The sequence below is a fragment of the uncultured Streptococcus sp. genome (assembly GCF_963456385.1).
Taxonomy (GTDB): domain Bacteria; phylum Bacillota; class Bacilli; order Lactobacillales; family Streptococcaceae; genus Streptococcus.
The window spans coordinates 1-43673 of the sequence record NZ_CAUOLF010000021.1 but is presented as its reverse complement, the minus strand read 5'-3'; the positions used below and the strand labels follow the sequence as shown (position 1 = coordinate 43673).

The 43673-nt window shown below is 43.6% G+C and carries 47 protein-coding genes and 1 riboswitch; of the genes, 4 read left to right on the top strand and 43 right to left on the bottom strand.

Going from position 1 to position 43673, the window contains the following annotated elements; translation table 11 throughout:
• The 9 genes from RP262_RS09065 to RP262_RS09025 all read right to left on the bottom strand — a co-directional run.
• The coding region (locus RP262_RS09065) for an ABC transporter permease (protein ID WP_311154943.1) at nucleotides 1-626 on the bottom strand (626 nt) is incomplete at its 3' end.
• Entirely contained in the window at nucleotides 613-1566 is a 954-nt protein-coding gene (locus tag RP262_RS09060) for an ABC transporter ATP-binding protein (RefSeq protein WP_311154942.1), read from the bottom strand. The genes RP262_RS09065 and RP262_RS09060, both read right to left, overlap by 14 nt.
• Nucleotides 1566-2162 carry a TetR/AcrR family transcriptional regulator gene (locus tag RP262_RS09055; protein WP_399553058.1) on the bottom strand — a complete coding sequence of 199 codons (597 nt, stop codon included), beginning with the start codon at nucleotides 2160-2162 and terminating at the stop codon, nucleotides 1566-1568. The genes RP262_RS09060 and RP262_RS09055 overlap by 1 nt, the downstream gene beginning before the upstream one ends.
• 239 nt (nucleotides 2163-2401) lie before the next feature.
• Nucleotides 2402-2953 (bottom strand): class I SAM-dependent methyltransferase, encoded by a 552-nt coding sequence (locus tag RP262_RS09050; protein ID WP_311154941.1) that lies wholly within the window; start codon nucleotides 2951-2953, stop codon nucleotides 2402-2404.
• The gene (locus tag RP262_RS09045) at nucleotides 2947-3894 is read right to left on the bottom strand and encodes a TIGR01212 family radical SAM protein (protein ID WP_311154940.1); all 948 of its coding nucleotides are present in this window, start codon (nucleotides 3892-3894) and stop codon (nucleotides 2947-2949) included. Before RP262_RS09045 ends, RP262_RS09050 begins: the two co-directional genes overlap by 7 nt.
• A gap of 59 nt (nucleotides 3895-3953) precedes the next feature.
• On the bottom strand, nucleotides 3954-4262 hold the full coding sequence (locus tag RP262_RS09040) for an MGMT family protein (protein ID WP_311154939.1): 309 nt from the start codon (nucleotides 4260-4262) through the stop codon (nucleotides 3954-3956).
• A 95-nt stretch (nucleotides 4263-4357) separates the two neighbouring features.
• Nucleotides 4358-5008: a phosphatase PAP2 family protein gene (locus tag RP262_RS09035; protein WP_311154938.1), complete on the bottom strand. Its 651-nt coding sequence runs from the start codon at nucleotides 5006-5008 to the stop codon at nucleotides 4358-4360.
• Nucleotides 4998-5555: an ECF transporter S component gene (locus tag RP262_RS09030; RefSeq protein ID WP_311154945.1), complete on the bottom strand. Its 558-nt coding sequence runs from the start codon at nucleotides 5553-5555 to the stop codon at nucleotides 4998-5000. Before RP262_RS09030 ends, RP262_RS09035 begins: the two co-directional genes overlap by 11 nt.
• Nucleotides 5556-5687: 132 nt before the next feature.
• Nucleotides 5688-5838, bottom strand: a riboswitch (FMN riboswitch).
• A 116-nt stretch (nucleotides 5839-5954) separates the two neighbouring features.
• Nucleotides 5955-6458, bottom strand: coding sequence for a tRNA (cytidine(34)-2'-O)-methyltransferase (locus RP262_RS09025; protein WP_311154937.1), 504 nt, complete (start codon nucleotides 6456-6458; stop codon nucleotides 5955-5957).
• 340 nt (nucleotides 6459-6798) lie between these two features.
• Here RP262_RS09025 and trkA point away from each other — a divergent pair, with 340 nt between their 5' ends.
• Together trkA and RP262_RS09015 are read left to right on the top strand one after the other, a co-directional pair.
• Complete coding sequence (trkA, locus tag RP262_RS09020) at nucleotides 6799-8148, top strand: Trk system potassium transporter TrkA (RefSeq protein WP_311154936.1); 1350 nt, start codon at nucleotides 6799-6801, stop codon at nucleotides 8146-8148.
• Nucleotides 8149-8152: 4 nt separating this feature from the next.
• A complete protein-coding gene (locus RP262_RS09015) occupies nucleotides 8153-9592 on the top strand; it encodes a TrkH family potassium uptake protein (RefSeq protein ID WP_311154935.1) in 1440 nt (479 codons plus the stop codon).
• A 47-nt stretch (nucleotides 9593-9639) separates the two neighbouring features.
• On the opposite strand, the gene yidD is transcribed toward RP262_RS09015, so the two are convergent.
• The 14 genes from yidD to RP262_RS08945 all read right to left on the bottom strand — a co-directional run bounded on the left by yidD (nucleotide 9640) and on the right by RP262_RS08945 (nucleotide 19107).
• Nucleotides 9640-9894 carry a membrane protein insertion efficiency factor YidD gene (gene yidD, locus RP262_RS09010; RefSeq protein WP_125402439.1) on the bottom strand — a complete coding sequence of 85 codons (255 nt, stop codon included), beginning with the start codon at nucleotides 9892-9894 and terminating at the stop codon, nucleotides 9640-9642.
• Nucleotides 9891-10619: a pseudouridine synthase gene (locus RP262_RS09005; protein ID WP_004185788.1), complete on the bottom strand. Its 729-nt coding sequence runs from the start codon at nucleotides 10617-10619 to the stop codon at nucleotides 9891-9893. Before RP262_RS09005 ends, yidD begins: the two co-directional genes overlap by 4 nt.
• On the bottom strand, nucleotides 10606-11175 hold the full coding sequence (gene scpB, locus RP262_RS09000; RefSeq protein WP_002894610.1) for an SMC-Scp complex subunit ScpB: 570 nt from the start codon (nucleotides 11173-11175) through the stop codon (nucleotides 10606-10608). The genes RP262_RS09005 and scpB overlap by 14 nt, the downstream gene beginning before the upstream one ends.
• Nucleotides 11168-11878, bottom strand: a complete 711-nt coding sequence (locus RP262_RS08995) for a segregation/condensation protein A (protein ID WP_002909093.1) — start codon at nucleotides 11876-11878, stop codon at nucleotides 11168-11170. Before RP262_RS08995 ends, scpB begins: the two co-directional genes overlap by 8 nt.
• Before the next feature lie 2 nt (nucleotides 11879-11880).
• A complete protein-coding gene (gene xerD / locus RP262_RS08990; protein WP_311154934.1) occupies nucleotides 11881-12612 on the bottom strand; it encodes a site-specific tyrosine recombinase XerD in 732 nt (243 codons plus the stop codon).
• A complete protein-coding gene (gene cbpB / locus RP262_RS08985) occupies nucleotides 12609-13070 on the bottom strand; it encodes a cyclic-di-AMP-binding protein CbpB (RefSeq protein ID WP_002897025.1) in 462 nt (153 codons plus the stop codon). The genes xerD and cbpB overlap by 4 nt, the downstream gene beginning before the upstream one ends.
• Nucleotides 13067-13588 (bottom strand): metallophosphoesterase, encoded by a 522-nt coding sequence (locus RP262_RS08980; protein ID WP_311154933.1) that lies wholly within the window; start codon nucleotides 13586-13588, stop codon nucleotides 13067-13069. Before RP262_RS08980 ends, cbpB begins: the two co-directional genes overlap by 4 nt.
• Nucleotides 13567-14571 (bottom strand): nucleoside-triphosphate diphosphatase, encoded by a 1005-nt coding sequence (locus tag RP262_RS08975; protein WP_311154932.1) that lies wholly within the window; start codon nucleotides 14569-14571, stop codon nucleotides 13567-13569. The genes RP262_RS08980 and RP262_RS08975 overlap by 22 nt, the downstream gene beginning before the upstream one ends.
• Nucleotides 14568-15362: a glutamate racemase gene (gene racE, locus RP262_RS08970; RefSeq protein WP_311154931.1), complete on the bottom strand. Its 795-nt coding sequence runs from the start codon at nucleotides 15360-15362 to the stop codon at nucleotides 14568-14570. The genes RP262_RS08975 and racE overlap by 4 nt, the downstream gene beginning before the upstream one ends.
• Nucleotides 15363-15461: 99 nt before the next feature.
• Nucleotides 15462-15710, bottom strand: a complete 249-nt coding sequence (locus RP262_RS08965; protein ID WP_311154930.1) for a YneF family protein — start codon at nucleotides 15708-15710, stop codon at nucleotides 15462-15464.
• Nucleotides 15711-15766: 56 nt separating this feature from the next.
• Nucleotides 15767-17017, bottom strand: coding sequence for a diaminopimelate decarboxylase (locus tag RP262_RS08960; RefSeq protein WP_311154929.1), 1251 nt, complete (start codon nucleotides 17015-17017; stop codon nucleotides 15767-15769).
• A gap of 104 nt (nucleotides 17018-17121) precedes the next feature.
• Nucleotides 17122-17805 (bottom strand): Bax inhibitor-1/YccA family protein, encoded by a 684-nt coding sequence (locus RP262_RS08955; RefSeq protein WP_223322322.1) that lies wholly within the window; start codon nucleotides 17803-17805, stop codon nucleotides 17122-17124.
• A gap of 25 nt (nucleotides 17806-17830) precedes the next feature.
• Nucleotides 17831-18322, bottom strand: coding sequence for an HD domain-containing protein (locus RP262_RS08950; protein ID WP_311154928.1), 492 nt, complete (start codon nucleotides 18320-18322; stop codon nucleotides 17831-17833).
• Between the two features lie 44 nt (nucleotides 18323-18366).
• Nucleotides 18367-19107: an RNA methyltransferase gene (locus RP262_RS08945; RefSeq protein ID WP_311154927.1), complete on the bottom strand. Its 741-nt coding sequence runs from the start codon at nucleotides 19105-19107 to the stop codon at nucleotides 18367-18369.
• Nucleotides 19108-19191: 84 nt separating this feature from the next.
• Between RP262_RS08945 and RP262_RS08940 the strand changes: the two genes are divergently transcribed.
• Nucleotides 19192-19470 carry an acylphosphatase gene (locus RP262_RS08940; RefSeq protein ID WP_311154926.1) on the top strand — a complete coding sequence of 93 codons (279 nt, stop codon included), beginning with the start codon at nucleotides 19192-19194 and terminating at the stop codon, nucleotides 19468-19470.
• A gap of 81 nt (nucleotides 19471-19551) precedes the next feature.
• On the top strand, nucleotides 19552-20475 hold the full coding sequence (gene yidC / locus RP262_RS08935) for a membrane protein insertase YidC (protein ID WP_311154925.1): 924 nt from the start codon (nucleotides 19552-19554) through the stop codon (nucleotides 20473-20475).
• A gap of 116 nt (nucleotides 20476-20591) precedes the next feature.
• Here yidC and RP262_RS08930 read toward each other — a convergent pair whose 3' ends face one another.
• The 20 genes from RP262_RS08930 to RP262_RS08835 all read right to left on the bottom strand — a co-directional run.
• Nucleotides 20592-21827 (bottom strand): HAMP domain-containing sensor histidine kinase, encoded by a 1236-nt coding sequence (locus RP262_RS08930; protein ID WP_311154924.1) that lies wholly within the window; start codon nucleotides 21825-21827, stop codon nucleotides 20592-20594.
• Nucleotides 21811-22512, bottom strand: a complete 702-nt coding sequence (locus tag RP262_RS08925) for a response regulator transcription factor (protein WP_311154944.1) — start codon at nucleotides 22510-22512, stop codon at nucleotides 21811-21813. Before RP262_RS08925 ends, RP262_RS08930 begins: the two co-directional genes overlap by 17 nt.
• 4 nt (nucleotides 22513-22516) lie before the next feature.
• Nucleotides 22517-23137 carry a GTP pyrophosphokinase family protein gene (locus tag RP262_RS08920; RefSeq protein WP_311154923.1) on the bottom strand — a complete coding sequence of 207 codons (621 nt, stop codon included), beginning with the start codon at nucleotides 23135-23137 and terminating at the stop codon, nucleotides 22517-22519.
• 153 nt (nucleotides 23138-23290) lie between these two features.
• Nucleotides 23291-23773: a transcription elongation factor GreA gene (gene greA, locus RP262_RS08915; protein ID WP_311154922.1), complete on the bottom strand. Its 483-nt coding sequence runs from the start codon at nucleotides 23771-23773 to the stop codon at nucleotides 23291-23293.
• A 145-nt stretch (nucleotides 23774-23918) separates the two neighbouring features.
• On the bottom strand, nucleotides 23919-25418 hold the full coding sequence (mltG, locus tag RP262_RS08910) for an endolytic transglycosylase MltG (RefSeq protein WP_311154921.1): 1500 nt from the start codon (nucleotides 25416-25418) through the stop codon (nucleotides 23919-23921).
• A gap of 61 nt (nucleotides 25419-25479) precedes the next feature.
• Nucleotides 25480-25983 carry a GNAT family N-acetyltransferase gene (locus RP262_RS08905; RefSeq protein WP_311154920.1) on the bottom strand — a complete coding sequence of 168 codons (504 nt, stop codon included), beginning with the start codon at nucleotides 25981-25983 and terminating at the stop codon, nucleotides 25480-25482.
• Nucleotides 25983-26495, bottom strand: coding sequence for a GNAT family N-acetyltransferase (locus RP262_RS08900; RefSeq protein WP_311154919.1), 513 nt, complete (start codon nucleotides 26493-26495; stop codon nucleotides 25983-25985). The genes RP262_RS08905 and RP262_RS08900 overlap by 1 nt, the downstream gene beginning before the upstream one ends.
• Before the next feature lie 11 nt (nucleotides 26496-26506).
• Nucleotides 26507-27841, bottom strand: a complete 1335-nt coding sequence (gene murC, locus RP262_RS08895) for a UDP-N-acetylmuramate--L-alanine ligase (protein WP_011837372.1) — start codon at nucleotides 27839-27841, stop codon at nucleotides 26507-26509.
• 280 nt (nucleotides 27842-28121) lie between these two features.
• Nucleotides 28122-28781, bottom strand: a complete 660-nt coding sequence (locus RP262_RS08890; RefSeq protein ID WP_311154918.1) for a cystathionine gamma-synthase — start codon at nucleotides 28779-28781, stop codon at nucleotides 28122-28124.
• A 54-nt stretch (nucleotides 28782-28835) separates the two neighbouring features.
• Nucleotides 28836-31937, bottom strand: coding sequence for a DEAD/DEAH box helicase (locus RP262_RS08885; protein WP_311154917.1), 3102 nt, complete (start codon nucleotides 31935-31937; stop codon nucleotides 28836-28838).
• A gap of 127 nt (nucleotides 31938-32064) precedes the next feature.
• On the bottom strand, nucleotides 32065-33375 hold the full coding sequence (der, locus tag RP262_RS08880) for a ribosome biogenesis GTPase Der (protein ID WP_060976632.1): 1311 nt from the start codon (nucleotides 33373-33375) through the stop codon (nucleotides 32065-32067).
• Between the two features lie 42 nt (nucleotides 33376-33417).
• Entirely contained in the window at nucleotides 33418-34134 is a 717-nt protein-coding gene (locus tag RP262_RS08875; protein WP_311154916.1) for an NADPH-dependent oxidoreductase, read from the bottom strand.
• The gene (gene dnaI / locus RP262_RS08870; protein WP_311154915.1) at nucleotides 34131-35030 is read right to left on the bottom strand and encodes a primosomal protein DnaI; all 900 of its coding nucleotides are present in this window, start codon (nucleotides 35028-35030) and stop codon (nucleotides 34131-34133) included. Before dnaI ends, RP262_RS08875 begins: the two co-directional genes overlap by 4 nt.
• Nucleotides 35031-36185, bottom strand: a complete 1155-nt coding sequence (locus tag RP262_RS08865) for a DnaD domain protein (protein WP_311154914.1) — start codon at nucleotides 36183-36185, stop codon at nucleotides 35031-35033.
• Nucleotides 36186-36659 (bottom strand): transcriptional regulator NrdR, encoded by a 474-nt coding sequence (nrdR, locus tag RP262_RS08860; RefSeq protein WP_268683337.1) that lies wholly within the window; start codon nucleotides 36657-36659, stop codon nucleotides 36186-36188. It abuts the gene before it with no gap.
• Between the two features lie 169 nt (nucleotides 36660-36828).
• Complete coding sequence (locus RP262_RS08855) at nucleotides 36829-37644, bottom strand: endonuclease/exonuclease/phosphatase family protein (protein WP_311154913.1); 816 nt, start codon at nucleotides 37642-37644, stop codon at nucleotides 36829-36831.
• A gap of 17 nt (nucleotides 37645-37661) precedes the next feature.
• A complete protein-coding gene (locus RP262_RS08850) occupies nucleotides 37662-39854 on the bottom strand; it encodes a PTS transporter subunit IIBC (RefSeq protein WP_311154912.1) in 2193 nt (730 codons plus the stop codon).
• Nucleotides 39855-40141: 287 nt separating this feature from the next.
• Complete coding sequence (locus tag RP262_RS08845; RefSeq protein ID WP_311154911.1) at nucleotides 40142-40831, bottom strand: response regulator transcription factor; 690 nt, start codon at nucleotides 40829-40831, stop codon at nucleotides 40142-40144.
• Nucleotides 40832-40840: 9 nt separating this feature from the next.
• Entirely contained in the window at nucleotides 40841-42265 is a 1425-nt protein-coding gene (gene gndA / locus RP262_RS08840; protein WP_002894560.1) for an NADP-dependent phosphogluconate dehydrogenase, read from the bottom strand.
• A gap of 426 nt (nucleotides 42266-42691) precedes the next feature.
• A partial coding sequence (locus RP262_RS08835; protein ID WP_311154910.1) for a hypothetical protein occupies nucleotides 42692-43673 on the bottom strand: 982 nt, incomplete at its 5' end.

Below are 43673 nucleotides of genomic sequence, written 5' to 3'. Positions count from 1 at the left end.
CCAAAGTTAAGAGCAGAACCAAGTTGAGAAAAAATAATTGTAAAAATAATAAATGCCAATGGTGACAAATATCCCCTGCCTAAACAAGCAAAAAAAGCCACTGGAGTAGAGAGTATGATCGCAAGAGTAGTACAATAACCAAAAGTAAGTATACCTTTGAAAATCACCGTTAAGCTCCCACCCTCAAGTCCAATCAAATTACCAGCGAATAATCCCAATAAAAGTGCAAAAATTGCTAGAATATAGCTCCACAAAGCGATAACGATAAACTTGGATAATACAATTGTATCTCTTTTTATCGGGAGCGCTAATAGGTCTATCATCGTTTTATCAGAATATTCTCTGCCAAAAACCCAAGATGCTGTAAATCCAAAAATGAGCAATCCCCCAACAGAAATGACTTGTGATACGGTCATTAAGTATGACGACCAATCTGTTATCCTCATCATTTCCATTTTTGCAGAAATCAAACCAAGATTTTTGAAATTCTCTGGATATTTCATCATAGTTGCAAACAACCCAACTATAAAAGGAACTAAACAGATAGAACAAGCAGTTACGATGGAAAGTTTTGATTTTATTAACTTTTTCCATTCAATTAAAATACAGGAACTAAGCTTTTTCATTCGAAACACCTCCATTATAGTCATTCAGTATTCTTAAGAAATAATGTTCTAAATCTTCTTTCTTAACAGCCAACGATTTGGGTGGATAACCTTCATGAACCAGCAATGTAGCAATTTTTTCCGGATATTCCACAGATTTTTTATCAATTAGTTCTAAGAAATCGATATTATTTTCTGTGTCTGATTGAATGTTTACCTGATAGCCATGGTTTGATAGCACTTCTTTCATGGCCTTATTATTAGATCCAGTTACTAGTAACCTCTTTTCTAAGTACTGTTCTAATTCATTGCTTTCAACTTCTCTTATAAGTCTGCCCTCATGTATAATGACTATTCTAGTAGCAATTTTAGATATTTCTTCCAGATTATGACTTGAAATAAGAACAGTTGTACCTAGATTATTTGCCAATTCCTTTAACAGCTCTCTCACTTCAATAACTCCAAAAGGATCTAATCCATTTGTTGGCTCATCAAGAATTAGAATTTTAGGTTTATGAATAATCGCTTTTGCAATTCCTAAACGCGCAACATTTCCTAAAGAAAGATGCTTCTCCTGTTTGTGTTCATATTGCTTTAGTTTTAATTTTTCAATTACCCAGTCAATATTATCTTTATTAACCCCTCTTAATTTACTAACTATTTCTAAATTTTCTCTCACAGTTAAGTCTGGATAAGAATAAGGTGTCTCAATAATATAACCTATTTCATTTCGAAGTTCTAAATTACTCAGATCTAACTTTTTTCCTTGAATATAACATTCTCCTGATGTAGATTTTATCAATCCTAGCATCATTCGCATCGTCGTTGTTTTCCCTGCACCATTCAGTCCTAAAAAACCTACTATTTCACCACTTTTTATTGATATATTCAAGTTATTGACAACATTTTTTGTTCCATATCTTTTAGAAAGGTTTGCGGTTCTAATTGCTTCTTTCACCATTACCTATCCTCCTTAGTAATTTGCTCAACAATTCCTTGTATGACTAACTTCAATGTAGTATCAAATTGTTCTTCACCGATTTCCTCAATGTGTAATATAGTCATAGCAATCGTTCTAAATAAAGCAGAGACGATTTCTACCGATACATTTTCTCTAATGTTGATTCGGGATACAATTTTTTTAACCATTCTATCATCTATCAGATGATGATTTGTTATCGCCTCTTTTGGTAATTTTCTTACGAGTAATTCCATCTCATGATTTTTAAATATGGTATACATAAATGAATAGCGAAAATCTTGATAAAAATCATAAAGTAACTGTACCAGACGATTTGTATCTATCTTGGCTTCCATATCTAATTGTTCTGTCAGGCGATCCATAACATCTATTTGATATTCTTCTAAGACCGCAAAAAATAACATTTCCTTTGAGGAATAAAAATTATAAAAAGAACCTTTGGAAATATCTACCATTGCTGCCATCTGGTCAACTGTGGTTTTCTTAACCCCATATCTTTGAAGGCATTCCTTTGCAACTTTATGTAATTTCTTTCTAATTACTTCTTTTTCTTCAGCAGTAAAAGCAGTAGCCATAACTTCCTCCTAAAAACGCTGTGACGTTTTTTGATTTTACGGTCATAGAATATCATATAAACTGAAAAATGTCAAAAGTCTCATATTTTATTTGCAAGAAAATATAAGACTTTAAATTTACACACATCATAATTCTCTTCTTTTAGACCTAGTTATTTGATTTTCACGATTTAAAAAATAAGGATACAGTACTGAAAGCTCCTATTATCTGGCTTTTCTCTCTGTATCCTTATTATATATCAAGTTTCTTCTCTCAATTTCTCAATCATGACCAGGAAAGGCGGATGGTTAATCTGATTGATGGTCTTGTAGAGGGCAACAGTGAAGTCCTGCTGGGGCAGCTGACTGACGAAGTCTAGCACTGCATCTTTTTCAACTTCACCACCTTCATGCCCGTAATAAATCATGATAGCTGCACGGCCACCTTTTTCCAAGCCCCGGCAGACCTTTTCCAAAGCTTCCAGCGTCGTATCTGGTCGGGTAATGACAGACTTGTCCGCCGAAGGCAGATAGCCAAGATTGAAAATGGCAGCCTTGAACTGGTCTGTATATTGGTCTAAACTCTCATGGCCAGCCAAGATTAGCTGGGCATTATCCAAATTCGCTTCTGCCAAGCGCTGGCGGGTCTTTTCCACAGCCTGTTCCTGAATGTCAAAAGCATAGACTTGCTTGGCCAACTTAGCCAGAAAGAGGGTGTCATGTCCATTCCCCATAGTAGCATCCACCACGGTATCTTCCTTGGTCACGACTTCCGCCAAAAAGGCATGGGCCATCTGTAAGGGTCTTAACATACGAATCTCTGCTCCTTTGCTTTACAACCTTGCTTGCTGCCACGACGACGCATTTCTGCCTCAATGGCATTGAGAACTTCCCATTTATTTAGGCTCCACATAGGGCCAATCAACATATTCCGCGGGGCGTCGCCAGTGATACGGTGGATGACGATATGCTCGGGGATAATCTCCAGTTGGTTGCAGATGATGGAGACATACTCCTCTTGACTGAGCAGCTGCAGCCGCCCCTCATGATAATCCCTCTGCATGCGGGTATTAGTCATTAGGTGAAGCAGGTGGAGCTTAATCCCCTGAATGTCATTATCCGTCACACAGCGGCGGACATTCTCTAGCATCATCTCATGGGTTTCACCCGGCAGGCCATTGATCAAGTGAGAGACAATCTCCGCCCTGGGAGCCAGCTTACGAACTCGCTGGACCGTCTCCACATAGAGCTCATAAGAATGGGCACGATTGATGAGGTCCGAAGTCTCCTCATAGGTAGTCTGAAGGCCCAGTTCCACGGTCACATGCATACGCTCGGATAAGTCAGCCAAGTAGGCTATGGTCTCATAAGGCAAACAATCCGGCCTAGTTCCGATATTGAGTCCAACGACACCCGGCTCGTTAATGGCTTGCTCATAGCGCTCACGGATTACTTCAAGCTTCTCATGGGTATTGGTGAAGTTCTGGAAATAGACCAGATACTTGCGAACATCAGGCCACTTGCGGTGCATAAAGTCAATTTCCTTATAGAACTGATCGCGAATGGGCGCATCTGGTGCCACAATGGCATCACCCGAGCCCGAAACGGTACAGAAAGTACAACCTCCATGAGCTACAGTACCATCCCGATTGGGACAGTCAAAGCCCGCATCAATAGGCACCTTAAAAGTCTTTTCACCAAAAAGTTTTCGATAATAATCATTCAAAGAATTGTAAGATTTCATACCTTTCATTCTACCACAAAAAAGTGTATAGAAACAAAAATTCCCTCTTTCACAGGGAAAGAAGGAAATCATCGCTCCCACTGATAACGCTTGAGGTCCACACAGCCATTAGCCTTCAAGTCCACTCCCTCCGCCCAGAGCAAGTGCTTCTGGTCTTCCCAGCCTGGTGCGAGACGCCCTGCTACATTGACCACCCGATGGCAAGGGTGCTTGCTGCCATAAAGCTCAGTCTGACTGAGTATCTTTCCGACCAAGCGGGCATTTTTTGGCCGACCAATCAAACGGGCAAGCTGGCCATAGGTCGCCACGCGCCCAGAGGGAATGCTATCTACTAATGCTAAAACAGCATCGATGAGTTCTGGATTTAAATAAGACATTCTGACCTCCTAATCTTGTTTGCTCCTATCTTACACAATCCAACTCCCTTTATCAAGACAAAAAGGCCAGCAAAGCCAACCTTTCGCATCTATATTTATTTCTGCTTTCCCTTGAAACGCCACTGAAAACGCAGCTTGTCATAAAAGGGAAATTCGATATTGAGAATGGCAAAGCCCATCAAGGCTCCTCCGATAACATCTGTCGGATAATGCACGCCCAGATAGACTCTGGATGCCATAACAGTAAAGATATAGACCAGGAGCAGGCCTTGTACCAAGCGCTTTATTTTTTGGTTTTGAATCCGTTGCTGGACGATAATAATCAAGGTTCCAAGAACAATGGCTGTCGCCATGGAATGTCCGCTCGGGAAAGAATAACCACCCTCTTCGACCAAATGCGGAATACTCGGCCGGCTTCTGTGGTAAACGAGTTTAATCAGCTTAATCAAAATCCCATGTAAGACCAGATTTCCCGCTAGCAAAGCAGCTTCTAGCTTCCATTTTTTGTAAAGGAAAAAAAGAACAAGAGCTGAAACCCAGATAATAATCCCCAACGGATCAATCACACTGGTCACTAGTTTGAAAAATGTCGTCAAAGCTGCAGGCAAGTCTCCCCGCAACCAGGTCTGAATCGGGGTATCAAAGCTGGTCAGCTGCTCAGGATAAAACTTGACCATATAGCCTAGCATGACGAAAAGTAAAAGGGCAAAAGAGCCCTTTGTTAGATAAGATTGTTTATTTTTCATAGCGTTTTAGGACGGGCTGTAAGAGTTTGTAAATTAGCCAAAAGACGACAGCCCAGATCACTCCTTCTAATAGGTTAAAAGGGACAATCATGGTCAGCAGATACTTGGAAAGACCAAATGCCTTATTAATATCAAAACCAGCAAACTTCGCATAGAGAGGCACTGCATAGATAACATTTAGAACAAGCATTGTAACAGTTAAACCAAGCGTTGCTACCAAAGAAGCCTTCACATAGTCAAACAAGCTCTTCCTTTTTTCCCACAAGAGGGAAAAAGCATAAACAAAGACTGCTACCGCTAGTATATTCATGGGTAGACCGATTAGAGTGCCTACGCCATTATTATTCAAAGCTAGCTTTAAGACAGAGCGAATCAAGAGCACTGCTAGAGAGCTTTTTAAATCCAAGACTACCAAAGCCAGTAAAATCGGAATAATTGAAAAATCCAACTTTAGAAACTCGGTTATCAAGGGAATCTCATAAAACATGAGTAGAAATGATAGAGCAGATAAAACTGCTACAATCGCCAACTTACGAGTATTTGTCATCACAGGTTCCTCCAATTTATAAAAATTAGAGAAGCCGGAAAGGCCACTGAAAAAAGGCTTGTCAGCTAATGATTATTTAGTATAAGGCTCAGCCCTTAAATAAAGATTAAACGGCAAGAATGCTTCACTGCCTCTCGTCTTCTCCCATCCAGACTATACTGTCGGTTGTGGAATCTCACCACATCAGCTTGCGCTCGCGGACTTGATTTGGCATTGAGAAAAAAACATTTCCAAGCCAAAAGTTACCGCCGGTCGGGAATCTCACCCTGCCCTGAAGACATCATTATCATAACAAAAAAAGCCTGCCAGAGCAAGCAATTTGATTGATGTAATTAAACATATTTCAACAATGGTATTCTATCTATTAGGAAAATTTACTGCTTAGATACATTCATTCCGCTACTTCAGCTTGTCCGCTTCATACTCATGTACCAAATCTAAGCCAGCAAAATTCTGCTGACGCAGGGCTTCATAAACAATCATGCAGACTGTATTTGAAACGTTGAGGCTGCGGACATGCTGGTCGTTCATGGGAATACGCAAAGCCTTTTCTGGATGACGACGCATAAATTCCTCTGGCAGTCCCTTGTCCTCACGACCAAACATAAAATAGTGCGAACCTTCTGCTGAAAAGTTTTCCTCAGAATAGACCTTCTCTGCAAACTTAGAAATCAGATAAAGTCGGCCATCCATCTGCTCCATAAAATCGTCTAAACTGTCATAGTAGGTGATGTCTAGCTTATCCCAATAGTCCAGCCCCGCCCGTTTCATCTTGCGGTCATCAATGGGAAAACCCATGGGCTTGATGATGTGAAGCGGTGAATTAGTCGCAGCGCAAGTACGGGCGATATTGCCGGTATTCTGCGGAATCTGAGGCTCAAAAAGAACGATATGATTTTTCATAATAAGAATATTTTCCTAGTATTTTTCTTTAGATAAAAAAATAGCCACACTGCCCGGAGTCAAGCTCAGCAAACAGCGTGGTTAAGGCTTCATTAACTTACATCACAACAGGTTTGAGGTAAACCAATGAAGGTACTCATTTAGTATAACACTTTCAGCCTACAAGTCAATAAAAAATGCTCAAAAAGTTGTACTTTTTTTAAAAATATCACAGGAAGATACCATTTTGGTAAAAAAATATTCGGAATTCTATAAATAAGCAAGCTATTCTGTATTTTATAGATGAAATTTAAATGAAAAAAGAGTATGATAGATACATACTTTGGAGGAATCTAAACTTATGAAAATTATCGTTGTTGGCGGCGGGAAGGTCGGAACGGCCCTCTGTCGCTCCTTAGTGGCTGAAAAACATGATGTTATCCTGATTGAGCAGGATGAGGCTGTTCTCAACCAGATTACCAAACGCTATGATATTATCGGTATTTCTGGCAATGGAGCCAACTTCAAAATCCTAGAACAGGCGGATGTTGGGCACTGTGACATCTTCATCTCTATGACCGAGCATGATGAGGTCAACATGGTTTCAGCTGTTCTGGCCAAACGGATGGGGGCTAAGGAAACCGTCGTTCGGGTGCGTAATCCTGAATATTCCAACCCTTACTTTAAGGAGAAGAACATCCTAGGCTTCTCGCTGGTGGTCAATCCTGAGCTCCTAACTGCTCGCTACATCGCTAATATCATTGACTTCCCTAACGCCCTGTCAGTAGAGCACTTTGCCAATGGCCGAGTGGCACTGATGGAGTTCAAACTCAAGGAAGACAGCAATCTCTGCCAGATGAATATTTCCCAGTTCCGTAAGAAATTTGGAAATATCATTGTCTGTACTATTGAGAGAAAAGGGCACTTGGAAATTCCTGACGGCGACTTCACTTTGGAGGCCGGAGACAAGATCTATGTAACAGGTAACCGCCTAGACATCGTTCAATTCCACAATATGGTACGCCCTAGAGTGGTTAAGAGCCTGATGATTATCGGGGCTGGCAAGATCGCCTATTACTTGCTCAATATTCTCAAGAACAGTAAAATTGAGCTCAAAATCATTGAATCCAACCGTGAGCGGGCAAACTTTTTCAGTCAGGAATTTCCTGATCTCTATGTCGTCCATGGTGATGGTACTGCCAAGGACATCCTGCTGGAGGAACGCGCCAATAACTTTGACGCTATCGCTACCCTGACTGGTGTGGATGAGGAAAATATCATCACTTCCATGTTCCTTAATAATCTAGGTGTACAGAAAAACATCACCAAGATTAACCGGACTAGTTTGTTGGAAATCATTGATAATCAAGATTTCGCTAGCATCGTGACACCTAAAGGTATCGCCGTTGATACCATTATGCACTTTATCCGTGGCCGCTACAATGCTCAATTCTCTAACCTAGAAGCTCTGCACCATGTAGCCAACGGCCAAATCGAGACCCTACAGTTCCAAATCAAGGAAGAAAACAAGATGACTGGTATTCCTCTGTCTCAGCTTCATCTGAAGAAAGATGTCCTGATTGCGGCCATTATCCGTCAAGGCAAAGCCATCTTCCCTACCGGTGATGACGACCTGCAAGTCGGAGATAAGATTATCGTTACCACTCTGCTGCAAAATATCACGCAGATTTACGATCTGTTAGCGAGGTAGGGCCATGAATAGATCTATGATTCGCTACCTGCTAGCAAAACTGCTGCTGATTGAGGCGGCTCTGCTGATTGTACCTATTATCGTCGCTCTAATCTACGGTGAGCCCTTAAAAATCTTTCTCTCTATCGGGGCGACCATGGCCATCTTGCTAGTTTTAGGTGGAATAGGCTCTTATTTCAAACCAAAGGACCTGCATATCTACGCTAAGGAAGGGGTCCTGATTGTAGCCCTTTGCTGGATTCTTTGGTCCTTCTTCGGAGCTCTGCCCTTTGTTTTTTCCGGGCAGATTCCGGATGTTATCGATGCATTCTTTGAGATTAGCTCTGGCTTCACCACGACAGGAGCGACTATCCTTAACGATGTCGGCGTTCTTTCCCATTCGCTGCTCTTCTGGCGCAGTTTTACCCACTTAATCGGAGGAATGGGAGTGCTGGTCTTTGCCCTAGCTATTATGGACAATGCCAAAAATGGTCACTTGGAGGTCATGAAAGCAGAAGTTCCGGGACCAGTCTTTGGCAAGGTTGTGTCCAAACTCAAGAGTACGGCCCAGATTCTTTATATCATTTATCTGGCTCTCTTTGCTATTTTCGCCCTCCTTTATTTCCTGGCGGGTATGCCTCTCTTTGACAGCCTTGTGATTGCCATGGGAACAGCTGGTACAGGAGGATTCACCGTATACAATGACGGTATTGCCCACTACAACAGCTCGCTGATTACTTATCTGGTCAGCTTTGGGGTCTTGGCTTTCGGGGTCAACTTTAATCTCTACTATTACTTGCTGATTCGCAAGTTTAAGGCCTGCTTTGGCGATGAGGAACTTAGGGGCTATCTCTGGATTGTCTTTCTTTCCACTGCCTTGATTGCCTTTAATGTCTTCCACCTCTATCAAGGCTTTGCCAAGAGCGTGGAGATTTCCTTCTTCCAGGTAGCCAATGTCATCACAACAACTGGATTCGGCTATGGTGATACGGTCAAGTGGCCCCTCTTTTCTCAGGTCATCCTGCTCCTGCTCATGTGTATCGGGGGCTCAGCTGGATCAACCGCTGGGGGATTCAAGGTTATTCGGGGGATTATTATTTCCCGCATTGCTAAAAATCAGATTCTATCTACCTTGTCACCTAATCGTGTCCTGACCTTGCATATCAATGGTGCAGTCATCGAAAAGGATACTCAGCATAAGGTACTGAAATACTTAGCCGTTTATATCTTGATTATTCTATCTCTCATTTTCATTGTCAGCTTGGATAATAATAACTTTATGACGGTTGTCAGTGGTGTTCTATCCTGCTTCAATAATATCGGTCCTATGATTGGGACGACAGATAATTTTTCTATCTTTAGTCCTTTTTCCAAACTGCTGCTAGCCTTTGCTATGATTGGCGGTCGCTTGGAAATCTACCCGATTCTCCTACTCTTCCTGCCTAAGACTTGGTCTAGAAGGTAGGAAACACTCTGAAATTATAGATAAAAAAAGTCACACTAGCTAAATAGCTAGTGTGACTTTTTTCTTGTATCGTTTCTTTTCAGGCTGAAATGGTCTGGTACAGGATCCTCTCCCGGCTGGGACCAGGGATGACAGCGGAGAATTCGCGCCACGCCCATAAAAACTCCCTTGGCACCATGCTTCTGGATAGCCTCTATCATATAGTTAGAGCAGGTGGGCCGAAAGCGGCAAGATGGAGGGAAAGCAGGCGATATGAAGCGTTGATAAAAGCGGACAGGAGCAATAAGCAGTTTCTTTATCATTTCTTGGTCTTGGTTACAGCCAGTGTATGCAGCTGGCTGACTTCTTTTTTATTGAGCTTACGATACTCACCAGGCTTGAGGCCAGTTAAGTCCAAATGACCAAATCGAGTCCGTGAAAGCTTATCCACTTGCAATCCAACCGCCTGGAACATCTTCTTGACCTGATGGTTACGGCCTTCGTGGATGGTCAGCTGAACGACCGAGCGATTTTTCGCCGGATCAACCTTGATAATCTCATAAACTGCTGGCTTGGTTTTGCGCCCCTCTATCTCAATACCTCGAGTCAGAGGACGAAGAACTTCTTTATTGGCCAATCCTTTGACACGCGCCACATAGACCTTGTCAATCTCATTGCGGGGATGAATCATCTCGTCGGTAAAGTCCCCGTCATTGGTCAGAATGAGAATGCCAGAAGTATCCCAGTCCAAACGACCAACCGGATAAATCCGCTCCTTGACCTGAGGCAAGAGCTCCACGACCGTCTTACGTCCCTTGTCATCACTGACAGAGGAAATGACCCCGCGCGGCTTATTGAGGAGGTAATAAACCTTCTCTTCGTTGTAGATAGGTTGGCCTTCAACTTCCACACGGTCGCCAGACTTGACGTTCGTTGCCAGCTCACATACTACTTGGCCGTTTATACTGACCTTCCCTTGCCTGATTAGCTCTTCTGCCTTACGGCGGCTGGCTATCCCAGCATGAGCGATGTATTTATTGATTCTCATCGATATCTGTCCTTTCAATAAAGAGCTGGCTTTCTTCAGCAACTAGCTCTGTTTCTTCGACAATCGGCAGTTCATCTAGGTGATTGATCCCCATATAGTCTAAGAAATAATCCGTTGTCACATAGAGATTTGGCCGGCCAATGACTTCCTTTTTGCCATCTTCTCGAACCAATTCAAAAGCCAAGAGCTTAGCTAATGCACCGCTGGAATTAACCCCGCGGATGTCATCTATTTCTACCCTTGTAATCGGCTGCTTATAGGCAATGATAGACAAGGTTTCAAGGGCCGCCCGCGACAGACTTTGATTGATTGGTGCCCGTGAATAGGCCCGCAGAATCTCAGCAAACTCTGGCTTTGTGACCAGCTTGTATGTCTTTGAGGTTTCCAGCAGGGTCAGGCTAGAGTCCGGATTTGCTTCATATTGCTCAGCCAACTTCTCCAAACTCTGAATAACCCCGGTCGGCGGCAAAGATAGGATTTCTGCCAATTGATGAACCTTGAGTCCATCTTCTCCCGCCACAAAAAGCAGGGCTTCAATCTCTGCTAACTTACTCATTTCCTCTTCCTACTAAATAAATATTTCCAAAATTTTCTTCCTGAATGACTTGCACTTCCTGCACCTTGACCAATTCCAAGGTCGCTAGAAAGAGTGTAATAACTTCATTCATGTCCTTGGTCTCTGCGAAAATTTCCTGCAAAGCCAAACGGCTCTTACCAGCACAGCGCTGGCGCACCACTTCCATCATGTCCTCAATCTTATACTCGTCTCGCACAATGGTTGTATGACTTTTAGAAAACTCCTCTTGCTTCTTGGCGATAACTTTGGAAAAAGCCAAAAAAAGATCAATCGTTGACTTGTCATGCAGGAGCTCAGCGTCTTCATAAACCAGCTCCAGCTTAGGCTTAGAATAATAAAGCGCTCGGTCATCATGCTGGAGCGACATTTTCTCACCCAAGAGCTTGAACCTGCGGTATTCCTCAATCTGGCTCAAGAGGTCTTGCTCTAAATCATCTTCCAGCTCAGCATTATCCGCCACCTTAGGCAGAAGCTTGCGGCTCTTAATCAGCATGAGCTGGCTTGCCATGACCATATACTCGCCCGTCACTTCCAGCTTCATGGCCTGCAAAGTAGCCACATAAGCCAGATACTGCTCGATGACCTCCGTAATGGGCACATCATAAATATCCACCTGGTACTTAGATACAAGGTGGAGCAGCAGGTCCAACGGGCCTTCAAAATCTTTTAGTTTGATATCCATTTTTATCTGTATTTTTCTAGTGTAATCATGGTTTTCAAGCCCAAATCTTGGGCAATATCATAGAGGCCAATCCCCTTCTCCCGCTGACGCAAAATAAACTGCTCACGCAGGCTTTGGGCAGATAGACTGGCTTGTCCCTGCTCAATCAAGAAGGCCTCTAGCTGACGGAAGCCCCATTGACGAGAATAGGATTTGCCGTTTTTCTCAAATAAATATGTCCCTGTCAGATAGTCTTCCAGCTCACCCGTCAAGCTCTCAGGAATCTTGATGACCCGCTTCTGACCGGCCTTTTCAATCTTCAAAACCTGAAAGTCAAGATTGACATCTGCCACTCTGACCTGCAGAATCTCACTGGGCAGCAAGCCCATTTCCAAGATAAGAAGAGCCATCAGCCGCCCCCTGGGAACGCTTGATTCCTGCCAAAAAGCAGACAAATCTAGCAGTTCATTTTCCTGCTCCTTTGATATGGAAACCTTGGGTAGGACCAAGCGGTGAAACTCCTCAATAAACTGCTGCTGATAAAGGAAGTAGAGAAATTGATTGACTGCTGAGAGCTTCCGCTTCTGAACAGCCGCCTTAAAATCCTTGATGGAGGCCTGATAAATCCGCAGATTGGTCTCTGTGATTCGGCCATGTACTTCCTCGATAAACTGCTCCAAATCATAAGAATAGGCAATTTTAGAATTTTCTGAGATATTTTTTTGATTTAAAAACGGTCTAATGTATTCTTTCATTTTTTGCGAATTTCGTACTTTTTGCTAAAGCCGTGCAACAAAGAATTGACAGCTTTCAAAATGGACTTTCTAGTAATAATTCCGTAAAAATGCTGATCCTCGCCCACAACCGGCAGGAATGACTCGTCGACTAGCTTATGAAGTACATCTGATACAGTATAATCTGGCCCAACTGTCAAGTCGTCCATTTTAGTCATATGGACGATGTCTGTCATCATGAATTCCTCTTCTGGCAAATCATGGCGCATGCGATAAGACATGATGTCTGTCAGGGAAATCGTGCCAACAAACTTTTTATCTGCTGTCACGACTGGTACACGTGAGTAAGTCATTTGGCTCAGCAGTAGGATTGCATGATCCACATTGTGGGTGTCAATCATAACCGCCAGATTTTCCCCAGGCGTCAAAAAAGTTTCTTCATGTTGCAGCAGATAGTCTTCAAATTCCTTAGCAATCATCGGCTAAACTCCTTGGACAAGCTTGGATAGAGTTCATGATTTCGTGTATAGAAATCAACTTTAAAGCGGTCCTTATCAATCTCTACCTTAGCGTAGAGGCGTTCGTTGATCAGGCCGCGTGGCTGGCTGATGGAGCCCGGATTCAGAAAGAGCGTTTTGCCCTCCATTCGAGCATCTGGGATATGCAGGTGCCCATAGAGACAGATGTCTGCATTAACCTCTTGTGCCCACAAATCCAGCTTTTGAAAAGAAAAGTTGATATGGAAGAGATGGCCATGAGTCTGAGCAATTATGATCCCAGCCAAATCCGTCACCAATCGTTCTGGATAGCCGTCGTAAAAGTCCATATTCCCTGCAACAACCTGAATCCCTTGCCACACCTCATCATCAGAAGGAAGCTCAGAGTCTCCGTTATGGAAAATCGCATCTACCTTTCCAATATAATGATTCCTAATTTCTTCTACAATAGCACGGTCGCCATGAGAATCACTCATGACTATAATGGTTTGCTTTGCCATGCTGGAAATACCTCCACTAATTTCTTAACTGCCTGAGCCCGATGGGATTGCGCATTTTTTTCTTCCATCGTCAGCTCGGCAGATGTTTTTCCTGTTTCTCCCACTAAGAACAAAGGATCATAGCCAAAGCCATTTTCCCCTTTTGGCTCATGGGCAATGTAGCCCGGCCAATCCGCTTCAACTACCAGAGACTCCCTGTCAGGACTGGCCACCACTAGGGTCGTATGAAAATGGGCCGAGCGGTCCTTGATTTCAAAAACCATAGCCAATTCATGCAGGAGCTTGATGTTGTTTTCATCATCTGTCGCGCCTACTCCAGCGAAGCGAGCCGACCAGACGCCAGGCAAGCCGCCTAAAACATCGACCTGCAGACCCGAGTCGTCAGCTAGCACCATTTTACCGGTCAGTTTACTGATGGTCTCTGCCTTGAGCCGCGCATTTTCCTCAAAGGTGGTTCCCGTCTCTTCCACTTCTGGCAAATCAGGATAATCATTGAGATTTTCAACCTTATAGCCCAACTTATCAAAGAGTTTGCGAAACTCTGCTGTCTTTCCTTCGTTGCGAGTCGCAATCAAGATGGTATCTCCGACAGCCATCTCGGACTCCTGCCCCTGACCAAAAAAGTCGGTCATCTTAACTCCATCTTTAGACAGGAAGAAAACCTTGCGCAGCAAGTCCTTTTCTGTAATCAGAATAGCCCCCTTATGACTGGTCGCCTTAAAATCCCGCTCCTGGCGGTCGTTAATCATATTGAGGACAAACTGGATATAGGACATAGGCGAGCCGTATTTGACCACAACTGTGGTAAAGGCGTTGTAGTCTTCATCCAAATCCCGCTCAATCAGCTCACTCAACTCTGCATCAATATGCTCCAAGAGCCTGTATGGGATGTCGTTGAAATGATAGCCGGCCTTACGAAAGCGGGTCCATTCTCCGATATACCAATTGTTCTCGTCAATGTATTCATAAATTTTATTTGTCATAAGCTTACATGCTCCACATTCACTTTCAGGCCCAGCCAGCTTTCTGCAATCTCCGAAAAGCTCTTGGCATTGGCAGTTGTGTAAAATTTGTGATTAAGCTCCTGTTTTTCCCGACTGCGATTGATTTCAAAGTAATTGAGCAGGACAGAAATATCCCGTACGCACTCTGCCCCGCTGTCGATCAGCTTCACATTTGGTCCCATCCTATTTTGAATAATAGGCCGGAGCAAGGGATAGTGGGTACAGCCCAAGACAAGTGTATCTACTCGGCCAGCAAGAGGCTGCAGGGTTTCATAGACCACTTTTTTGGTAAGACTGGAATGAAGTTCATTGGACTCTACCAAAGGTACAAACTTAGGGCATGCCAAACTTTCCACCTGCATCTCCGGCGAGAGCGCTTCAATCTTCTGACGATAGATATCAGAAGAAACAGTCATTGGCGTTCCAATAACACCGATACGGCCGCTGACAGTTGACTTAATAGCTGCACTAGCCCCCGGCAGAATCACGCCCAGTACTGGAATATCCAGCTTTTCCTTCACTTCTTCCCAGACAACGGCAGTCGCTGTATTGCAGGCGATAACAATCATCTTAACATCCTTGGTCAGGAGGAAGTTGACCAATTGCCAGGTATAAGCGCGAATCTGCTCAGCAGGCCTAGGACCGTAAGGAGCCCGCGCTGAATCTCCGATATAAATGACCTCTTCGTGGGGGAGCTGCCGCATGAGCTCACGGACTACAGTCAAACCGCCCACTCCTGAGTCTAAAAAACCGATTGGTCGATTATCCATAAGGTCTTCTTTCTAAAACAAGGGACTGGAAGCCGATTCCAAATCCCCATTTTTTTTATAGATTTTCTCTGCTGGTATTAAAAGCCAGCCTCTAGAAAATTATTTTTTCTTTTTGCTCTTAGCAAGCGCAGCTTTCTGCTGGCTGATAATTTGACGATAAACTTGCTGTACTTTCGCTTCATTTGGCCGTTGACCGCTAGCGCTAAGCAAGGTCCGAACTGCTTCTACATTCAAACGCGGATTTTCTGCAAATTCCTTCTCTACTTGACGACGAAGCAGATACATACCCAAGAGTACACCTCCAGCAAATGCCGCTAAAATCAAGATAATCTCTAAAAATACATTCATATCAAGAACTCCTCTATTTCCATTTTTACATTGCTCTTCATTATATCAAATTTTCTCTATTTTTCAAAATCAAAGCCATATAGTGTCGCAAAATAATCTTCTGGTTTTTCTGCCCGACGAATCATGCGAACATTGCCATCTTGTTCCAAGAGAATTTCGCTGGAGCGGAGCTTGGCATTGTACTGATAACCCATAGAAAAACCATGAGCACCCGTATCGTGAATCACTAGTGTATCGCCTATTTGACTGACGGGCAGCGAGCGATTAACGGCGAATTTGTCGTTATTCTCGCAGAGACTGCCGACAACATCCACAATCTCTGTCTCACCCTCAGGTCGATCCATATTGGTAATGTGGTGATAAGAGCCATACATAGCAGGACGAAGTAGATTGACTGCAGAAGCGTCCACTCCCAGATAGGTTCTGTATGTCTGCTTCTTATGGGTAACCTTGGTAACCAGCAGGCCATAAGGTGCCAACATAAAGCGACCCAGCTCCGTATAAATCTTGACCTGTCCTAGACCAGCCGGTGTCAGAATAGCTTCATAGGCCTGACGAACGCCCTGACCGATGACCGCAATGTCATTTTCCTCACCATCAGGCTGGTAATTGATTCCAACACCACCAGAGAGATTGATAAAGTCCAACTCAACTCCTGTCTCAGCCACTACTTCTACAGCCAGCTCAAAAAGCTGACGGGCCAGTTCAGGATAGTAGTCATTGCTGACAGTATTTGAGGCCAAGAGGGCATGAATTCCAAACTTCTCAGCTCCCAATTCCTTGAGCTCTTTGAAAGCTTGAATCAGCTGGTCCTTGGTCATACCAAACTTAGCTTCTTCCGGATTATCCATAATGCTAGTTCCCAGCTCAAAGACACCGCCAGGATTGTAACGACAGGAAATGACCTTGGGAATACCAGCAGCCTCCTTCAGAAAGGCCACATCTTCATAGGCATCCAGATTGATAGTCGCTCCTAGGTCACGCGCAAACTGAAATTCATCAGCTGGTGTGTTATTGGACGAAAACATGATATCCTGTCCAGCAAAGCCCAGCTTTTGGCTCATGAGCAGCTCAACGTAGCTAGCACAGTCCACCCCGCAGCCTTCTTCTTTGAGGATTTTTAAAATAGCAGGATTGGGAGTGGCCTTAACGGCAAAATACTCTTTAAAACCTGGATTCCAAGAAAAGGCCTTATGCAAGGCACGCGCTCTTTCCCGAATTCCTTTCTCATCATAAAGATGGAAAGGGGTTGGAAACTGAGCCGTAATCTCAGCTAGCTTGTCACGACTGACAAAAGGAGTTTTCATAGTATTCTCGCTTTCTATTTGCTGGCTTTATTATACCATAAATCCATAGGAGAAACAAAAAGCACTGGAGCAAACGTCCAATGCTTGAGTCTTATTTAGCCTAGTTATTTGTTTCTTCCAAAAATACGCAGCAAGCTGAGGAAGAGATTAATGAAGTCCAGGTACAGATGCAGAGCCAGCGAAATTGCCCAGCCATTCCCTGGATTGCCATTGGTCTGCTCATATACATAGCGGATTTTCTGATTGTCCCAAGCGATAAGTCCTGAGAAAATAAGGACTCCAACGATACTGATGATAAAGTCCAAGCCACTGCTTCTCAAGAAGATATTAAGGAAGCTAGCAGCGATAATACCAATCAAACCGGCCATACAAGCTCTGCCCATTCCAGAAAGATCCTTCTTGGTCACCTTGCCGATGAAGCCCATGGCAAAGAACATAACGGTCGTTGTCAGAAAGGCTAAGAGAACCTCTGACTGAAGATACAGCGCCATGATAATACTTAGGGTAAAACCATTGATGGCTGAATATGCTAAAAACATAGGCAACGCCGCTGGGCTATTGCTCCGAGCAGTTCCAGATGCTACCAACACAAGGATAAACTCAACTGCAATAGCTGCATAATAGATCCAGACAGATCTTGTCAAAATAGTATAAATAGCATCTTGAAAGACAAATAGCATCAAGAGGGATACGATTGCCGAGATTCCGATACCGACACCAACGATAGAATAAATCTTGGCATAGAAAGAATTAATATCTGATTGATCTTGAATAATAGAATGATTCATAGTTACTCCTTTTATAATAAAACATTTACGGTTTTAGCATCTTTCGATGAAAGAGCTTGCGATTACTGACCTTGCGTCTCCAAGGTGCCGTTACTTCTTTGACGGCCCAATACTTGTCCACCATCGTCACAACGAATGATTCTTTGTAGCGAGGCGGTGCCAAAGTCAGGCCCCACATATGCTTGACGATAATGTCCTCTTCGACTTTATTAAGCTTAGTAATCTTGCGAGCATTGCGAACTGCCAGACGGGGATGAACCCAAGCATGACTCTTCTTAAACTTGGTTACACGCCAGTCATAGTAGAATAAGTCATGAAGCAGGGCACCGCGTGCCGTGCTGCGAGCATTCCAGCCAAATTTTTTGGCAATTCTGTAACTAGTATAACTTACATTGATGGAATGTTCAAGTCTATTGGAATGAATATGATGGGGAATTTCTTTCAGGCGCTGCACACTAGGCTTTTCAATCAAGTGCCCAACATAGGCCATAAATTCCTCGTCCTTTTTGTAAGGCATAGAATCACCTCCCTTGCCAACTATTATATCTCTTTTTCTGATTTTTAGCTTAAATGAAAGATTAAAATACCAGCAGCGACAGCAACATTGAGACTTTCTGCCTGCCCCTTCATGGAAATATGGACCAGAACATCAGCTGCTGCCGTCATTTCTGGACTAATTCCCTGCCCTTCATTGCCCATGACTAGAGCAAACCTCTCTTTACTATCCACCTCTCTGTAATCGATAGATGTTGACGACAAGGTTGACGCCAGAATTGGCAGACTGGAAGACTGAGCCAGCCTAATAAAATCCGCTGTATCCATCCGATAAACTGGTAGGTGAAAATGACTCCCCTGCATAGAGCGCAGCGTTTTTAGGTTATAGATGTCTGCCGACAAACGAGAGATGAAAACCCCGTCAAACCCAGCTGCATCCGCAGTCCGAATGATGGTGCCGACATTACCTGGATCCTGAACGTCCTCCAAGAAAAGATAGCGTCCGCTTAACTCCGCCGGTATCTCTTCCCTTTCAAAAGCCACTTCCGCGACAATGCCCTGTGGCGTCTTACTATCAGCCAAATCTGATAAAATTTCCGGACTGACAAAGATTACCTGAGAAAAATCAGCTAATCGCTCTGCATATTCCGCTAAAGCAAAAATCCGAATCAGCTCTGCCCCGCTGCTGACAGCTTCCTCAAATAAATGCCAGCCCTCGATTAAATAAGAATCCTTGCGGTATTTTTTGTGATGAAGTTTTTTAGCTTTTTTTACCACATTATTGACTTTTGAGGTTATAATATTCATAAGAACATTATACCACAATTTAGCAGACTTGCACTCATACTGAGGGCTTAAATCCCCTCGGTCCGCTCACTAAAGGAGGACGCCATGCAGAAAGTAAAAATGACAGCTCAAGGACGGGTACAAGGGGTTGGATTCCGCTGGGGAGTCTATTCTCTAGCACTGGAAATCGGAGGTATTACCGGCCGAGTCTGGAACAACGACGACGGAACTGTTGGCATTCTGGCTCAGGCTGATGACTCAGCTCTGATGGCCAAATTTATCCAGGAAATCCGCAAGGGACCGACACCTTTTTCTAAGGTCAGCTATTTGGATGTGACCATGGCTAATTTCGACTCCTATCCTGACTTTAAAATTTCAAATTAGGTCTGCAGAACTATTGTATATTTTGCAAAAAAACAGTAGAATAGATAGGTATTATTTTTTAGAAACAAAGGATATGAACTCGTGAAACATTTCAAACGCTTTTTATTCTCCGGTATGGGACTGGCTGCCCTTCTTTTCCTGTCCGGCTGTGTAGGCCGTGACAAGGCTGGTAATCCTTCTGGTCTGATCTGGGACGTGATTGGTCAGCCTATGGCGGATGGCATCCAATTTTTCGCCAAGAATTCAGGATTGGGTTATGGTCTGGCTATTATCATCGTTACGCTTATCGTGCGGATTATCATTCTTCCGCTGGGAATCTATCAGTCTTGGAAGGCAACGCTTCAGTCTGAAAAGATGAACTACTTCAAGCCGATTTTTGCCCCAATCCAAGATCGAATCAAAAATGCCGAAACTCAGGAAGAGAAAATGAAGGCTCAGCAAGAACTGATGGCTGCTCAAAAAGAGAATGGACTCAGCATGTTTGGCGGTATAGGCTGTCTGCCTCTGCTCATCCAAATGCCTTTCTTCTCAGCCCTTTTCTTTGCAGCCCAGTATACTCAAGGAGTTGCAGGCAGTTCCTTCCTCTGGATTAAAGACCTGGCCAAAAGCGACTGGGCTTTGACCGCTATTGTCGGTATTCTCTACTATATCCAGTCAGTGCTCTCTCTGCATGGTATTGAAGATGAAACTCAAAGAAACAGCATGAAACAGGCTTCTTATATGAGTCCTATCATGATTGTTGGCTTCTCATTCTTCTCTCCTGCCGCAGTCACTCTCTACTGGGTAGTCGGTGGATTTATCCAAATCATCCAGCAATTTATCATCAACTACATCATTCGACCTCGCTTGAGAAAACAGGTAGCAGAGGAATTTGAAAAAAATCCTCCTAAAGGTTTGAAAAAAGCTAGCCGGGCTAAAGATGTCACTCCAAAAGCTCAGCCAGCTATTGAGCAAAAGAACAAAAAGAAAAAGAACCGCAATGCTGGTAAGCAACGGTCAAGATAAAGAAAAATTCTTCTAGCTAATACTAGAAGAATTTTTTTAATCTCGAGTAAGAATCAGCGTAACCGATATAAAAAGCTTAGAAAACAAAGCAATAACTGATGAACGAGGTGACTCTATCACAGTAAAACGGTAAAGCCAATCAAGCCCTTCTTATATGAAACCCAAATCCTGCCCTTGAAAATCCGCACCAGACTTTCTGCCATGGATAGGCCAATTCCGTAGCCAGGCTGCTTCTGATTGTGCGATTCGTCCTCGCGATAGAAACGGTCAAAGAAACGACTGTAATCAACATTTTTGCCGCCCGCGTAACTATTGGCTACAGTCAGACGAGCTCGTTTCCCGCGCTTGGCCTTGGTCAGGGTGACAAAAATTTGCCCATCTTCGTCACAATACTTGCAGGCATTGTCAATCAAGATACTAACCAATTCATAAAGTTCATCTTCAGTTGCCTTGACATGGATATCTTCCTGCAGCTTGATCTCATACTTCTTGCCTGCTTTCTCGATGACAGACTTGAAGTTTCCTGCTACTTTTTTGATAACTTCTGAGAAATTTACATCTACCAAGGTAACATCTGGCTGCTCTTCCAAACGGGCCAGAACGACCATTTGATTGATTAGATTACTGAGACGCTTGACCTGGTCCTTGGTGCTTTCTGTCCATTCATTTTCGCCAGTCATCAGCTCTTGCAGCTCCGTATTGGCTGAGATGATTGCCAATGGCGTCTTCAGTTCATGTCCCGCATTGGTAATGAAACGCTTTTGGTTTTCATAGTTTTTGATATAGGGACGGATGGCAAAGTTGGAAAATCCAGACACGACTAAGACAAAGAAAATAAAGCTATAGAAGCACAACTGGATAGACAGCCAGAAAAAGTCATTGCGGCTTTCGAGATAATTGGTCGAATCTAAGACCACCAGTAAATAGCGCTTGGTCTTGGAATCCTGCGTTATCTGGTAGGAATAAAATTGACTGCCTACCTTAAAAACCCCACTGCTGCGGCTGTCCTTAATCACTTTGTTAGCATAGCTGAGCGCCTGCTCCTTAGATAGATTGGAAAGATGGTCTAAGTTGGTGGAGTAAAGTGTTTTGTCTTCGTTATAGACCACACTGAAATAGCGGTATTGGTAGATGGTGTCAATGGTGATACGGTCGTTTTGCAAGCTCTCAGCTGTTTCTTCTACGCTGGGAAAATCGCCGTTATTGGCAGATAGAATATTGAGAACAGCTTGGATTTCTCCGTTGGTCTGCAAAAAGCGAACGGAGTTTAAGACAGCAATCATGGTCAGCAAAATACAGACAATAGCTGCCGAAGCCAGCAGAATGAACCGAATTTTAAGCTTCCGAAACATGGCTATCTCCTTCCAGCAGCACCAGAGTGAAACTGCCGCCTTCCTCACCCAAGATAGCAAGATCAGCATGAATAGCCTTCAGCTTCTGACGCAAATAGGAAATATAAATCCAGACGAAGCCTTCGTCCAAATCCTCATCCTCGTCTTTAGACCAAACATGACGGAAGATTTCCTGAGTAGAAAGACTCTTCTGGGCATTGAGCATGAGAAATTCCATCATTTTAGATTCCTTACCAGCTAGGCGAATAGAGTTGGAGCTAATAAGCTCATGTTCTCCGACATTGAGACTGGTTTGGCCAATCTGCAGCAAATTGGGGGTGAACGTCGCTACTCGTCTGGACATAGAGCGCAGGCGAGCCAGAAGTTCTTTCAGAGAGAAGGGCTTGGTCAGATAATCATCTGCACCGGCATCCAGCCCTGTGACCTTGTCATCCACCTCTGACATAGCTGTCAGCATGATGACGTGGGTCGTATTGCCGGTTTGGCGAATTTCTTTCAGCGCTTCAATTCCTGTCTTGACTGGCATCATGATATCCAGAATCATCAAATCATAGGCATTTCCCTTGGCCAAGTCCACAGCTTCTTGCCCATCAAAGGCTGTATCAACCTGATAGCCTTCATGGGTCATCGCCGTTTCCAAGACACGGGACAGCTGCTGCTCGTCTTCAGCTAATAAAATCTTCATCATCTCACTCACTTTCTCGAATCAAATTGCGGATGGTCTGCATGGTCACATCACAGGAAGCCAACTCATCTGCACAGCGTTTCAGCTCGCGGACAATCCGCTTGCTGTCTTTTATCTCGTGCTTGTACTTCATCTGGTGTTCTAAGCTGGCCCAAGAGTCCATGGCAATGGTCCGAAGTTGGATTTCTACAAAATAGCGGCCAGGATTTTGACCATGACAATCCTCATAAGGAGTCTCCACCTCTAATATCAAGTGGTAGGAGCGATAGCCATTAGGCTTGGCAGCCCGGATATAGTCCTTTTCCAGAACAATCTCACAGCCCTCCAGCTGACGAAGCACCTCAATAGTCTGATAGATGTCCTCGATAAAACCGCAAACAATCCGAATCCCAATCGCGTCACGAATTTCTTTCAGGGCTGACTCTGGCGCCCTAGGCAGATTCTTGCGTTGACATTTATCTTCCATACTGGCTGCCTGCTTGACCCGTGCATTAAAATGCTCAAAAAGCTTCTGCCCTGTTTCCTGCTTGACTCGATCATTAGCCTCTTGAATACGCTGACTAAGATCATCTAAAATCTTTGGCAGGTAGACGCCGTATTCCCCATAAATATCTTGCTCTTGCATACAGTTCTCCTACTTTTCTAGCTTATTCTCATTATAGCATATCCATCTGTCTTTTCTCTATTTTTCCCCTGCTCTTCTTATCTAGCCTACACTCTCTGTCTTAAAAGAAACGAAAAAAGAACCAGTCTTCTAGCCAGTTCCTTTTGGTATTTATTAAACAGTTTTTTCAACCTTGAGAATTTTAACGTCGTAGCTACCAACCGGTGTTTCGACTGTTGCAGTATCACCTGTCTTTTTGCCAATCAGGGATTGACCAATCGGGCTTTCATTGGATACTTTGCCTGCGAAAGCATCTGCACCAGCAGAACCGACGATAATGTAAACTTCCTCTTCGCTTTCGCCTACTTCTTGGATGGTAACTGTTTTGCCGATAGCTACCTCGTCCTTGGCTACAGCGTCACTGTTTACAATCTCAGCGTAGCGGATCTTGGTTTCCAGACTAGAAATCTGACCTTCTACAAAAGCCTGTTCGTCCTTAGCAGCTTCGTATTCACTGTTTTCTGACAAATCGCCGTATGAGCGGGCAATCTTAATACGTTCTACCACTTCTGGACGACGTACCAATTTCAATTCTTCTAATTCTTTTTCTAGTTTTTCCTTTTCCTCTAGGGTCATAGGGTAAGTTTTTTCAGCCATTTTTTCTCTTTTCTTTTATTTTCTTTTATTTTAAAACTAAAACAAGAGGCTGAGACAAGTCTGTATCAGTCCCTTTTTTATATAGCAGGACTGAGAAAGCTAGAACAAAATGAGCTAGCTTTCTCTCGTCTGCAATGACAGCAGTCTAATTAGAACTGCTACTGGATTGAGTGAGCTTGCTATTGACATGCTCCTCAACATTTTTGGCGTGTTCCTCATAAGTATTAGCGAAGTAAACAGCGCCTGTTTCAACATTTGCCACAAAGTAGAGGTAGTCCGTCTTACTTGGATTAATGGTAGCCTCTAGAGCAGATAGGCTCGGACTATCAACTGGTCCAGGCATAAGCCCTTCTTTTTTATAGACATTGAAAGGCGAGTCAATATTGGTATCAATCTCAGCGTCCTCTTTCAGAGTCGTTTTCTTTCCTAGCTTGCCTTGAGCATAAAGGATAGCGATATTACTCTGAAGCGGCATCGCTTGATTGAGACGATTATAAAATACGCTGGCAATATCTTTACGGTCCTGGTCTGTCGAACCTTCTTTTTCCACCAGAGAAGCAAGAGTCAGAACTTCATTAACCGTCAAGTTCTTTGATTCAATAGTAGAGTAGTAAGAAGACAGATTGGTATTCATAGCGCCCAACATCTGGTCAATCAAGCTTTCCAAATCCGCATCCTCACCATAGTTATAAGTGGCAGGGAAGAGGTAACCTTCTAAGCGGTACTTGACTCCACTGTCCTTGCTTGGCAATGTGCCCAGCAGCTGTGGATACTTAGCCGCCATCTTGGAAATGAAAGCTTCATCCTGCACCTTAGCTAGGAAATCGTCCTTACTAAAAGGTGTCTTGCTAGTCTTCTTAGAAGTTGCAGCTGCATTAACCGTCACAGCCTCTGCAATCTGCTCCAGTGTATATCCTTCAGGAATAGTAACCTTGCCAACAACTGGTGGTTGCGGTGTATCTGTTCCACCTTCCTGAAGCTGCCGAGCAATGGTATCTAGGTCCATGCTCTTCTGGAGATTGTAATAGCCAGACTGGTAATTGTTAAAGCTTTTAATCTTGGAATAGAGACTAAAAACTTGGGCATTTTTAATCAGCCCCTTTTTCTCGAGGATTTCCCCAATCTGTTTAGAACTTGAACCTTCTGGTACTTCAACCGTCACATACTCTGTTGCGTTTGCATCAACAGGTTTAAGAGCTGAGGATACATAAGTATAGCCGACAACTCCTGTAACCACAAGTCCCAGTAGGACAATCAGCAGAACCGTTGTCATAATTCTGCGGGCTAAGGTGTTTTGACGTTTTTTCTTGACCGTGTTGTTAGCCCGATTAGCCCGAGATAGGACCTCATTGGGCTTCTTATCTTCCTCATCCACTCGGCCATAGACCTGAGGGTGAGCCTTTTCATTCTCTGAAACCTTGTAGGAAACATCTACCGAAGCCGGTCTAGCTTCAAAGTCCTCCGCAGCTGCTGTTTCTTTTGCAGAAGCAGAGTCCGCTTCTGATTGGCTAGTTGAAGAGGGAGTTTGTTCTTCCTTTTCTCCAGCTAAATCTTTCAAAATCTGCTCTTTAAAGCTCAGATTCTTCTCTTTGTCTTGTGATTTTTCAGTCAAAAATTTGACCTCCTTCATCATAATCCCTAACATTATATCTTAAAAGTCAGATAAATGCAATAAGAGTAGGATTTTCTAGCTTATTATTGGTTTTTTACAGTTTGAAACTAGGATTTTCCCAGACCATGTCAAACCAAGTAGCGCCTGCGTAAGTTGATTTTGACAAACCTTCATTTACAAAGGCATGCTTCTCGTAGTAAGCGGTAAGGTAGTCGTGGCAGGTCAGATTGATGCCGTGGCGTTCTTCTGCTATAGCAATCTCTTTCATAGCTTCCAATAGCTTGCGACCGACTCCCATCCCCTGAGCATCTTTTGAGATAGAAAGGCTGGTCAGTGAGATAAAGCCACCATCCAGATGACCATAATCTTCAATCTCCTCTGTAAAGGAAATATCCTTTAAATAACGTTCTGGACGGACAGGTCCCTCCAGATAGCCCAGAACCTTACCCTCCTTTTCTGCTACCAAAAAAGTCGAAGATAGAGTTTGGATATGTGCTGCTAGACTTTCGCGGCTAACAGCCTCTTCTGGACTGAAATTTTCCAATTCAATCGCATAAATGGCATCTAAGTCAGCCATTTGAGCTTGACGGATAATCATCACTTCTCCTTAAAATTGGGATTTCCCCACACCATATCAGACCAAACAGCCCCACCGTGAGTTGAGTCAGAAATCCCTTCGTGGACGAAACCATTCATCTCATAATAAGGTATCAGCTCATCATGACAGGTTAGGCTAATGCCCTTTCGATTTTGCTGAACAGCTGTCTCCTTGAGAGCTGCAAGCAACAAGGTTCCGACCCCCTGCCTCTGAAAATCAGGATGGACGGACAGACTTTGGACGGCAATGAAGCCACCTTCTGGAGAATTAGCACCCACCTTGCTAAAGAAGTCATCTGTCAAATATCGCGCCTGAACAGCTGGTCCAACAATATAGCCCGCCAGCTGACCATGCAGCTCTGCTAGCAAAAAAGTATCTGGAATCTGCTCAATCCGCTCTTTGAGAACTTCTGAACTGGCTGCTTCTGCTGCTGGAAAATTCAGCTGCTCAATTGCAAGAATTTCTTCCCAGTCGCTCAAGTCAGCCTGCCTGATTCGAATCGGTCCTTCCATCAAGTCTCCTCCTACTGAACGTTGCTGGTCAGATTGGACAGGAGACGTTCAAAGGAATATTCATAGGTCTGGATGTCACCAGCTCCCATAAAGACATAAACGGCATTATCGTGGTCAAGAAGCGGAGAAACATTATCCACGTCAATGACCTTGGCCCGCTTCACAATCTTTTCAGCCAAATCTTCGACCTTGACATCGCCCTTGTCCACCTCACGTGCAGATCCGTAAATCTGAGCTAAATAGACTGAGTCAGCCTGATTGAGGGCTTCCGCAAATTCGTCCAAGAGAGCAATGGTCCGAGTGAAGGTATGCGGCTGGAAGATCGCCACGATTTCTTTGCTTGGATATTTCTGACGGGCTGCATCCAAGGTTGCGATAATTTCCGTCGGATGGTGAGCAAAGTCATCAATGATAACTGTTTCGTTGACAATTTTCTCTGTAAAGCGGCGCTTAACCCCGCCAAAGGTCTTGAGGTGTTCCCGAACTAGATTCAGATCAAGACCTGCTGTATACAAGAGGCCGATTACTGCTGTCGCATTCATAATGTTGTGACGGCCAAAGCTTGGAATCTGGAACTCACCCAGCTCTTGCCCGCGGAAAGAAACTTTAAAACCTGATCCGCTGGTGGAACGCAAGAGGTCGTGAGCGACAAAGTCATTGCCCTCTTCCTTGAAACCATAGTAGTAAATCGGGGCATTGGACGTAATCCGACGCAGCTGCTCATCTTCTCCATAAATGAAGAGCCCTTTGGTAATCTGCTTGGCATAGTCATTGAAAGCGTTAAAGACATCTTCCAGGCTTGTGAAATAATCCGGATGGTCAAAGTCGATATTGGTAATGATCGAATATTCCGGATGATAAGGCATGAAATGACGCTCGTACTCGTCTGACTCAAAGACAAAATACTTGGCATTGGCAGAACCGCGGCCAGTACCATCTCCAATCAGATAGCTAGTATCCGTGATATTGGAGAGAACATGGGAGAGAATACCCGTTGTAGATGTCTTCCCATGTGCACCAGCCACTCCCAAACTGACAAAGTCACGCATGAAGCTGCCTAAAAACTCATGGTAGCGTTTATAGCTGATGCCGTTTGCGTCTGCATAGGCAATTTCTACATTGTTATCTGGACGAAAGGCATTGCCGGCAATGATTTCGAAGTCTGGTTGGATATTCTTTTCATCAAAAGGCAGAATGGAAATGCCAGCCTGCTCCAGACCGCGCTGAGTGAAATAATATTTATCAACATCACTGCCCTGAACCTTATGGCCCATCTGGTGCAGCATCAAAGCCAAAGCGCTCATACCAGAGCCCTTAATCCCGATAAAATGATAGGTTTTCGTCATGATTACTCCTTAAGATACAAGGCCATAAAAGCAAGTCCCAAGAGGAAAATCTCCGCAGACCCTCATCAGCCCACAGGGATTTTCTTTCTTTACAAGCTTTTAGGCACCACCAAAACACCAAAGAAGCCGGACCAATCAGTAAGTCCCAGCTTCTAGCATCGGTCCTCTTCAACCGATGATGGATGTTATATGCAGATAGATTTTACATTTACATAATCAAACAGCAATTTCCTTTATACATCAGAAAACTGCAGGCAGAAAAGGCTCGAGCAAGCCAGCTTTATTCGCTGTCCAAGCCTGTCAAGTTCAGTTCCTGAGCCTTGGAATGCTTCAACTGCTCCTCCTTAGCTCTATCCTGATTATAGATCTGACTGGTTTTTAAAAAATCATAATTGTTCTTCTTAGGCTTTTCTTCCGGCTCCTGCGGCTGAGGGCTATACTCTGGCTGAATATCCGCCAAAATATAGTTATCCTGCTGAAGCCTGTCGCCAAACTTCGTAAATTCCCCTGATGTATTCTTCTGAAAAGGGGCTGTTGGCTTAGGTCTTTCCGCATTAGAAGCAGTCGGAAGTTTTCTGCTACGGACCTTAGTCGGAAGGTCGCTGGTCAGATAAGACGCTGAACGCTTCTTTTTCAAATCTGCCCGAGCTTCCTCGCGTGCCTGCTCAGCATAACGGATAGCTGGATCTTTCTTATCAATCGGCTTTTTAAAATCCTTGAAAGCAGACTGCTTTTGCAACGGTGTTCTGATAGCCTGACTGGCAGCGATGGGAGCATGCCTGTTGGAGTCCACGATCGGCATCCATTCCAAATAATTACGGTCAGTATAGTCTCCGGTAATGTTGCTAATGAGATCCAGTTCATCATAAAGATTCATATGCGGCATTTCCGTCAGCATGATTTCATCATCTGACACCAGAGGAAATTGTTTATCAGTCATATCTTTTTCCTTTCAACCCTTCATTATTATAAACTATTCAGGCTATTTTTCAAGCTATTCTGCCGAAATTCCCAGAATTTCTCGAATTTCCTCCACAGAGAGACTGGATTTGGCTTCTGCTCCGTCGAGAATAGTCGAAACCAGATTGCGCTTGCTCTCCTGCAACTCCTGTATCTTCTCCTCAATCGTACCCCGTGTAATCATCCGATAGACTTCGACATTGCGCTCCTGTCCGATACGGTGGGCACGGCCGATGGCCTGGGCCTCAACCGCTGGATTCCACCAGAGGTCGACCAAGATAACTGTGTCTGCACCGGTCAGATTGAGACCGACACCTCCAGCCTTAAGGGAAATCAAAAAGGCTGATCGCTGGCCGTCATTGAAGGCTGTTGTCATGTCCTGACGCTCCTTGGCCGGAGTAGAGCCTGTAATCTTAAAGGACTCCATGCCTAGCTTGTCTAGCTCATTCTCGATAATATCCAGCATACCACGAAATTGTGAAAATATGAGGACACGATGATTACCATCTTGTATCTGTTCAAGTAATTCCCGCAAACTTTCTAGCTTACCGCTCTCGCCCTCGTAATCTTCCATAAACAGCTTCGGAGTATCACAGATCTGACGGAGACGCATAAGACCTGACAGAATCTCTATCTTGCTGCGGTTGATTTCATCTTCTGTCGCATGGATGATTCTGTCCTGCATCTGCTTGAGCAGAGCCAGATAAATGGTCTTCTGACTATCTGCCAATTCATTGCGATAGGCAACTTCAATCAAATCAGGCAATTCCTGCAGCACATCTTCTTTCTTGCGCCGCATGACAAATGGCTTGATATAGCGAGCGACTTTCTCAGCCGGCAGTTTTAAAAATTCCTTTTTGCTTGGCAAAAGTCCTGGCATGACAATCTGGAAGATAGACCAAAGTTCTCCCAGATTATTTTCAATCGGCGTTCCAGAAAGGGCATAGGTATGCTCCACCTCAAAATCCCGCAAATACTGGGCAATCTTGGTCTGGTCATTCTTCATGACCTGAGCCTCATCCAAAATCAGATACTGGAAGTGGTTGTCCCGGTATTCTTCCACATCTTGCCTGAAGGAAGCATAGCTGGTAATGGTAATCTGATGCTTCTCCGCTATCAGCTCATCACGAACATTTTTCAGACCATACACCACCGCCACATCCAAATGCGGAGCAAATTTAGCAAACTCATCGCTCCAGTTGTAAATCAGGCTGGATGGCGCCAAGATTAAGACTTTCTTAGAGTCATCTATACGCGAACTCAGAAAAGAAATCGTCTGCAGAGTCTTCCCTAGTCCCATATCGTCAGCCAAGATGCCACCGAATCCATACTTATCCAGCATGGATAGCCACTTGACACCCGTCTCTTGATAATCCCGAAGGTCAGCCTTGACTTGCAGCTTAGGAAGAGGAAATTCCTCAGGGTGAGTCAGGTCAAAGGCTAGCTGCTGCACATCTTTTGAAAACTGTACCTTATCCTTGCCCTTGAAAAATTCTGCCAGTTGATAAGCTGCCAGACTGCTGGTCTGAATGAAGCCATTTTTAGTCCGCTTACTCCGCAGCTGCTGCAAAGTCCGACTCATCTCCTTGGTCTCTTCATCGAAAATCAAGACTTGCCCAGACTTACTGATAAAGAAGTCCTGCTCCTTAAAGAGCGAATCAAGCACCGCGTCAATCTCTGACTGCGCAATACCGGCAAAATCGAAACCAACATCTAAGAGGCCGCCCTTCATCTTGACAGAGATCCTTGGACTTTCTGTCTGTGCCAGTGCCTCTAACTCTTCTGTCATGCTGACACGGCCCAAAGCCTCAAAATTGGGAATCACTTCCGAGAAGAAATGGTAAATTTCTTCTGGCTTCAGAGGCGGTCGCTGGCTGTAAAAGTCTGCCACAAAACCTGCCTGCAGCATTTGCTTAAAGACTTGCTGCTCATGCTCAAAATTACCTGCAAAAGGCAGACGTTCCAAATCTTTGCGAGTCGTCACTTTCCTGTCTCCATAGTCAAAGACAGTGTCCAAAATCAGACGCTTGTCAGGACCGATGTCAAAGTCAAACTTGGCTGTAAAGTCATGAATCATCATACTTTCAGGTGCTTCTACCCGACCAACTTTTTTAAACTCAGACAAACTGGAAGCCAGCTTAGTCCTTTCTGACAAGTCGAATTGCAGGCGCTTCAACCGATCATGCTCTATAGGCAACTCCCGTAAAGCCTTCATCAGTCTAATCTGCTGAGGATTTAGCTGGTAGAAGGTATCTCCATAAAAGATAAACTGCCCATCATAAAGCATCTTATAATTCTTCTCAGCAATGACTAGCTCAAAATGCTCTTCATGCTCTTCCACTTGGAAAGTATAAACTTCTGCCTCTTCATGTAAATCTTGGAAAAAGACTTCACTGTAGTCGTAAAGGCTGTACTCTAAGCGGAAAGAAGACAGATTCATCAGGAAGATAACTCCCTCTTCAAAGATGCTGGCTGGGAAGAAAAGATTGCGCCCAGCATTTGGGAAAATCAAAGAGGAATCTTGCCCCTGATAGTCTGGCACTAGCCCCTGCAGGAAAACGAGCAAATCTTGACTGGCTTCATCAAAATCCTCCAAATGAATAGCCTCATAGTAACTCTTACCAATCTGATAATGCCCACCCTTTTCCAAGGTCCGAAGGAAGGAAAGAACGTCTCGGACAACATAAGAGCGCTCGTCCGGCAAGCGACTGATCCGGAGACTCCAGAGAAACTGTCCTGTATAAGAATCCTCTTGACCAGTAGCTGAAAGCTCATAACGAACCTGTTGATCGGATTTCTCCGGCAAGACCTTATCTAAGAACAAGCTTCCGAAAGAAACCAGCTCTTGGGTCTCCTGACTGGTCAACTCCTCTTCTTCCATACTCTTTAGTACATCTTTCCCCGATGGGGCATTTTTCAGATAATACTCCAAGGCTGCCAGATGGGCACAATATTTTTTCTTCTGGAAAAAGTCACAATAACAAAAGATGACATCATCATCCAAGCTATAGCGCAGATTACACTCGTCCACACGAGCATATAAAAGAGAATCACTGACCTCAAGGATTACTACCTTATTGTTTTCAACCAGGGCAATTCCTTCTGTCCGAATCTTACCAGGAATTAATTTTGCCATAATTACCACCTTACATTTATCTCACCATTATACCATACTTTCGACATAAAAAAAGAAAAGCAAGCTCTTATGCTTACTTTCATCTTTACATATAAACGTATGTTTGTCAAATTGCTGTTTTACAACTCTACTTCCGCTTCCTTGCAATCAAGTGAATGGGCGTCCCTTCAAAGACAAAAGCTTTGCGGATTTGATTTTCCAAGAAACGCAGGTAAGAGAAGTGCATGAGTTCTTCTTCGTTGACAAAGATGACAAAGGTCGGAGGTTTAGTTGCTACCTGAGTCGCATAAAAAATCTTGAGGCGTTTGCCCTTGTCGGTCGGTGTCGGATTAATCGCGATGGCATCCATGATAACATCATTGAGCACCGCTGACGGAATGCGGGTATTCTGACTCTGACTGATTTGCTTAATCATGTCCGGCAGCTTATGGAGACGCTGCTTGGTCAGGGCAGAAACAAAGATAATTGGCGCATAAGACAGATACTGGAATTGGTCGCGGATATCTGCTTCCCAGTCTTTCATGGTATGGTTGTCTTTTTCCAGCGTATCCCACTTATTGACAACGATGACAATCCCTTTTCCTGCTTCATGGGCAAAGCCAGCGATTCGCTTGTCGTACTCACGAATTCCTTCTTCAGCATTAAGCACCATCAAAACGACATCTGAGCGGTCAATGGCCCGCATGGCCCGCATGACAGAGTATTTTTCCGTATTTTCATAGACCTTGCCTGACTTGCGCATACCAGCCGTGTCAATCATGGTAAATTCCTGACCTTCACTGTCTGTAAAGACCGTATCAATAGCGTCACGCGTAGTACCAGCCACTGGACTAGCAATGACTCGGTCTTCCCCCAAGATGGCATTGATCAAGCTAGACTTACCAACATTAGGACGGCCAATCAGACTAAACTTAATCATATCAGGATTTTCAGCCACTTCTTCATTTGGCAGATTTTCAACGATTGCATCAAGAACATCCCCTGTACCAATACCGTGGACTGAAGAAACTGGGAATGGATCGCCCAAGCCCAGCGCATAGAAATCAAAAATCTCATTGCGCATTTCGGGATTGTCCACCTTATTGACTGCTAAGATAATCGGCTTATGGGTCTTGTAGAGCATGCGAGCCACATACTCGTCCGCATCTGTAATCCCTTCCTTGCCAGACACGACAAACACGATGACATCCGCTTCGTCCATGGCAATCTCAGCTTGGTGTTTGATTTGCTCCATAAAAGGGGCGTCAACATCGTCAATTCCGCCCGTATCAATAATACTAAACTTACGGTTGAGCCAGCTTGCTGTCGCATAGATTCGGTCGCGGGTCACTCCTTCGACATCTTCCACAATGGAAATCCGCTCACCGGCAATCCGATTGAAGAGCGTTGATTTGCCGACATTAGGACGGCCGACAATGGCAATAGTTGGTAAGGCCATGTTTTTCCTCTTTCATTCTTTAGGACAGAGCCAAACTCCGCCCTATTTTTCTAATTTCTTTTCTTTGAACAATTGGTCAATAGCCTGATTAGGCTCCTGACCAAATTGGGCAGCTAGGCGCTGACTCCAGGTTTCCTTAGCTCGCTCGCCAGCATATTCAGTCTGTACGCAGTCATAGGCTTGAATAGTTGCACAATCCTGTTCACGATATTCTTCCTCAAAGACCACTGCTTCATAAGGCAAACGTGGCTTGACTGCATGGTTCTGGTTGGGAGTTCCCAGAGCAATCCCAAAGACTGGATAAGTGTAGTCCGGCAGTTTGAAAAGCTCCGCTATTTGACTAGCAGCATAACGAACCAGTCCAATGATTACCCCGCCATAACCCAAACTTTCAGCTGCTAACAGGGTATTTTGCCCCGCCAAAGCGGCATCTACTGAGCTAATCAGGAGGTTTTCTGTTCCCTCAGGATAAAAGTCTTCCGTATGCATGTGAACGCCTTTTTGGGCACGATTGAGGTCGCCAACAAAAAGCAGGAAGGCCGAAGACTGCCGAATGGCTTCTTGGGGCACCAGATCAAAAAGAGCTTCTTTTTTCTCTTTGCTTCGCACCACAATGATAGAGTATGACTGGAAATTTTTCCAGCTGGACGCAGCCCGCCCAGCATCAATGATGGCACGTAATTCCTTATCCGAAATCTGCGCCTCCGTAAAGCGGCGAACAGACGTATGAGCTTTCATCAAGTTAATTGTTTCATTCATCGGCGGTTCTCTCCTTCTAGGCGTACCTCCTGAGCCAGAAACTTAATCCGCTCCATAACTCGCTTGGCCTGCCAAGTCTCATCGCCATTCTTAGAGCTGGCAAAGTGACGCTCTAAATCCGCAAAACTAAAGTTAGAAGTAAAGAAAGTTGGCAGATTTTCCTGCATGCGGTGCTGGAGAATGACCTGCAAAATCTCATCCCGTATCCAAGGACTGGACTGCTCTGCGCCAATGTCATCCAAGATCAGCACTTGGGCTATCTTGACCTGGTCGATCTTCTCCTTGACCAAGCCTGAACTGATCGCATTCTTAACATCTAAAACAAAACTCGGATAGTGGAGCAAAGTCGTTGAAACACTGCGTTTTTCTGACAAATCATGCGCCAGAGCAGCCATCATGTAGCTTTTTCCGACACCAAAATCGCCGTAGAGATAAACAGCCTTCTGATAATTCGGAAACTCAGCAACGAAGTTGGTCAACAGTTCAAAAGCCTTGTAGCGACCAACATCATCCAGATCCACCTGAGCCAGACTGGCCTCCTTGAGACTGGCTGGTAGGCTGATAAGATTGAGACGGCTTCTAATGGCCTCCTGTCTCTCCTGCTCAATCAACTCAGGCGTCTCTTCATAGGCAACATCCGCGTAGCCTTCATTTTTCACCAAGATTGGCTTATAGCCCTTAGCAATATAGGTCTCATCCCCCAGCAAAAAGCGGTTGCGCTCCGTAATATACTGGTTAAACTTGGAAACACTGCGCTGAATCTCAGCTTGGGTCAGCTTTTCCTGCTGGATAAAGGCTGCCACATCTGGATCGGCCATAATCTGCTTGACCAGCTCCTGATAGTCAAACTGCCGCACCCTATTCATATGAGGCATATTCTGTCCTATTTTCTCCATTTATTCGCCTCCTCCTTCAAGTTTGGCTAAGAGCCGACGTTTCTGCTCTTCTAGCTCGGCCTGCTTCTCTGCGCTCGTTTCATTTTTATAATCCGGCTGACTCCAGTCAGGTACGTTGCTCTTGGTAGAGCCTTGTCCAGATTTAGCTGGACGGTTCTGGGGCTGCTGGTTGCGCTCACGGATTTTCAAGACAGCTTCCTCAGCTGTCGTCACCTTTTGATAAGAAAAATCATTAGCTACCTTGAGGGCGTACTTTTCATTGAGATTGGCTGAATCCACCTTATTAAAGGTCAAAAGCAAGATTACGTTGATAACCTCGTCCAAAAGGCCTAATTCAGCTAAATCTAGCAAAAGCTTTCTCTCCGTCCTCGTAATAGCAGCCTGACGGGTTTTTTTAATTTCTGCCAGGAAAACCATTGGCGATGTTCGTTTCGCTTCTTGGATAATAGACTGCTCTTGCTTAGAAAACTGACCTTCTGCTGGCTTCTGAGCTAGCTTTTGCTTCATCCGCTTGGTAGAAATAACCTGAGAAACAGCAGTTTCTCTAGCCAAGACATAGGTCTCATACCAAGTCCACTTCTTCTGCTCAGCAATTGCAAACAATTCTAGCACATCTTCCTTTTCATTGGCAAAGCGAAGATTGTCCTGAGCCATCCGTTGCTTGAAATACTCCAAGTCAAAATCATTGGCCTTTCGCACTGCCCTTGGCTGCTCAGCTTCCATACCAAACACCTGCATAAAAGGCTTGATCAATTTATCTCCGCTAGGATTTTCTGGTCGCAGGGCTTCTGCAGCAGCTTCTCCGATTTTCTTTTCCAAGAGCCGGCTGTACACATTATGGCTGAAAAATTCCTCCGCCGTTAAGGTCGGGTGGAGTTGAACCAGATAATAGTCATCTGTTTGATAAAGATCTACTAGCTTAATCGCCGCTAAACGCTCAAAACTTTCTTCTAAAATATTAAGTCCAAAATCTAAATGATTAAGAATCTGACTGAAGAGGTGCTGCTTTTGCCCATTATCCCCAAAAGACAGCAGATAAAGATAAAGTGTTACTGCTTCTCTCCCCAAAATCGGCAGATAGAGCTTGGTCAAGATAGCAATATCTGGGCTGACTGCATTATTGCGCAAGAAAGAAAACTGATGGTTTGGTTTCATTTATTTGTCCTTTTTCTTCTTGGACCCCTTGGTAATCTGCTTGAGCAGGCTTTCTAGCTCCCCCACATCCTTGAAACTCCGGTAAACACTGGCGAAACGAACGTAGGTGATTTCATCCAGCTCAGCCAGTTCATCCATGACTAAGGATCCAATATACTCACTATTGATTTCATTGTCGCTCTGACTGCGGACCTTTTGCTCGATTCGGTTGACAATCTCCTCTATTTCATCACTAGATACTGGCCGCTTTTGAGCGGAGCGAATAATACCGTTAAAAATCTTATCTCGAGAAAATTGCTCACGTGTCCCGTCCTTTTTGACAACCACTAGGGTTCTCTCTTCGACGCGCTCGTAGGTCGTGAAGCGGTGCTGACATTCCTCACACTCACGGCGGCGGCGGATTGTGTTTCCATCTTCTGCCTGTCTGCTATCAACTACGCTTGATTTATTCCCACTACATTTCGGACAACGCATACCATTTCCTCCTAGAATCCTAATACTTCATTATAACACGTTTTCAAGAATAACAAAAGACAGCCGTTTGGAGGGTAATATTTCACCATTTTGCCCTAAAAATATGTTTATCAAAAAGAAAAAGCGAGGCAATCTGTTGCATTCTCAGTTTTGCCTCATCTTTTTACTATTATAATGTCACTTGCACTTCTAAACCAAAGTGGTCACTGATAACAGGTGCTGCTTTCCCGTCAAAAATAACAGCAGAGCGCTCAACGTCCATCCCCTGACTAGTGAAAACATAATCAATCTTCAGAGCATGCTTATTATCATCCCAGCCTGCGATAGTCCCTTCTACTGTTGCCTCTCCAACAATTTCTTTTGCAGCAGTATGACTATCCTGCAGCTTCAGTGGACTGGCTAAGATGGTCTGGTAACCTTGCTGGCCGACTGGATTGTTGAAGTCCCCCATCAGGACCAAGGGACTTTCTACTTTTAGCAGCTCTGCTTCAAGCTTAGCCCATTCCCCCTGGAAGCCTTTGTCCCACCAAGACAGATGGCAGGAGGCAATTGTCAGCAATTGACCTTCTACCTCAGTCTCGGCTAGCAAGACCTTGCGGGTATGGTAGTCCGTAGGATCATTAGCCTCTGATACCAGAACTTCTCTAGGAGCTAGTGGTTTTCTGGATAGGATTGCCACTCCCTCGTTATAAATATCAAACCCAATATGATTATAGGCCCAGGACCAATGATAGTCCAGTCCTGCCTCAGCCAACTTTTCCACCAGACAGAGAGCAAAATGGTCTTGATGAATCGCAATCGCTCCTTCAACCGCCTGATAGAAAGGAGCCTGAACAACCTGTTCAGACTCCGTTAATTGATTGACTTCCTGCAGGCAAATGACATCATATTTTTCTTGAAGAATGCTCTCTACCAACTGATTAAGCTTGGTTTCTTGCTCTTCTTCCATCCAACTATGAGTATTTAATGTCAGGAATTTTGCCATGATTTCTCTTTTCTATATTACAATTCAACCTTAGCAACAACTGTCTTAGCAGATGCTTGACCAAGTTTTTCTACTGTTACAGACTTGATAGCTGCTGCATTTGTGAAGACTACGATTGTTGAAGTTTCACGTCCTGCTTCTTTGATTGTTTCCAAGTCAGCTGTGACTAGAAGATCTCCAGCTGCAACTTTTTGACCTTCTGAAACATGAACTTCGAATGGTTTACCTTCAAGGCTAACAGTTTCCAAACCAATATGTACCAAGACTTCCAATCCGTTATCTGTCACAAGACCGATAGCGTGCTTGCTAGGGAAGACGCTAGTTACAGTACCAGCAACTGGTGAATAAATCTTACCATTTTCTGGCTCAACTGCAAATCCATCACCCATCATTTTTTGTGAGAAGACTGGATCTTTAACATCTGCCAAGTCAATGACTTGACCGTCCGCAACAGTTTCAACTTCCTCAGTCACACCTTTGTAAGTAACTTCGGCAGCTGCTGATTCTGCTTTTTGGCTAGGAAGTGTTTCAGGAATCACTTCACCAGAATCCAACAAGTCTTGAATATCCGATTTAAGAACGTCAGCTTTTGGTCCGTAGATAGCCTGAACGCCTTGGCCTTTCATAACCAAGCCCATAGCGCCTTCAGCTTTCCACTGTTCTTCTGTTCCAACTTTTTCAGCATCTTTGACAGTCACACGCAGACGAGTCATACATGCATCTACATCAACGATGTTAGCACGGCCACCCAGAAGGTTGATAACATTTACTGCTTGAGAAGCTTCAGCAACTTTACCGCCGGTTGACTCTGATGAAGAAGCTTCATCTGAACCGTCTGCTGTTTCATAGTTGCCGTTACGTCCTGGAGTTGCATAGTTGAACTTCTTGATCATGAAGTTAGAAATGAGGTACATCACAACACCAAATAGGATAGTTACCCAGATGAAGTTGATGATATCCATCCCTAAGCCAGCATTGATGGCCATAGGAGTACGGGTCAAAAATTCGATAGAACCGAATGAGTGCACACGAAGATTAACGATGTCAGCCATTGCAAACGCAGCACCTTGTACAAATGCATAAATGATATACAGCGGTGTTGCAACGAACATGAACATGTACTCGATTGGTTCAGTAACCCCTGTCAAGAAGGTTGCCAAAGCAGTCGCAATCATCATACCTTTGTATTTGTGCTTCTTGTCAGCATCCACATTGCGGTAGATAGCTGCTGCTACCCCCATAAGGATACCAAATGAACCAATCATCTGACCAACTTTGAAACGAGCTGGATGAACTGTATCAAGCAAGTGCTGGTAAGTAGAAGGATCAGCTGATTTAGTACCAACCAAGTCAGTTACCCAAGCCAACCACAGTGGATCTTGACCAGCTACAGTTGTTCCCGCACCAGAACCAGTAATAACGTGGTAAACACCACCTAGTTCTGTGTAGTTCATTGGGATGGTCAACATGTGGTGCAAACCAAATGGAAGCAAGAGACGTTCCAAAGTACCATAGATGAATGGTGCCAAAACAGGTGCAGTATCTTGTGAGTTAGCAATCCAAATACCAAAGCTGTTGATACCTGATTGAACAACTGGCCATACGAATGACAAAACAATTGCTACGATTACTGAGCGCAAGATAACAACAAAAGGTACAAAACGCTTACCATTGAAGAATGACAAAGCATCTGGCAATTTACGGAAATTATAGTATTTGTTATAAGCTGTCGCTCCAACAAAACCAGCAATAATTCCGACAAAGACACCCATGTTCAGAGCTGGTGACTCCAGAACGCTGATGAAATAATCTGAAACCTTAATTGATGCACCAAACATTGTTTTAACTACAGCAGCCTTATCTGAGAGCATATCGCTGGTAACACCAAACATAACACCAGTGATACGGTTAATCAGGATAAAGGAAAGACCCGCTGCGAAGGCACCGCCTGCGCGTTCTTTTGCCCAGCTTCCACCGATAGCTAAAGCAAATAGGATATGCAGGTTACCAATAACCCCCCAACCAATCTGCTCTAAAACACCGCCAGTAGTGACTAAAACACCTAGATTTGGATTAATCATCGGAATCGATTTACCGATACTAATCATCAGTCCTGCTGCCGGCATAACAGCAACGACCACCATCAAAGCTTTACCGAATTTTTGCCAAAATTCAAAGCTAAAAATGTTCTTGAATGAATCTTTCATCATTCAGACCTCCTTATATTTTTTGCAAACAAGTCCGTTTTTGTGAAATCGTTTGCATGTCGATACATCTATTATAGCACGATTTTTTATTTTGTAAAGGCTTTTATAAAAATATTTTCTCTTTTTTTGCATTCCAAAGGCTAAAATTTCTTTTTACGAGACATGTTTTTGCTATATTTCAACGAAAACGATTGCATAGAATGACCAGAAAGTCTGCATTATTTCTCCTATCAATACTGTAACAAGAGCAAAAAAACTCTGTCTCCTAAGGAGAACAGAGTTTTGAATTTTTATTCTTGCATGGCATAACCAACACCGCGAACGGTTTTGATATAGCTTGGCTGCCCTTCCACATCAATTTTACTGCGCAGATAACGAATATAAACATCTACAACGTTGGTCTCGGTTGCACTCTCGTACTTCCAGACACGCTCCAGCAGTTGCTCACGGCTCATGACCTTATTGCTGCCCATCAGGGTTACCAGCAGATCGTACTCCCGCCGCGTCAGTGCAATAACTTCCTCACCGCGGTAAACCGTATGATTTTTAATATCCACTCGCAGATTGCGGTAAGAGGTCGGAATTTTCAAGAGGCTGCAGTGCTGGTCGATAAAGTCGCGCCCGCGGAAAATGATGGAGACGCGCTCCACTAAATCACTGATAATGAAAGGCTTGACCACGTAGGAAACAGCAAAATGCTGGATTGCTTCCTGCTGATCTGCAATCTCTTCGCGACTAGCCAGAACGATAATGACCAAAGCTGGCTTAATCAAGCTCAGCCGCTTAGCAAAATCGCTGGCAGTCATATCTTGAAGATCGTAGTTGAGCAAGAGCAAGTCATAATCCACATCTTTAGCCAGAGCCAGTCCCTCTTGACCTGTCTCAGCTAAATCTACAAGAAAGCTTTCCTTTTGTAGTTCCAAACTCACAAATCGGGCAAGATTTTTTTCATTTTCTACTAGTAAAATTCGCTTTGCCATAGGCCTATCCTATTTTTCGTCGTACCAAGAATAGTGGTAGGTACCTTCTTTATCTTTACGGTTGTATGTATGAGCACCAAAGTAATCACGCTGCGCCTGAATCAGGTTAGCTGGCAGATTTTCCGCACGGTAGCTATCAAAGTAAGCAATGGCACTGGAGAAGGTTGGCACTGGTACTCCCGCTTGCACAGCCAAGCTGACAACATCACGGACTGCCTGCTGATACTTAGCTGTAATATCCATGAAGTATTCATCCAAGAGCAGGTTGGCTAGGTCAGCATCACGGCCATAAGCATCTGTAATCTTTTGCAGGAAGCGGGCACGGATGATACAGCCAGCACGCCAGATAGAAGCAATCTCTCCGAACGGCAGATTCCAATTATTTTCCTTAGAAGCTACACGCAATTGAGCAAATCCTTGAGCATAAGACATGATTTTTGAGAAGTAAAGAGCCTGGCGGATCTTTTCAATCAACTCTGCCTTGTCTCCCTCAAAGGTGAAAGCAGCTGGTTTTGGCAATACCTTGCTAGCAGCCACACGCTCATCTTTATAGGTAGAAATGTAACGTGCAAAGACTGACTCTGTAATCAATGGCAGCGGCACACCTAGATCCAGTGAAGATTGACTGGTCCACTTACCAGTTCCCTTATTGCCAGCCGCATCCAGAATATAGTCAACGATTGGACCAGCTTGACCTTCATCGTCCTTGCGTGTCAAGATATCCGCTGTAATCTCAATCAGATAGCTGTCCAGCTCGCCTTTGTTCCACTCCGTAAAGATGTCTGCCATTTCACTAGCCGAAAGTCCCAGCAAGTGCTGCATCAGGTCATAACTCTCAGCGATAAGCTGCATATCTCCATATTCAATCCCGTTATGGACCATTTTTACATAGTGACCAGCGCCATCAGGACCAATATAGGTCACACATGGTGCACCGTCTTCAGGAGCTTTAGCAGAGATTTCTTCCAAGACATCCGCTACCAACTCATAAGCTTCTTTTTGACCACCTGGCATAATAGATGGTCCTTCCAATGCGCCCTTTTCACCACCGGAAACACCTGTACCGATGAAGTTGATACCAGAGTTAGCCAACTCTTCATTACGGCGAATAGTATCCTTGTAGAAAGTATTCCCGCCATCAATCAGGATATCGCCCTTGTCCAAGTGAGGGAGCAGCGCCTGAATAGTCGCATCTGTACCAGGACCAGCTTGAACCATCAGCATAATCCGACGTGGTTTTTCAATAGAGTTTACAAAAGACTCTACATCATAGCTAGGCACAAAATTTTTCTCAGGATGAGAGGCAATGACGTCCTCTGTCTTGTTTGCTGAGCGGTTATAGATGGCAACTGTATAGCCACGAGATTCGATATTTAGGGCAAGGTTACGGCCCATAACAGCCATACCAACAACACCAAAATTTGCTTTAGTCATTATGTTCTCCTATAGTTTGTTTGTCTTATTTTATCATTTTTAAGGCTTAAAAGAAAGTATTAAGTCGGAGAGGGATGAAAGAGGAGAGGTATAGAAAAACCAAGCTCAGATGAAACTGAACTTGGTTGAGGGAATTTACAGTAAAGTAGAGACTTTCATAATAATCTCCAAATGCATAGTTGGAATGTTCTCTGGCTGAACAACATGAATATCCCAATCATTCAGATGAGTATATAGGTGATTTAACTTATAAGACTGACGTGCATACTAATAAGCTAATTGATTTACACCATTAGGAACTAGTTAGGCTATTCAAATTTTAACTCAATTCCCCAACACCTAAGAAGAAAGCTGCAATGTTGTACTTCTCAGGACGGTTCGAACTTACAAAATTTGTCATGTAGTAACCTGCTTTCTAGAAATAGATTAAGTATATTTATTATATAATGCGACAATAGTAAGAAAAATTAACAAAATAGAAGATATAATCCAAATAATATTTATATTCAGTCTAATCTCTGATATATTTTCGATTTGTTGATTAAATTCAGATTCAGAAAATAAACTAACAATATCTTCCTCTGTCAAAATATCCTTATAATTATTTTTTAATCTCTCAAAAACTTTATTGAAGTCTGTTATATCTTTATTAAATTTTTTATTAGATAAATAACAATAAATTAAAGAACCAAAAAGCGCAAACAGCAACAACCATAGAATATCTTTACTAAAAATATTATCTAGCGGAGAATCGGATACAATATTAGCTATCATAGTAGTCGTAATAAATGCTACTAACGCAACAAAGTTATTACTAAAACTACCAATTATAACATTACGATACTGATCCATTTCATACAGTGTATGTACTATAAAATTACCTATATCCTTTTTAGCACTTAGATATTCGGTCACATTATTTTTTATATATAAATTATAAGCCCTTGAAATATCTCTCACACTTAATTTTAAATCACTAAAATGAAATGTTTGTGATTCTATCACTTCTCTTGCTATTGTAAGTTTATCTAGATAAATATCATCATGGTAAATCCAACTAAAAATATCATATATTTCTTTGGTATATGAAAATGAAAATTGATTTATATTTATAACATCTGTTATGTTCTTTGTTGCATTTTTCGATAAATTTAATTCCTCTTTATGAAGAAATGAAAAAGAAGCTAGATAGATAAATGAAAATAGTATCTCCCATTTTTGAAATAATTCTTTTATTCTAGAATCGAACTCGCTACTGACTATATGAAAATCATTTGGAAGTAAGGGGAACTCATTTAAATTTAAAAAATTATTAGTAAACAATACTTTCGAAAATAATTCTAATCTATTTATTTTCGAATATTCAAAATACTTATCTTTATAATATTTAAAAAATATAGTTTCTGTT

Coding starts and splice junctions, on each gene's coding strand:
- RP262_RS09060 (WP_311154942.1), bottom strand. CDS start 1,566: ATGGTGAAAGAAGCAATTAGAACCGCAAACCTTTCTAAAAGATATGGA.
- RP262_RS09055 (WP_399553058.1), bottom strand. CDS start 2,162: ATGGCTACTGCTTTTACTGCTGAAGAAAAAGAAGTAATTAGAAAGAAA.
- RP262_RS09050 (WP_311154941.1), bottom strand. CDS start 2,953: ATGTTAAGACCCTTACAGATGGCCCATGCCTTTTTGGCGGAAGTCGTG.
- RP262_RS09045 (WP_311154940.1), bottom strand. CDS start 3,894: ATGAAAGGTATGAAATCTTACAATTCTTTGAATGATTATTATCGAAAA.
- RP262_RS09040 (WP_311154939.1), bottom strand. CDS start 4,262: ATGTCTTATTTAAATCCAGAACTCATCGATGCTGTTTTAGCATTAGTA.
- RP262_RS09035 (WP_311154938.1), bottom strand. CDS start 5,008: ATGAAAAATAAACAATCTTATCTAACAAAGGGCTCTTTTGCCCTTTTA.
- RP262_RS09030 (WP_311154945.1), bottom strand. CDS start 5,555: ATGACAAATACTCGTAAGTTGGCGATTGTAGCAGTTTTATCTGCTCTA.
- RP262_RS09025 (WP_311154937.1), bottom strand. CDS start 6,458: ATGAAAAATCATATCGTTCTTTTTGAGCCTCAGATTCCGCAGAATACC.
- trkA (WP_311154936.1), top strand. CDS start 6,799: ATGAAAATTATCGTTGTTGGCGGCGGGAAGGTCGGAACGGCCCTCTGT.
- RP262_RS09015 (WP_311154935.1), top strand. CDS start 8,153: ATGAATAGATCTATGATTCGCTACCTGCTAGCAAAACTGCTGCTGATT.
- yidD (WP_125402439.1), bottom strand. CDS start 9,894: ATGATAAAGAAACTGCTTATTGCTCCTGTCCGCTTTTATCAACGCTTC.
- RP262_RS09005 (WP_004185788.1), bottom strand. CDS start 10,619: ATGAGAATCAATAAATACATCGCTCATGCTGGGATAGCCAGCCGCCGT.
- scpB (WP_002894610.1), bottom strand. CDS start 11,175: ATGAGTAAGTTAGCAGAGATTGAAGCCCTGCTTTTTGTGGCGGGAGAA.
- RP262_RS08995 (WP_002909093.1), bottom strand. CDS start 11,878: ATGGATATCAAACTAAAAGATTTTGAAGGCCCGTTGGACCTGCTGCTC.
- xerD (WP_311154934.1), bottom strand. CDS start 12,612: ATGAAAGAATACATTAGACCGTTTTTAAATCAAAAAAATATCTCAGAA.
- cbpB (WP_002897025.1), bottom strand. CDS start 13,070: ATGATTGCTAAGGAATTTGAAGACTATCTGCTGCAACATGAAGAAACT.
- RP262_RS08980 (WP_311154933.1), bottom strand. CDS start 13,588: ATGGCAAAGCAAACCATTATAGTCATGAGTGATTCTCATGGCGACCGT.
- RP262_RS08975 (WP_311154932.1), bottom strand. CDS start 14,571: ATGACAAATAAAATTTATGAATACATTGACGAGAACAATTGGTATATC.
- racE (WP_311154931.1), bottom strand. CDS start 15,362: ATGGATAATCGACCAATCGGTTTTTTAGACTCAGGAGTGGGCGGTTTG.
- RP262_RS08965 (WP_311154930.1), bottom strand. CDS start 15,710: ATGAATGTATTTTTAGAGATTATCTTGATTTTAGCGGCATTTGCTGGA.
- RP262_RS08960 (WP_311154929.1), bottom strand. CDS start 17,017: ATGAAAACTCCTTTTGTCAGTCGTGACAAGCTAGCTGAGATTACGGCT.
- RP262_RS08955 (WP_223322322.1), bottom strand. CDS start 17,805: ATGAATCATTCTATTATTCAAGATCAATCAGATATTAATTCTTTCTAT.
- RP262_RS08950 (WP_311154928.1), bottom strand. CDS start 18,322: ATGCCTTACAAAAAGGACGAGGAATTTATGGCCTATGTTGGGCACTTG.
- RP262_RS08945 (WP_311154927.1), bottom strand. CDS start 19,107: ATGAATATTATAACCTCAAAAGTCAATAATGTGGTAAAAAAAGCTAAA.
- RP262_RS08940 (WP_311154926.1), top strand. CDS start 19,192: ATGCAGAAAGTAAAAATGACAGCTCAAGGACGGGTACAAGGGGTTGGA.
- RP262_RS08930 (WP_311154924.1), bottom strand. CDS start 21,827: ATGTTTCGGAAGCTTAAAATTCGGTTCATTCTGCTGGCTTCGGCAGCT.
- RP262_RS08925 (WP_311154944.1), bottom strand. CDS start 22,512: ATGAAGATTTTATTAGCTGAAGACGAGCAGCAGCTGTCCCGTGTCTTG.
- RP262_RS08920 (WP_311154923.1), bottom strand. CDS start 23,137: ATGCAAGAGCAAGATATTTATGGGGAATACGGCGTCTACCTGCCAAAG.
- greA (WP_311154922.1), bottom strand. CDS start 23,773: ATGGCTGAAAAAACTTACCCTATGACCCTAGAGGAAAAGGAAAAACTA.
- mltG (WP_311154921.1), bottom strand. CDS start 25,418: ATGTTAGGGATTATGATGAAGGAGGTCAAATTTTTGACTGAAAAATCA.
- RP262_RS08905 (WP_311154920.1), bottom strand. CDS start 25,983: ATGATTATCCGTCAAGCTCAAATGGCTGACTTAGATGCCATTTATGCG.
- RP262_RS08900 (WP_311154919.1), bottom strand. CDS start 26,495: ATGGAAGGACCGATTCGAATCAGGCAGGCTGACTTGAGCGACTGGGAA.
- murC (WP_011837372.1), bottom strand. CDS start 27,841: ATGACGAAAACCTATCATTTTATCGGGATTAAGGGCTCTGGTATGAGC.
- RP262_RS08890 (WP_311154918.1), bottom strand. CDS start 28,781: ATGACTGATAAACAATTTCCTCTGGTGTCAGATGATGAAATCATGCTG.
- RP262_RS08885 (WP_311154917.1), bottom strand. CDS start 31,937: ATGGCAAAATTAATTCCTGGTAAGATTCGGACAGAAGGAATTGCCCTG.
- der (WP_060976632.1), bottom strand. CDS start 33,375: ATGGCCTTACCAACTATTGCCATTGTCGGCCGTCCTAATGTCGGCAAA.
- RP262_RS08875 (WP_311154916.1), bottom strand. CDS start 34,134: ATGAATGAAACAATTAACTTGATGAAAGCTCATACGTCTGTTCGCCGC.
- dnaI (WP_311154915.1), bottom strand. CDS start 35,030: ATGGAGAAAATAGGACAGAATATGCCTCATATGAATAGGGTGCGGCAG.
- RP262_RS08865 (WP_311154914.1), bottom strand. CDS start 36,185: ATGAAACCAAACCATCAGTTTTCTTTCTTGCGCAATAATGCAGTCAGC.
- nrdR (WP_268683337.1), bottom strand. CDS start 36,659: ATGCGTTGTCCGAAATGTAGTGGGAATAAATCAAGCGTAGTTGATAGC.
- RP262_RS08855 (WP_311154913.1), bottom strand. CDS start 37,644: ATGGCAAAATTCCTGACATTAAATACTCATAGTTGGATGGAAGAAGAG.
- RP262_RS08850 (WP_311154912.1), bottom strand. CDS start 39,854: ATGATGAAAGATTCATTCAAGAACATTTTTAGCTTTGAATTTTGGCAA.
- RP262_RS08845 (WP_311154911.1), bottom strand. CDS start 40,831: ATGGCAAAGCGAATTTTACTAGTAGAAAATGAAAAAAATCTTGCCCGA.
- gndA (WP_002894560.1), bottom strand. CDS start 42,265: ATGACTAAAGCAAATTTTGGTGTTGTTGGTATGGCTGTTATGGGCCGT.